57 protein-coding genes and 1 tRNA gene (2 of these 58 running past the window's edge) are annotated in these 56,100 nt (G+C 72.6%); 21 read left to right on the top strand and 37 right to left on the bottom strand.

Annotated features, from left to right (window positions below; all coding sequences use genetic code 11):
• On the bottom strand, positions 1-10 hold the 5' portion of the coding sequence (locus FDO65_RS20475) for a gamma carbonic anhydrase family protein (RefSeq protein WP_137451609.1). It extends 515 nt beyond the left edge of the window; the window shows 10 of its 525 coding nt (coding positions 1-10); it begins with the start codon at positions 8-10; the stop codon falls past the left edge of the window.
• A gap of 69 nt (positions 11-79) precedes the next feature.
• Positions 80-661 carry a SixA phosphatase family protein gene (locus FDO65_RS20480; protein WP_137451610.1) on the bottom strand — a complete coding sequence of 194 codons (582 nt, stop codon included), beginning with the start codon at positions 659-661 and terminating at the stop codon, positions 80-82.
• 91 nt (positions 662-752) lie between these two features.
• Here FDO65_RS20480 and FDO65_RS20485 point away from each other — a divergent pair, with 91 nt between their 5' ends.
• Entirely contained in the window at positions 753-1,697 is a 945-nt protein-coding gene (locus tag FDO65_RS20485; protein WP_205850215.1) for an acyl-CoA thioesterase, read from the top strand.
• Between the two features lie 4 nt (positions 1,698-1,701).
• Here FDO65_RS20485 and FDO65_RS20490 read toward each other — a convergent pair whose 3' ends face one another.
• A complete protein-coding gene (locus FDO65_RS20490; protein ID WP_240757761.1) occupies positions 1,702-3,006 on the bottom strand; it encodes an AI-2E family transporter in 1,305 nt (434 codons plus the stop codon).
• 151 nt (positions 3,007-3,157) lie between these two features.
• Between FDO65_RS20490 and FDO65_RS20495 the strand changes: the two genes are divergently transcribed.
• The 3 genes from FDO65_RS20495 (at position 3,158) to FDO65_RS20505 (ending at position 9,107) form a co-directional block, all read left to right on the top strand.
• Entirely contained in the window at positions 3,158-3,688 is a 531-nt protein-coding gene (locus FDO65_RS20495; RefSeq protein ID WP_137451612.1) for a 2'-5' RNA ligase family protein, read from the top strand.
• A 71-nt stretch (positions 3,689-3,759) separates the two neighbouring features.
• Positions 3,760-7,977, top strand: coding sequence for an ATP-dependent RNA helicase HrpA (gene hrpA / locus FDO65_RS20500; RefSeq protein ID WP_137451613.1), 4,218 nt, complete (start codon positions 3,760-3,762; stop codon positions 7,975-7,977).
• Positions 7,978-8,033: 56 nt separating this feature from the next.
• On the top strand, positions 8,034-9,107 hold the full coding sequence (locus tag FDO65_RS20505) for an alpha/beta hydrolase family protein (RefSeq protein WP_166442319.1): 1,074 nt from the start codon (positions 8,034-8,036) through the stop codon (positions 9,105-9,107).
• Between the two features lie 86 nt (positions 9,108-9,193).
• Here the strand turns inward: FDO65_RS20505 and FDO65_RS20510 are convergent, their stop codons facing one another.
• The 3 genes from FDO65_RS20510 to FDO65_RS20520 all read right to left on the bottom strand — a co-directional run bounded on the left by FDO65_RS20510 (position 9,194) and on the right by FDO65_RS20520 (position 10,609).
• Positions 9,194-9,421: an antitoxin gene (locus tag FDO65_RS20510; RefSeq protein ID WP_137451615.1), complete on the bottom strand. Its 228-nt coding sequence runs from the start codon at positions 9,419-9,421 to the stop codon at positions 9,194-9,196.
• 65 nt (positions 9,422-9,486) lie between these two features.
• Positions 9,487-10,185, bottom strand: a complete 699-nt coding sequence (locus FDO65_RS20515; protein ID WP_166442320.1) for a putative glycolipid-binding domain-containing protein — start codon at positions 10,183-10,185, stop codon at positions 9,487-9,489.
• A 64-nt stretch (positions 10,186-10,249) separates the two neighbouring features.
• The gene (locus FDO65_RS20520; protein ID WP_137451617.1) at positions 10,250-10,609 is read right to left on the bottom strand and encodes a hypothetical protein; all 360 of its coding nucleotides are present in this window, start codon (positions 10,607-10,609) and stop codon (positions 10,250-10,252) included.
• Positions 10,610-10,754: 145 nt separating this feature from the next.
• On the opposite strand from FDO65_RS20520, the gene FDO65_RS20525 reads away from it, so the two are divergent.
• Complete coding sequence (locus tag FDO65_RS20525) at positions 10,755-11,261, top strand: VOC family protein (RefSeq protein ID WP_137451618.1); 507 nt, start codon at positions 10,755-10,757, stop codon at positions 11,259-11,261.
• Here the strand turns inward: FDO65_RS20525 and FDO65_RS20530 are convergent.
• Positions 11,240-12,235, bottom strand: coding sequence for a prephenate dehydrogenase (locus FDO65_RS20530; protein ID WP_137451619.1), 996 nt, complete (start codon positions 12,233-12,235; stop codon positions 11,240-11,242). The genes FDO65_RS20525 and FDO65_RS20530 overlap by 22 nt on opposite strands.
• 151 nt (positions 12,236-12,386) lie before the next feature.
• On the opposite strand from FDO65_RS20530, the gene FDO65_RS20535 reads away from it, so the two are divergent.
• Both FDO65_RS20535 and FDO65_RS20540 read left to right on the top strand, forming a co-directional pair.
• Entirely contained in the window at positions 12,387-12,911 is a 525-nt protein-coding gene (locus FDO65_RS20535) for a tRNA adenosine deaminase-associated protein (protein WP_240757763.1), read from the top strand.
• Between the two features lie 56 nt (positions 12,912-12,967).
• Positions 12,968-13,420, top strand: coding sequence for a nucleoside deaminase (locus tag FDO65_RS20540; protein ID WP_137451724.1), 453 nt, complete (start codon positions 12,968-12,970; stop codon positions 13,418-13,420).
• 101 nt (positions 13,421-13,521) lie between these two features.
• Here FDO65_RS20540 and FDO65_RS20545 read toward each other — a convergent pair whose 3' ends face one another.
• Positions 13,522-14,421: an SDR family oxidoreductase gene (locus tag FDO65_RS20545; RefSeq protein ID WP_137451621.1), complete on the bottom strand. Its 900-nt coding sequence runs from the start codon at positions 14,419-14,421 to the stop codon at positions 13,522-13,524.
• An 85-nt stretch (positions 14,422-14,506) separates the two neighbouring features.
• Here FDO65_RS20545 and FDO65_RS20550 point away from each other — a divergent pair, with 85 nt between their 5' ends.
• Positions 14,507-15,067 (top strand): TetR/AcrR family transcriptional regulator, encoded by a 561-nt coding sequence (locus FDO65_RS20550; RefSeq protein ID WP_137451622.1) that lies wholly within the window; start codon positions 14,507-14,509, stop codon positions 15,065-15,067.
• Between the two features lie 13 nt (positions 15,068-15,080).
• On the opposite strand, the gene FDO65_RS20555 is transcribed toward FDO65_RS20550, so the two are convergent.
• The 12 genes from FDO65_RS20555 to lxmK all read right to left on the bottom strand — a co-directional run bounded on the left by FDO65_RS20555 (position 15,081) and on the right by lxmK (position 26,810).
• Positions 15,081-15,728, bottom strand: coding sequence for a hypothetical protein (locus tag FDO65_RS20555; RefSeq protein WP_137451623.1), 648 nt, complete (start codon positions 15,726-15,728; stop codon positions 15,081-15,083).
• Positions 15,729-15,959: 231 nt separating this feature from the next.
• Complete coding sequence (locus FDO65_RS20560; protein WP_137451624.1) at positions 15,960-16,709, bottom strand: class I SAM-dependent methyltransferase; 750 nt, start codon at positions 16,707-16,709, stop codon at positions 15,960-15,962.
• A 98-nt stretch (positions 16,710-16,807) separates the two neighbouring features.
• Entirely contained in the window at positions 16,808-19,312 is a 2,505-nt protein-coding gene (locus FDO65_RS20565; RefSeq protein WP_166442321.1) for a M16 family metallopeptidase, read from the bottom strand.
• Positions 19,309-20,280 carry a hypothetical protein gene (locus FDO65_RS22355; protein WP_166442322.1) on the bottom strand — a complete coding sequence of 324 codons (972 nt, stop codon included), beginning with the start codon at positions 20,278-20,280 and terminating at the stop codon, positions 19,309-19,311. The genes FDO65_RS20565 and FDO65_RS22355 overlap by 4 nt, the downstream gene beginning before the upstream one ends.
• Positions 20,280-20,918 carry a flavoprotein gene (locus tag FDO65_RS20570; protein WP_137451626.1) on the bottom strand — a complete coding sequence of 213 codons (639 nt, stop codon included), beginning with the start codon at positions 20,916-20,918 and terminating at the stop codon, positions 20,280-20,282. The genes FDO65_RS22355 and FDO65_RS20570 overlap by 1 nt, the downstream gene beginning before the upstream one ends.
• Positions 20,915-21,877, bottom strand: a complete 963-nt coding sequence (locus tag FDO65_RS20575; protein WP_137451627.1) for an LLM class flavin-dependent oxidoreductase — start codon at positions 21,875-21,877, stop codon at positions 20,915-20,917. Before FDO65_RS20575 ends, FDO65_RS20570 begins: the two co-directional genes overlap by 4 nt.
• Positions 21,878-21,939: 62 nt before the next feature.
• A complete protein-coding gene (locus tag FDO65_RS20580; RefSeq protein WP_137451628.1) occupies positions 21,940-23,736 on the bottom strand; it encodes an ABC transporter ATP-binding protein in 1,797 nt (598 codons plus the stop codon).
• A 101-nt stretch (positions 23,737-23,837) separates the two neighbouring features.
• On the bottom strand, positions 23,838-24,026 hold the full coding sequence (locus FDO65_RS20585) for a hypothetical protein (protein WP_137451629.1): 189 nt from the start codon (positions 24,024-24,026) through the stop codon (positions 23,838-23,840).
• A 35-nt stretch (positions 24,027-24,061) separates the two neighbouring features.
• Positions 24,062-24,274, bottom strand: a complete 213-nt coding sequence (locus FDO65_RS20590; RefSeq protein WP_137451630.1) for a hypothetical protein — start codon at positions 24,272-24,274, stop codon at positions 24,062-24,064.
• 11 nt (positions 24,275-24,285) lie between these two features.
• Positions 24,286-24,486 (bottom strand): LxmA leader domain family RiPP, encoded by a 201-nt coding sequence (locus FDO65_RS20595; protein WP_137451631.1) that lies wholly within the window; start codon positions 24,484-24,486, stop codon positions 24,286-24,288.
• 153 nt (positions 24,487-24,639) lie between these two features.
• Entirely contained in the window at positions 24,640-25,653 is a 1,014-nt protein-coding gene (locus tag FDO65_RS20600; protein WP_137451632.1) for a T3SS effector HopA1 family protein, read from the bottom strand.
• Positions 25,650-26,810: a class V lanthionine synthetase subunit LxmK gene (gene lxmK / locus FDO65_RS20605; protein ID WP_137451633.1), complete on the bottom strand. Its 1,161-nt coding sequence runs from the start codon at positions 26,808-26,810 to the stop codon at positions 25,650-25,652. The genes FDO65_RS20600 and lxmK overlap by 4 nt, the downstream gene beginning before the upstream one ends.
• A gap of 255 nt (positions 26,811-27,065) precedes the next feature.
• Between lxmK and FDO65_RS20610 the strand changes: the two genes are divergently transcribed.
• On the top strand, positions 27,066-27,323 hold the full coding sequence (locus tag FDO65_RS20610) for a hypothetical protein (protein WP_137451634.1): 258 nt from the start codon (positions 27,066-27,068) through the stop codon (positions 27,321-27,323).
• Between the two features lie 94 nt (positions 27,324-27,417).
• Here the strand turns inward: FDO65_RS20610 and FDO65_RS20615 are convergent, their stop codons facing one another.
• Positions 27,418-30,288, bottom strand: coding sequence for an AfsR/SARP family transcriptional regulator (locus tag FDO65_RS20615; RefSeq protein WP_205850216.1), 2,871 nt, complete (start codon positions 30,286-30,288; stop codon positions 27,418-27,420).
• Between the two features lie 323 nt (positions 30,289-30,611).
• Between FDO65_RS20615 and FDO65_RS20620 the strand changes: the two genes are divergently transcribed.
• The 6 genes from FDO65_RS20620 to FDO65_RS20645 are packed head-to-tail and all read left to right on the top strand — an operon-like array spanning position 30,612 to position 35,435.
• A complete protein-coding gene (locus tag FDO65_RS20620; RefSeq protein WP_166442323.1) occupies positions 30,612-32,030 on the top strand; it encodes a helix-turn-helix domain-containing protein in 1,419 nt (472 codons plus the stop codon).
• On the top strand, positions 32,027-32,998 hold the full coding sequence (locus FDO65_RS20625) for an ABC transporter ATP-binding protein (RefSeq protein WP_137451636.1): 972 nt from the start codon (positions 32,027-32,029) through the stop codon (positions 32,996-32,998). The genes FDO65_RS20620 and FDO65_RS20625 overlap by 4 nt, the downstream gene beginning before the upstream one ends.
• The gene (locus tag FDO65_RS20630; protein WP_137451637.1) at positions 32,995-33,900 is read left to right on the top strand and encodes an ABC transporter permease; all 906 of its coding nucleotides are present in this window, start codon (positions 32,995-32,997) and stop codon (positions 33,898-33,900) included. The genes FDO65_RS20625 and FDO65_RS20630 overlap by 4 nt, the downstream gene beginning before the upstream one ends.
• Positions 33,901-33,946: 46 nt before the next feature.
• The gene (locus tag FDO65_RS20635; RefSeq protein ID WP_137451638.1) at positions 33,947-34,126 is read left to right on the top strand and encodes a hypothetical protein; all 180 of its coding nucleotides are present in this window, start codon (positions 33,947-33,949) and stop codon (positions 34,124-34,126) included.
• Between the two features lie 33 nt (positions 34,127-34,159).
• Positions 34,160-35,038, top strand: a complete 879-nt coding sequence (locus FDO65_RS20640) for a helix-turn-helix domain-containing protein (protein WP_205850217.1) — start codon at positions 34,160-34,162, stop codon at positions 35,036-35,038.
• A 1-nt stretch (position 35,039) separates the two neighbouring features.
• Positions 35,040-35,435, top strand: coding sequence for a VOC family protein (locus FDO65_RS20645; protein ID WP_205850218.1), 396 nt, complete (start codon positions 35,040-35,042; stop codon positions 35,433-35,435).
• A gap of 83 nt (positions 35,436-35,518) precedes the next feature.
• On the opposite strand, the gene FDO65_RS20650 is transcribed toward FDO65_RS20645, so the two are convergent.
• Positions 35,519-35,770 (bottom strand): hypothetical protein, encoded by a 252-nt coding sequence (locus tag FDO65_RS20650; protein WP_137451640.1) that lies wholly within the window; start codon positions 35,768-35,770, stop codon positions 35,519-35,521.
• Positions 35,771-35,823: 53 nt separating this feature from the next.
• Positions 35,824-37,386 carry an MFS transporter gene (locus FDO65_RS20655; RefSeq protein WP_137451641.1) on the bottom strand — a complete coding sequence of 521 codons (1,563 nt, stop codon included), beginning with the start codon at positions 37,384-37,386 and terminating at the stop codon, positions 35,824-35,826.
• Positions 37,387-37,592: 206 nt separating this feature from the next.
• Here FDO65_RS20655 and FDO65_RS23180 point away from each other — a divergent pair, with 206 nt between their 5' ends.
• The 3 genes from FDO65_RS23180 to FDO65_RS20670 all read left to right on the top strand — a co-directional run bounded on the left by FDO65_RS23180 (position 37,593) and on the right by FDO65_RS20670 (position 38,810).
• Entirely contained in the window at positions 37,593-38,153 is a 561-nt protein-coding gene (locus tag FDO65_RS23180; protein WP_137451642.1) for a TetR/AcrR family transcriptional regulator, read from the top strand.
• Positions 38,150-38,647 carry a DinB family protein gene (locus tag FDO65_RS20665; protein WP_137451643.1) on the top strand — a complete coding sequence of 166 codons (498 nt, stop codon included), beginning with the start codon at positions 38,150-38,152 and terminating at the stop codon, positions 38,645-38,647. Before FDO65_RS23180 ends, FDO65_RS20665 begins: the two co-directional genes overlap by 4 nt.
• 73 nt (positions 38,648-38,720) lie before the next feature.
• Positions 38,721-38,810, top strand: a tRNA-Ser gene (locus FDO65_RS20670).
• Between the two features lie 54 nt (positions 38,811-38,864).
• Here the strand turns inward: FDO65_RS20670 and FDO65_RS20675 are convergent.
• The 3 genes from FDO65_RS20675 to FDO65_RS20685 all read right to left on the bottom strand — a co-directional run bounded on the left by FDO65_RS20675 (position 38,865) and on the right by FDO65_RS20685 (position 42,437).
• A complete protein-coding gene (locus tag FDO65_RS20675) occupies positions 38,865-40,577 on the bottom strand; it encodes an NAD-dependent malic enzyme (RefSeq protein ID WP_276606884.1) in 1,713 nt (570 codons plus the stop codon).
• An 81-nt stretch (positions 40,578-40,658) separates the two neighbouring features.
• Positions 40,659-41,171, bottom strand: coding sequence for a GNAT family N-acetyltransferase (locus tag FDO65_RS20680; RefSeq protein ID WP_205850219.1), 513 nt, complete (start codon positions 41,169-41,171; stop codon positions 40,659-40,661).
• 69 nt (positions 41,172-41,240) lie between these two features.
• Positions 41,241-42,437: a serpin family protein gene (locus FDO65_RS20685; RefSeq protein ID WP_137451646.1), complete on the bottom strand. Its 1,197-nt coding sequence runs from the start codon at positions 42,435-42,437 to the stop codon at positions 41,241-41,243.
• A 149-nt stretch (positions 42,438-42,586) separates the two neighbouring features.
• Between FDO65_RS20685 and FDO65_RS20690 the strand changes: the two genes are divergently transcribed.
• Positions 42,587-43,384 carry an HAD-IIB family hydrolase gene (locus FDO65_RS20690; RefSeq protein WP_166442324.1) on the top strand — a complete coding sequence of 266 codons (798 nt, stop codon included), beginning with the start codon at positions 42,587-42,589 and terminating at the stop codon, positions 43,382-43,384.
• A 2-nt stretch (positions 43,385-43,386) separates the two neighbouring features.
• Here the strand turns inward: FDO65_RS20690 and FDO65_RS20695 are convergent, their stop codons facing one another.
• Positions 43,387-44,688, bottom strand: coding sequence for a serpin family protein (locus FDO65_RS20695; RefSeq protein ID WP_166442325.1), 1,302 nt, complete (start codon positions 44,686-44,688; stop codon positions 43,387-43,389).
• 519 nt (positions 44,689-45,207) lie between these two features.
• Between FDO65_RS20695 and FDO65_RS20700 the strand changes: the two genes are divergently transcribed.
• Positions 45,208-45,987 carry a CPBP family intramembrane glutamic endopeptidase gene (locus FDO65_RS20700; protein WP_166442326.1) on the top strand — a complete coding sequence of 260 codons (780 nt, stop codon included), beginning with the start codon at positions 45,208-45,210 and terminating at the stop codon, positions 45,985-45,987.
• A gap of 39 nt (positions 45,988-46,026) precedes the next feature.
• Here the strand turns inward: FDO65_RS20700 and FDO65_RS20705 are convergent, their stop codons facing one another.
• The 6 genes from FDO65_RS20705 to FDO65_RS20730 all read right to left on the bottom strand — a co-directional run bounded on the left by FDO65_RS20705 (position 46,027) and on the right by FDO65_RS20730 (position 51,719).
• The gene (locus tag FDO65_RS20705; protein ID WP_137451650.1) at positions 46,027-46,314 is read right to left on the bottom strand and encodes a hypothetical protein; all 288 of its coding nucleotides are present in this window, start codon (positions 46,312-46,314) and stop codon (positions 46,027-46,029) included.
• Positions 46,315-46,373: 59 nt separating this feature from the next.
• Positions 46,374-47,699 carry a serpin family protein gene (locus FDO65_RS20710; RefSeq protein ID WP_137451651.1) on the bottom strand — a complete coding sequence of 442 codons (1,326 nt, stop codon included), beginning with the start codon at positions 47,697-47,699 and terminating at the stop codon, positions 46,374-46,376.
• 52 nt (positions 47,700-47,751) lie between these two features.
• The gene (locus tag FDO65_RS20715; RefSeq protein ID WP_137451652.1) at positions 47,752-48,921 is read right to left on the bottom strand and encodes a hypothetical protein; all 1,170 of its coding nucleotides are present in this window, start codon (positions 48,919-48,921) and stop codon (positions 47,752-47,754) included.
• 113 nt (positions 48,922-49,034) lie between these two features.
• Complete coding sequence (locus FDO65_RS20720; protein WP_137451653.1) at positions 49,035-50,006, bottom strand: hypothetical protein; 972 nt, start codon at positions 50,004-50,006, stop codon at positions 49,035-49,037.
• Between the two features lie 191 nt (positions 50,007-50,197).
• Positions 50,198-50,749, bottom strand: coding sequence for a hypothetical protein (locus tag FDO65_RS20725; protein WP_137451654.1), 552 nt, complete (start codon positions 50,747-50,749; stop codon positions 50,198-50,200).
• A gap of 55 nt (positions 50,750-50,804) precedes the next feature.
• Complete coding sequence (locus FDO65_RS20730) at positions 50,805-51,719, bottom strand: EamA family transporter (protein WP_137451727.1); 915 nt, start codon at positions 51,717-51,719, stop codon at positions 50,805-50,807.
• A 91-nt stretch (positions 51,720-51,810) separates the two neighbouring features.
• Between FDO65_RS20730 and FDO65_RS20735 the strand changes: the two genes are divergently transcribed.
• Complete coding sequence (locus FDO65_RS20735) at positions 51,811-52,719, top strand: LysR family transcriptional regulator (RefSeq protein WP_137451655.1); 909 nt, start codon at positions 51,811-51,813, stop codon at positions 52,717-52,719.
• A gap of 25 nt (positions 52,720-52,744) precedes the next feature.
• Here the strand turns inward: FDO65_RS20735 and folD are convergent, their stop codons facing one another.
• The 4 genes from folD to FDO65_RS20755 all read right to left on the bottom strand — a co-directional run.
• Complete coding sequence (gene folD, locus FDO65_RS20740) at positions 52,745-53,602, bottom strand: bifunctional methylenetetrahydrofolate dehydrogenase/methenyltetrahydrofolate cyclohydrolase FolD (protein ID WP_137451656.1); 858 nt, start codon at positions 53,600-53,602, stop codon at positions 52,745-52,747.
• A 9-nt stretch (positions 53,603-53,611) separates the two neighbouring features.
• Positions 53,612-54,487 (bottom strand): formyltetrahydrofolate deformylase, encoded by an 876-nt coding sequence (gene purU / locus FDO65_RS20745; RefSeq protein ID WP_137451728.1) that lies wholly within the window; start codon positions 54,485-54,487, stop codon positions 53,612-53,614.
• 62 nt (positions 54,488-54,549) lie between these two features.
• Positions 54,550-55,404, bottom strand: a complete 855-nt coding sequence (locus FDO65_RS20750; protein ID WP_137451657.1) for a methylenetetrahydrofolate reductase — start codon at positions 55,402-55,404, stop codon at positions 54,550-54,552.
• Between the two features lie 13 nt (positions 55,405-55,417).
• Positions 55,418-56,100, bottom strand: the 3' portion of a protein-coding gene (locus FDO65_RS20755) for an alpha/beta fold hydrolase (protein ID WP_137451658.1). The gene runs 37 nt beyond the window's last position; only the last 683 of its 720 coding nucleotides appear in the window; the start codon falls outside the window, past its right edge — the gene reads right to left on this strand; it ends in the stop codon at positions 55,418-55,420.

Consider the following 56,100-nt stretch of genomic DNA (forward strand, 5'->3'; position numbering starts at 1 on the left):
GCAACGTCATGTGCCCATCAGACACCCCACCGGCCCCCGCGCCGGCATCGGTACCCGGTCGCTCGCGCAGGTCGCCGGCTCACCGCTCGACGATCACATCGACCAGCCGCGTGGTCTGCGGCCCGAGGTTCGACCACCCGCCCGAGGTTTCCAGCAACGCGATCGCCGAGGTGGGGAACCGGTCGCCGAGCCGTCGCAGGGCCTCGTCGTCGGAGCCGGGGCCGGCGAGTTCATCGGCCAGGTCGGGCAGGCCGGGGAAGTGCCCGACGACCAGCACCGAGCGCACCGGGGACGGGAGGGCGCGCAGCAGGGGCAGCAGTTCCTCATAGCCGGCGCCGTAGATCTCCGGGCGGTACTGCACCCGGTCGGCGGTGACCATGCCGTCGAGGACCCCGCTGGCGGCCAGCGTCTCCCGGGTGCGGGTGGCCGTCGAGCAGAGCACCACGTCGAAGGCGCCGATCTCCCGGGCCAGGCGGTCGCCGGCCAGTCCGGCCTGCCGCCGGCCCCGCGGGGCCAGCGGGCGATCGTGGTCGGCCACCTCGTCCGGGTAGGCCGATTTGCCGTGCCGGAGCAGGGCGAGCCGCCGTCCGGTGGACGGTGCGTCGGAATCCGAGGCGGACTGTTGTGCGGTCGGAGCGGCGGCGAGCGGGATCGTCGTCATGCCTCATCCTGCGGTATGCGGCCACTGCCGCGATCATGACCATGCCCGAACGGGTGGCGTGGGGGTCGTGTCGAGACGAAGGAGGGTGCCGGTGAGCCCGGTCGCCAGCGAGATCACCCTGCGGTTCCTGGCCGCGCCCACCGATGTGGCCGTGGACGGGGCCGTGCACGGCGGCAAGGTCCTGGAGTGGATCGACAAGGCCGCCTACGCCTGCGCGGTCGGCTGGAGCGGCCACTACTGCGTGACGGTGTACGTCGGGAACGTGCACTTCTCCCGGCCCATCGCGTCCGGCCATCTGGTCGAGGTGCACGCCCGGCTGATCAACACCGGCCGCTCCAGCATGGACATCCAGGTGACGGTGTCCTCGGCCGATCCGCAGGTCGGCGACTTCTCGCTGGCCACCACCTGCCTGGTCATCTTCGTGGCGGTGGACGGCGAGGGGCGGCCGACCGCGGTGCCGACCTGGGCGCCGCGGACGTCGCTGGAGCAGCGGTTGCAGGCCAACGTGCTGGAACGGGTCCAGTTGCGCGCCGACATCGAGGCGGCGATGAAGGAGCAGCAGTACACCGAGGCCGGGACCGCACCGCAGGTGACGTTGCGGTTCCTGGCCGCGCCGACCGACGTCAACTGGGGCGGCAAGGTCCACGGCGGCACGGTGATGCGCTGGATCGACGAGGCCGCCTACGCGTGTGGGGCGAACTGGAGCGGCGGGGAGTGCATCGCGACCTACTCCGGCGGGGTGCGGTTCTACCGGCCGATCCTCATCGGCCACCTGGTGGAGGTGACGGCCCGGCTGCTGCGGACCGGGCGCACGTCCATGCACATCAGCGTGCACGTCAGCTCCGGTGATCCGAAGGCGCCGCAGATGCGGCTGACCACCCACAGCCTCACCGTGTTCGTGGCCCTGGGGGAGGACAAGCGGGCCCGTCAGGTGCCGCGCTGGCGGCCCGTGAGCGCCGAGGACAAGGCGCTGGAGGCCCACGCCCTGCACCTCATCGACGTGCGGTCGCGGGCCGCGCAGCCGCCGTTGCAGTGACCGCTCAGGCGGTTCCGGCCGCGGGGGTCGGCTTCGGCCGGCCCGCGTCGCCCGGCTGGTCGGGGCGGTCGTCGTCCGAGTCCGCGTCCGAGTCCGCGTCGGCGTCGGTGTCCTCCGGGTCGGGGGCCGCCCCGATCTGTTCCCGCAGGTAGCGGGCGACCACCTGGAAGACGGCGACGGCGGGCACCGACAGGAACGCCCCGATGATCCCGAACAGGGTGCCGCCCAGGGCCACCACGGTCAGCACCACCGCGGGGTGCATCTTCAGCGTCTTGCCGACCAGGATCGGCTGCATCACGTTGCCCTCGAGCTGCTGGACGACAAGCACGATGACCAGCACCCCGACCGCGGTCCACAGCCCGTTGCTGACCAGCGCGACGAGCACGGCGATCGTGCCGGCGGTGAACGCGCCGACGATCGGGATGAACCCGCCGAAGAACGTCAGGACGGCGATCGGGATCGCGAACGGCACTCCGAGCAGCCAGACGCCCAGACCGATGAAGATCCCGTCGACCGCGGCCACCGCGGCCTGCGACCACACGTACTGGCCGAGCGCCTTCCAGACCCGCTGGGACAGCTCGGTGAAGTGGCTGCCGGCGCCGTCGCCGATCCACTGCCGCAGCCAGGGCAGGAACCGTGGCCCGTCCTTGAGGAAGAAGAACGTCAGCACCAGCGCGAGGACGAGCGTGATGATCGCGGAGCCGATGGTGCCGAGGCTGCTGACGACGTACGCGGCGATGACCTGGCCGTTGTCGCGCAGCTGGGAGATGCCCTGGTCGACCAGGTCGCTGAGGGTGTCGGTGGACAGGTTCAGCGGCGGTCCCTCGATCCACGCCTGCACGGTGGACAGGCCGTTGGCCGCCTGGTTGACCAGATCGTCGGCCTGGTCCCGGACCTGCGGCAGGAGCAGCACGACGATGCCGATGACGAAGGCGAACAGGGCCAGGACCGAGAGGATCGCGGCCAGCGCGGGCGGCAACCACCGGCGGAGGAACCGGGTGGGCGGCCAGAGCACGGTCGACAGCAGCAGGCCGAGGAAGATCGGCAGCAGGATGCTCCACAGCCAGCCCATCACCCAGAACAGCGCGATGAGCCCCGCGCCGATGATGAGGACGCGGACCGTCCAGGACGAAAGGTCGACCAGTCCGTGCTTGACCCGTTGCTGCGGCGAGCGCTGCGCCCAGGCCGCCGACCGGACCGGCGCGGGCGCCATGATGTCCGGATCCGGATCGACGGGGGGCGGTGGCTGGGCGGCGGACCCGGTCTTGCGCCAGCGAAGGGGCATGGGCTCGATCTCCTGACGGGTCATGCGTGGACGGGGACGGCCCCGGGACCCACGGTGCAGTCCCCGCCGCCGGCCCCCCTGAACCGGATGTCGCATTCCATCCTCTCCGGTCGGTGACCGAAACGGGCGTCATTGCCACCCGGGTGCGCGTCGGTCGGGGGCGGATCATGACCGGGTGCACTCTCTGGAACTGCTGCTGGACGACGCCACCGACGCCGCGGTCCGGGCGCACTGGCGGCGTCTGCTCGACGCCGACCTGCCCAGCCAGGCCCGCCACACCGGGGCCAGCAACCGGCCGCACGTCACGCTCGCCCTGGCCGACGACCTGCCGGTCGACGTGGTCGCGGCCGTCCGGCGGGCGGTGGGCGCGTCCCTCCCGCTGGACCTGCGGCTGGGTGGGCTGCTGGTGTTCGCCGGCCGGCGTCCGGTGGTGAGCCGGCTGGTGGTCGCCTCGACCGCCCTGCTGGACCTGCAGGCGGCCGTGGTCGCCGCGCTGGGGGACGAGGCGGTCGACCCGCACGGCCAGTTCGCCGCCGGGGCGTGGACACCGCACGTCACCCTGGCCCGCCGGCTGGGTCCGGACGACCTCGGTGCGGTGCTGGAGGTGGCCGGCGAGGAGCCCGTCGACCTGGTCGGGCGGGCGGTCGAGTTGCGGCAGTGGGACATGACGGCCAAGGTGACCGGCACGCTCGTCGCGGCGCAATGACGGCCGCCGGGTGACGGCCGCCGTAAATCCCGGCCGGTCGTCGGCGTGGTCGGCCTATCCTGGATCCAGTCATGTCCTCCAGCGCTCCGCCGGCCGCCGGCTCCCCTCGCGACGAGCACCCGGCCGCAGCGCCGGATGCCCCTGAATCGACCGCACCCTCGCCCGGCCGGTTGGCCGCCCGCATCGACGAACTCGGTCCGGCCGACCGTCGGCGCCTCGGGCAGCGACTGGCGTCGGCCCGCAAGCAGCGCGAGGCGGTCCGCCGGGCCCGCGCACTGACCGAGGTGGAGCGGCAGCTGGCCGCCGCGGAACGGAAGTTGTTCCGGCGGGCCGCGTCGGTCCCGGACATCACCTTCCCGCCGGAACTCCCGGTGTCGGCGGCGGTGCCGGACCTGGCCCGGGTGATCGCCGAGAATCAGGTCGTCATCGTGGCCGGTGAGACCGGTTCCGGGAAGTCGACGCAGCTGCCCAAGCTGTGTCTGCAGATGGGGCGCGGAGTCCGGGGCCTGATCGGGCACACCCAGCCGCGGCGGATCGCGGCCCGTGCGCTGGCCGAACGCATCTCGGAGGAGACCGGCACCCGGCTCGGCGACGCGATCGGCTACACCGTCCGCTTCGGCGACCACACCGGGCCGGACACCCTGGTCAAGCTGATGACCGACGGCATCCTGCTGGCCGAGATCGGCCGGGACCGGCTGCTGACGGCCTATGACACGATCATCATCGACGAGGCCCACGAGCGCAGCCTGACCATCGACTTCCTGCTCGGCTACCTGGTCGGGCTGCTGCCCCGCCGCCCCGACCTCAAGGTGATCATCACCTCGGCCACCATCGACCCCGAGCGGTTCTCCCGGCACTTCGGGGACGCGCCGATCGTCGAGGTGTCCGGTCGTACGTACCCGGTCGAGATCCGTTACCGGCCCTACGGTCTGGCCGCCGAGGACGTCGAGGGCGACACCGACGACCCCGACGATCTGGACGACGAGGCGCCTGCCCGGCGTCCGGCCGGTCGGGACGTCGTCGAGCGCACGGACGACCGCGACCAGGGGCAGGCCATCGTCGACGCGGTCGACGAGCTGTGCGCGGCCGGGCCGGGGGACATCCTGGTGTTCCTGTCCGGCGAACGCGAGATCACCGACACGACCGAGGTTCTCCGTGGGCACCTGGCCGGGCGGTCGGGCCCGCCGGTGGAGGTGCTACCGCTCTACGGGCGGTTGTCGGCGGCCGACCAGCACAGGGTCTTCGACCGGCACACCGGCCGGCGGATCGTGTTGTCGACGAACGTGGCCGAGACATCCCTGACGGTGCCGGGCATCCGCTACGTCATCGACCCGGGCACGGCCCGCATCTCGCGGTACTCCCCGCGGACGAAGGTGCAGCGGCTACCGATCGAACCGATCTCGCAGGCCTCGGCCGGTCAGCGGGCCGGCCGCTGCGGCCGCCTGGAGAACGGCATCTGCATCCGCTTGTACTCGGAGGCCGACTTCCAGGCCCGTCCCGAGTTCACCGATCCGGAGATCCTGCGGACGTCACTGGCGTCGGTCATCCTGCAGATGGCCGCGCTGCAACTCGGCGACATCGAGACCTTCCCGTTCCTCGAACCGCCGGACCGTCGGCAGGTCACCGACGGCCTGACGGTGCTCACCGAACTGGGCGCGCTGGCCAAGGACTCCGACCGGTCCGGCGGGCCACGGCTGACCCCGGTGGGCCGGTCGATGGCCGCGCTGCCGGTCGACCCGCGACTGGCCCGGATGATCGTCGAGGGCCACGAGCGGCAGTGCCTGCGCGAGGTGCTGGTGATCGCGTCCGCGCTGTCCGTCGTCGACGTCCGGGAGTATCCGCTGGACGACCGGGACCGGGCCAAGGCCGCACACTCCCGATTCGTCGACCCGAACTCCGATTTCAACGCGCTGCTCAATCTGTGGCGGTATCTGGGCGACCAGGCGAAGGCCCGCTCGGGCAACGCGTTCCGGCGGATGTGCCGCGAGGAGTACCTGCACTACCTGCGGATCCGCGAGTGGCAGGACCTGCACGCCCAGCTCGCGCATCTGTGCCGGGGTCTGAAGATGGACCCCGAGGTGGAGTCGCCGCCGCTGCCGGTCGCCCGGGAGCGCGCGGGCAAGCAGCCGGCCAAGGACGCGCCGGCCACCCAGGGCGGTCGTGGCTCGCTGGCCACCGACATCGACACCGAACGCGTGCACACCGCGCTGCTGGCCGGACTGCTCTCCCACCTGGGGCAGAAGAGCGAGGCCAGCCGCGAGTACCAGGGCACCCGGGGGACCAGTTGGGTGATCTGGCCCGGGTCGGCGTTGGCCAAGAAGGGCGCCCGGCTGGTGGTCGCCGCCGAGCTGGTGGAGACCAGCCGGCTGTGGGGGCGGCTGTGCGCCGCGGTCGACCCGGTCTGGGTGGAGCGCGTCGGCGGAGACCTGTTGCGACGCAGCTACTCCGAGCCGCGCTGGGACGCCCGGCGAGCCAGTGTGGTGGCCACCGAGAAGGTCACGCTGCTCGGCGTGACGCTGATCGGCGCCCGGACGGTGCAGTTCGACCGCATCGACCCGGAGGTGTCCCGGGAGCTGTTCCTCCGGCACGCCCTGGTCGAACGGGACTGGCAGACCCGGCACGCCTTCTTCGCCGCGAACCAGCAGGCCCTGGAGGAGATCGCCCGCTGGGAGGACCGGACCCGCCGCCGGGACATCGTCGTCGACGACGAGACCCTCTACGGCCTCTACGACGCCCGCATCCCGGCCGACGTCACCTCGGGCCGGCACTTCGACTCGTGGTGGAAGAAGGCGTCCCGCTCGGAACCGGGGCTGCTGACGTTCACCCCGGAGATGCTGATCGCTGCCGGGGCCGAGCGTTTCGACCGGGCCGCCTACCCCGACCGCTACACCTCCGGCGAGCTGGACCTGCCGGTCGACTACGTCTACGACCCGACCCGCGCCGACGACGGCGTCACGATCAGCATCCCGCTGGCCGTGCTGGCCCGGGTCGAGCCGAGCGCGTTCGCCGACCAGATCCCCGGCCTGCGCAGCGAACTGGCGGTCGCCCTGCTGCGATCGCTGCCGAAGACGTTGCGCCGCAACTTCGTTCCCGCGCCGACGGTCGCCGACGCGGTCCTGGCCCGGATGTCGGCCCAGGAGTCCGCCGGCCGGTCGGTGGCCGGCGGTTTCCCGGAGCGGTTCGCCCGCGCCGTCACCGCGGCCACCGGGATCCCCGTCCGGGAAACCGATTTCGACCTGGCCAAGGTGCCCGACCACCTGAAGCTGACGTTCGCCGTCACCGATGACGCCGGCCGCACCGTCGCCTCCGGCAAGGATCTGGCCGCCCTGCAGGCGCAGCTGCGCCCGGCGGCCGACCGGGCGGTGGCCGACGCGGTCGGCCGGGACATCGAACGCAGCGGGCTGACGACGTTCCCCGAGCCCGGTCTGCCGCGGACCGTGACGACGGTGGTGGCCGGTCAACCGGTGACCGCCTACCCGGCGCTGGTCGCCGAGGAACCGGCCGACGGGAGCACCGTCGGGGTCCGCATCCTGGCCACCGAGGCCGAGCAGTCCCGGGCCATGTGGGCGGCGACCCGGCGGCTGCTGGCCCGGTCCGCCCCGATGTCGGCCAAACAGATCCGGGCCGCGCTCACCCGGGAACAGGTGCTCGTCCTCGCCGCCCCACCGGAGGGCACCTTCGCCGACCTGCTGCGCGACGCCATCGACGCGGCCGTGGACGCGCTGCTCGACTGGGCCGGTGGCCCGGTCTGGACGGCGGCCGACTTCGCCCGGCTCCAGTCCCGGATTGCCCCGCACGTGCAGCGGGCGGTCCTGGACGTGTTGCGGGCCGCGACATCGGTGCTCGACGAGGCCCGGACCGCCACCCGGGCGATCGACGAGCTGACCGGCGGCCGGCCGCTGCGGCGCGACGACCCGATGACGCCCTCCGTCAAGGACCTGCAGGCCCGGCTTCGCGCCACCGTCGGGCCCGGGTTCCTGCTGCGGGCCGGCGCCGCCGGTCTGCCGGACGTCGGCCGGGACGTCCGGGCCATCGGCATCCGCGCCCGCCGCGTGCGGGAGAACCCCGAGCGCGACCGCCGCTCGATGGCCGAGGTCACGGCCCTGGAACAGGAAACCGATGGGGTGATATCCGCGCTTGCCACCGAACGACTCGGCGATCATGACGTCCATCAGTTGCGACGACTGCTCGCCGAGTACCGCATCGCGGTGTTCGCCCAACCGATGAAGACGGTGGTCCCTGTGTCCGAGAAGCGCATCCGCAACGCCGTCGCGGCGCTGCGTCGATGAGCGGCGGGCGGCCGGTCGGGGTGGCGGCTCGCCGTCCCTGGCCGTCGGTCCTGGGCGTGACGATCGTCGCGGTGCTGCTGGGGGCGTGCAGCTCGGCCCCGGCCGCGCAGGTGGCGTCGACCACGGCGCCCACCCATCAGTCGGCCGATCTCACCGTCGCCCCGCGCACCGACATCACGCCGGACTACGACCTGCCGTCGTGGGCCGCGGCCCTGCCCGACCCGGGGCCCGTCGAGACGTCCGCGCCGGATCCGTCCGCCACCCCCTCTGCGACCGGTACCGAGACCGGCGCCGAGGACGGGACCGGCGACGCCGACGAGGGGTACCCGGCCCGTCCGACGCAGGCCGCGCCGGACGAGGACGACCAGTTCGAGCAGGACGTGTGGGCGCCCGGCGACGACCACCGCATCCCGGGGACTCTCTCGCTGCCGGTCAGCGACGGCGGGCTGGCCCCCGCGGTGCTGCTGCTGCACGGCGATTTCGGCGACCGGCACGCCAGTGATTTCGACGAGTTGCAGGAGAAGCTGGCGGCCTCCGGCGTCGCCAGCCTGGCCATCGACTTCGCCGGATCCGGTGAGTCCGAGGAATCGCAGCTGGAGCTGAACTACACCTCGATGCTCGGCGACGCGAACGCGGCGTTCGACTACCTGCTGCGGGACCCGGAGATCGACCCCCGGCGGGTGGCCGTCCTCGGGTTCTCCCGGGGCGGGTCGATCGCGGCGACCATGGCCGGGACCCGTTCGGACGTCGCCGGTCTCATCACGTGGAGTGGCGCCGTCTACAACGGCGAGGACGAACTGCCCGACCTGCACCAGGAGGCCCGGGAGGACGGGGAGGCCCAGGTGGGTGACGACCTGGAGATCCCGCTGTCCTGGTTCGACTCCATCGAGGCGTCCCGCCCGCTGGACGACGTCGCCGGGTACACCGGTCCGGTACTCGCCGTCGTCGGATCGGCCGACGACGTCGTGGACCCGTCCGTGGCGACGACCTTCATCGACACGGTGGCCAGCAGTGACAAGACCCTGCACGTCATCGACGGCGCCGACCACGGCTACTCCGACGACCCCGCCTATGGCGAGGACGCCGTCGACACCACCACGGACTGGGTGGTCGCGCGGCTGCGGTCCTGACGCGCCCGGTGCACCCCGTGGCTCTCGTGGCCTGAACGGGAAGAGCCCCGCTCCTGGAAGGAGCGGGGCTCTTGTCGTCCGTGCGGTCAGACCGCGGCCGGCGGCACCACCGGGGGCGGCGGCGGGGGGAGATCGTCCTTGCCGGCGGCCTTGTCGACCAGGTCGTGGAGCTTGTCCTCGACCGGGTTGACCTTGTCGTCACCGATCTTGCTGCCGACGAAGTCACCGGCCTTGGTGATGCCCTGCTTGACCTGATCGGCATGATCGGCCGCGAAGGCCTGGGCCTTGTTCTTCAACTCGTTGAAGTCGACCATCTGCTGTCCTCTCCGATGCGGGTGTCTCGAAGTCGGGTCGCGCCGGGTTCGGCACGGCGCTCACCCTACTCAGCGTTCGACACCCCGTCCGGGTTCCCGGTCCCGGTGTCCTGCGGGTCGACGTCGACGGCGAAACCGTCGTCGTCCACGGTGATCCGGCTGCTGCCGTCGGGGCCGTCGATGGACAGCACTCCCCGGTCGTCGGCGTGGTCGATGACGCGGATTCGGCGCCACATCGTCCCCACCTCGAGGTGGGGGGTGGCGATCCGGGCCACGGTGAGGTGGAGCGGCTCGGCCGGGGCGTCCGGTCGATGCAGTCCCAGCCGGCGGATCAGCAGGCTCGCGGTCAGCACGGACGACGACAGCTCGATGTCGATGACGTCGTCGAGGCCGGAATGCGGTGGGGGACGGCCGGTCCCGTCGAGCCACGGAGCGCCGGGCGCCCGGGTGAGCGCGACCGCGCGTTCCAGGCTGGCCGATTCGGCCCGCACGGACAGGCGCCGGGTCCGTCCGGTCGCGTCGCACAGCAGGGCGTAGGACGTCGAGCAGGGCCGGTCACCGAGGGTCAGCACGGTGCCACTGGCCCGCAGGCCCCGGGGGGTGGTGACGATGCGGGCGGTCTCGCTGCGCAGGCCGTCCGCGGACGTCCAGGCCAGGAAGCGAACGCCGCCGTCGACGACGGTCACCCGTCGGTGCATGGTCCCGGTTCCCGTCGGGGCCGGCGCCCGGCCCGGTGGTCGGGCGGCGGTCAGGTCGCGCGTCATCCGCACTCCCTCCGCGTGTGGGGTCGCCGCCGGGCCGGTCGTGGTCGGCCCGGCGGCGCGGTGGTCAGCCCCGGTGGCCGGGGCTGAGGTGCTCGACGTGCCCGGTGCGCAGATCCAGCACATACGTCCAGGTCCCGTGCAGGCCCTGGACGGTGACCCGGCCGCGTCGGCCGACCGGGTCACCGGTGCCGAACTCGCGGAGGTGGGTGGGGTGGCCGCCGGTGCGGCGGCGGAGGTGGCTGCCGGAGACGAGGAAGGTGTCGCCGGACGGCAGACCGACGACGAACGGGCCGACCTGCTCGTGGTGGACGCGGTCGATGAGGGCGTCGACCAGGGATTCCCCGGTCGACCGGCGGTGACGGCTCGGGCGCGGGCGCGGGCCGGTGCTGCGGGTGCGCACCGCGTGGCTCACGGAGGAGAACATGACGCCAGTACGTCACCCCCGGGTGGGCGACACCCGGACGGGGAGTGACCGCCGGGCGAGGATCAGGTGACGTTCGGGTGCTGAGTGCCGGGGTCGGGGCCACATCCGGACGGGAACTGGCCGCTACTGCGGCCAGCCTGGATTCATGGACACGTCATCGGATCGCTCCTTCCCGCCGGCCGGCGCCGGTGCCACGCTCAACCCCTTCGTGGTGGTCGACGGCGCCGCCGCCCTCGTCGACTTCGTCGTCGCGGTGTTCGGCGGGACGGAGGTCGCCCAGGCCCGCACCTCGATGTCGGACGGTCGGCTCATCCATGCGGAGGTCACCGTCGGCACCGCCCACCTGCTGCTGGCCGACCGGCTGGCCGGCTGGCCGGCGCATCCGGCCCTGCTGCAGATCTGGGTGACCGACGTGGCGGCGGTCCTGACGGCCGCGGTGGCCCACGGTGCCCGGGTGGTCACCCCGGCGACCCCGTTCTACGGCGAGACCACCCTGGGCCGGATGGCCGACCCGTGGGGCAACCTGTGGTGGCTGTACGCGCCGGCGCCCGGTCAGGCCGACCCGCGGCCGGTCTGGGAGGGCGGTGACGACACCGTCTTTCGCACGCTCGACGTCGAGATGCGCGGGCGTCAGTCGTTGTCGGCCGGGTAGCGGGCGGCGACCGACCAGCCGTCGTCGGTGGCGCGCAGCCCGGTGACGTAGCCGCCGGCGGCACCGACGGCGAGCAGCTGGTCGACGAGGTCGTCTCCGCTGAGGGTCACGTCCTCGAGCCCGGAACCGCGCTGTTCGAAGGCCGTGCGGGCGGCGTGCCCGGACTCGGTGATCTTGACCAGGCTGCCGGTGGAGGCCAGCGAGCCGCGGGCCACCCCGAGCAGGCCGAGGGCGTCGTCGACGGCGTCCAGCAGGGCGTCGCGGTTGTTCTCGCACATGGCCCGGATCAGTTCGGGCCGGGTGCCGGCCACCCGGGTGCCGTCGGCGAACGACGACGCCGCCAGGGACAGGGCCAGGTCGCCGCCCGCGGCGCCGGCCTGGGCGAGCGCCAGGGCCAGTAGGTGGGGCAGGTGCGAGATGCGGGCGACGGCCCGGTCGTGGGCGGGCGCCTCGGTGGGGACGACCCGGCTGCCGACCTGCAGGCCGAGGGCGGCGACGGCGGCCCAGACGTCCGGGTCGCTGTCCTCGGTCAGGCAGGTGACCCAGGCGGCGTCCCGGAACAGGTCGGCCGACCCGGCGGCCCAACCGGAATGCGCGGTGCCGGCCATCGGGTGCGCGCCGACGTACCGGGCGCGGGGTGCGAGGCTTTCCACCTGGTCCGCGATGAGGCCTTTGACGCTGGCGACGTCGGTGAGGCGGACGGTGGGGGCGGTCTCGTCGACGGCGGCCAGCACGGCGGGGAACGCCGGTACCGGGGTGGCGACGACCACCAGGGCGTCGTCGGTGGCCGCCCGTTCCAGCCCGGCCCGGAGATCGTCGACCACCGCGAAACCGTCGGCCGCGGCGGCGGTCCGCGTCGCCTCCCCCGGCGACCACCCCCGCACATCGGTGTGCGGGGCCAGGGCCCGTACCAGCGACCCGCCGATCAGACCCAACCCGACGACGAATGCCGGAGGCAGCGCGTCCTGCCGCATGGTCAAACCCCCACCCCGAGAGCGTTCCGGGTCCCCCGCGGCATCGTTCCGCGCCCGTCCGGGTCGATTCTGCCCGCCGACGCCGCTCAGCGAACACCCGACCGGGCCGAGGCGTGGCCTTGACCCCGCGGAGCCCGTAACGTTGCCCGGCGTGAGCGCTGCGAGTACGTCGGTCCCGGGCCAATCGGAGGACGAGGGCGAATCCGGTGGTTTCGGTATCGCGGTGACCCGTGAGGAGAGCACCTGGAAGTGCGCCGTCCTCGCGCCCGAGCTGCTGGACGACCTCGACGCGGTGCTGACCGCGCTGCGCCGGGTCGCGGCGTCGGGCCCGGTGTTCGGGATGCTGTCGATCGACGACGAGTTCTTCGTCCTCGTCCGGCCGATCCCCGGCGGCGCCGGCCTGTTGCTGTCGGATGCGACCGCGGGCCTGGATTACGACATCGCGGCGGACGTGCTGGACCTGCTGCACGTGCCGGTCCCCGAAGAGGACGACATCGACGACGACGAGCCCTGGCCGGAGGGCGATCTGGCCCTGCTGGCCGATCTGGGGATGTCCGAGCAGGAGATGCAGATCGTCGTCGACGACGTCGACCTTTACCCGGACGAGGCGCTGGCCATGATCGCGCAGCGCTGCGGCTTCGGCTCCGAGTTCGCGGCGGCGCTGGAGAAGGTCTGACCGCCGGCGGGTTCCCGCCGGCCCCCGCCCCGGTGACGGCGGCCGATCGGCACGCCATGCGGTTGGCGCTGGACGTCGCCGCCCGGGTCGCCCGGGAGTCGGGCGACGTCCCCATCGGCGCCGTCGTCTACCGCCCTGACCCGGCCGCCGCCGACGGGGTCCGCATGCTCGGTATCGCCGGGAACGCGCGGGAGGCCACCGGCGACCCGACCGCCCACGCCGAGGTGCTCGCGCTCCGGCAGGCCGCCGCGCAGGTCGGCGACTGGAACCTGGCCGGCTGCACCCTGGTCGTCACCGTCGAGCCCTGCACCATGTGCGCCGGGGCCCTGGTCCTGGCCCGCATCGCCCGGCTCGTCTTCGGCTGCTGGGAACCGAAGACCGGCGCCGTCGGGTCGCTCTGGGACGTCGTCCGCGACGCCCGCCTCACCCACCGCCCGGAGGTCCGGGGCGGGGTCTGTGAGGACGAGTGCGCTGCACTCGTGCGGGAGTTCTTCCGAACCCGTCGCTGAGCCCCGCCCCTCCCACCCCCCCGCGCGACTTGGTAAAGACGGCCGCCTTTTCGTCGCGGAGACGGCGTGTCGGCCCCAGTCGGGCGGCGCCCGGCTCGCCGTCAGGCCGCCACGGGCACGTCGTAGCCGCCGGCGGCGATGTCGACGAGCAGGGTCGGTCCGGTCGGGACCCAGCCGTACCGCTGACGGGTCAAGGTGCTGGTGGCCCGGAAGTCCTGACCGAAGAACATGCCCATCCAGCCGAAATGCGCGGCGGCATCGGCGGGATCGATCGATGCGGTCGGCAGATGCAGGCGCACGGCCAAGGCCTCGGCGATGCTCCGGGCCGAGATGCCCTCCTCGGCGACCGCGTGCGCGACGGACGCCGGGCCGGGCTCCTCGACGGCCATCCGGACGAGCCGGGCGGCGTCCTCTCGGTGCACCGCAGCCCACTGCGAGGTGCCGTCGCCGATGTACCCGCTGACGCCGCGGTCCCGGGCGATCTGGGCGATCGTTCGGATAAACCCGTGGTCGCCGGCGGTGCTGTGGACGCTGGGGGCGAATCGCAGCACCACCGGAGCGATGCCGTGGTCCTCGAGCGAGAGCAGGTACTCCGCGTTCGCCAGGCGCGGGTGTCGCCCTTCGTCGGTGTCGTCCTCGGTGGCCGGGCGGCCGTCGGCGAGGCCGGCGATGCCGGAAGCGATGGCGAGGACCTTGCCGGTGCCCTGCAGGGTGGCGCCGAACGTCTCGATGGCCGAGCGGTCGACCGCGATGGACGTTGCGAAATCGGCGAAGTCGTGAATGAACCCGAGATGGATCACTCCGTCGGCGTCTCCCGCGGCCGCCTGCAGAACGGCGAGGTCGGTCAGACCGCCGCGGACGACGCCCGCCCCGAGAGCGCGAACGGTGGCGGCGGACTGGTCGGAACGGGCCAGCCCGGTGACCTGATGGCCGGCGGCGAGCAACTCGCGGGTGACCGCGGAACCGATCCATCCGGACGCTCCGGTAACGAAATAGTGCATGGCGGCCTCTTCTCGTTGATGTCAGCGACTGACATCGATGACGGTAGCACTCATGTCAGTGACTGTCATGGCCTACGATGCGTGGATGGCGAGATGGGAACCCGGGGCGGCCGGTCGACTGCGGAAGGCCGCCGTCGAGCTGTTCGCCGAGCAGGGCATGGAGGAGACCACGGTCGCCGACATCGCCGCGCGGGCCGGCGTCACCGAGCGGACGTTCTTCCGCCACTTCGCCGACAAGCGCGAGGTGCTCTTCAGTCCCCAGGACGACTTCGCTGCCGTCTTCATCGAGCCCATGCGGCAGGCCCCCGCGGGAGCAACTCCCCTGCAGGTGGTCAGGGCCGGGCTGCAGGGCAGTACGTCGTTCTTCCCCACCGAACGCCGGCCGGGTTCCCGCGTCCGGGCCGGCGTCATCGCCGCTCACCCGGCGCTGCGCGAGCGCGAGTTGCTGAAGATGGACGACCTGGCCGAGCGCATGGCGGCGACGCTGCGGGACCGCGGGGTCGGGGAGCCGGCTGCGACATTGGCCGCCCGTTCCGGCACGGCGGTGTTCTCCGCCGCGTTCGGGGCTTGGCTCGCCGACGGCGAGACCCGTGAGCTCGCTGAGCTTCTCGACGAAGGCCTGGCCGAGCTCAGCGCCCTGCGCTAGCCCGGCGGGTCGGCTAGCTGCTGAACGCGGCGGTCGAACTCCACGTACCCGCGATCGGAAAGCGGCGCACGTCCGTGCCGCGTCGAGCGGTCATCTCGAGGTGGCACAGGCTGATCGAGTACTGCACCGGCTGTTCGCCGGGCCGGCAGGTGATGTTCTCCAGCGGTGCGACCCAGACCGTGCGCAGCACCCAGCCGGGCGCGTTGGCGGGAATGCTGGAGTTGCGGTAGCCGAGGTCCAGGTCCTGGCGCGTGGTCCGCACCAGGGTCACGCGCTTCTGCTTGGTCGTGGTGTCGGTGCAGCCGTACCGGCGGGTCACCGTGCCGGTCGCTCCACCGTCCCACCAGGTGTTCGGGCCTCCGGGCAGGGCGACACCGTTCAGCGTGGCGTCGATCTCGATGCCGCCGCACCCCCGGGCGTAGTCCACGCTGCCGCCCAGGAGAATCTCTCGCCCGGACGAAATGGTGCAGTCGCCCGGGCTCTCGTAGTACGGCTCGGTGCTGACGTCCTCCAGGACGGGCCGATAGGGGGCATTGCCCACCACTAGCCGCACCTGGACCTCGATTCTGGGTGCCGGAGCAGCCGCGGTGGCCGGGAGCGCCCCGGTGAGACCGGCGGCGCAGGCCACCGCGACGGCAAGCAGGGCACGGGCGATCTTCACTGGGTCCCCCCGGACGACAGGCGTCCGGACGGTGTGCGCGGACGGGCCGGGCGAATCGTGTCACCCGACCGCGGATCGTCGATAGCGACCGGCGGAGTGACACCCGCCGCTCGGCTCGCGACTTCGGTTGCACACAGGGTCATCTCGGATCGGCGAGTGGATGACGCAGGCGAGGGCGGGGCCGGCGCTCGGCCGCCGTGTCCGACCGGGCCGCCGACCCCGTCTCGGTGGTCAGTCCGTCGTGTCGTCGGGCCGGTAGACCGAGATGTGCCGGACGGAGCGGTGTTCGAAGCGGTGCCCGTCCCAGTCCTCCCATCGTTCGGTCAGCCGCAGGCCGGCGCACCGCGCCATCAGATCGACCTCGGCCGGGAACGCGTAGCGGCTGATCTCCGGGGTCTTGCGCAGCTCGCCGGACCGCAGATAGGCCTGTCCGATCGCCGCGATCTGGTTCACCCGGTCGACCTGCACGCTGCACAGCAGCAGCGACTCGCGATCCAGGTGCTGGATCATGGTGTCAGTGCCGCCGGGCAGGGAGTGGAACCGGGTCGGCTCGTACAGCTCGACGATCAGCGCACCGTCGTCGCTCAGGTGCCGTCGGGCGTTGCGGAGCACCTCGATCTGCAGGTCCTGGCTCGGCACCATGAACAGGGTGTTCAACGCGATCAGCACGGTGTCATGGGTGCCGCCGCAGTCGACGTCGGTGAAGTCGCCGAGGGTCGTCATGATCGGCAGGTCGGCGGTCTTGGCGGCCAGCTGCTCCAGCATGCGCGGCGAGGCGTCGACCCCGTGCACCTTGATACCCCGCTCGGCCAGAGCCAGGGCGATCCGCCCGGTGCCGATGCCGAATTCGAGGACGGTCCCGGCCGGCGGCGTGCGGTCGGCGACGAACGCGGCCGCGGCGTCCACGTCCGGCGTGACCGGGTAGATGAGGTCATAGATGTCGGCGAGACCGTCGCCGTACAGCGCGGGGTCGAGTTGCATCGCTGGTCTCCTCAGGCTCGGAACGGGACGGCGGCCGGGGGGATGGACCGCTCGGTGCACCCACGGGGCGGGTACTGGAACCAGCAGACCGCCACCGGCTATCGCACCGACTTCACCGCCCTATCCGCGGCGACGGCGCCCAGCACCACCCCGCCGAACCGTTCGAACCGGAACAGCTCGGCCGCGCGGTCGCGGATCTCGTCGGCCGGCACGGTGGCCAACCCGGCGTCCAGCTCCTCCAGCCAGGGCACCGGCCGCCCGGCGGCCAGCCCACCGACGACGGCAGCGGCCAGCCCGGCCGGGGAGTCGGCCACCGACCGCAGCTGCCCGCGGCAGAACTGCCGGGCTCGGGTGATCTCGTCGGCGGAGAACGGGTCGTCGGACAGCGCCCGGCATTCGCCGGCCAGGTCGGACAGCACCGTGCGGACCTGGGTGGGGTCGACCTCGGTCCGCAGGAACACCCGGGGCCGATCGAGCAGGACGTCCCGGCCGAACAGTGGGGTCCACCCGTTCGTCCGGCCACGGCGGACCAGTCGGGAGTCGAACCAGCTGCCGAAGATCGCGGTCGCCAGGTAGGCGGCCGCTTCGTCCGTGCCGGTCCGCGGACCATGGTGCGGGCCGATCCAGGCGGTCAACGCCACGTGGACCCGGTCGGCGCCGGGGACCGGGACCGGGTGGATGCCGGGCGGGCCCGGCGCCCACCGGGGGCCGCCTGCGGCGGGCGCGTGCGGCGGCCGCCGGAGAGCGAGCAGTGCTGCGAACCACCCGGCGGGCAGGTTGGAGCCGGTCGGGCCGGTCAGCACCACAGATCCGGCACCCAGCCCGGCCAGGACGTCACCCGGGTCGACGGCGGCGGCCGGCTCCACCGGTCCGGACCCGAGGGTCAGCACCCGTTGCATGTCGTCGGCCAACCAGGACGGTGATCGGGGCAACGGGACGACACCGGTCGCACCCGGCCGGGAGCCCGACTCGCAGCGCAGGGCGGAGCCGATGGCTTCCAACCAGCCGGGGACGTCGGTGACGGGTCCGGCGGCGGAGAGGGTCAGCCACTGCCCGTCGGTACCGGCCTGCACCGTGGCCGGCAGGACGGAACGCAGGTGGGCGATGGTCTCGTCGACCGCGCCGGGCCGGGCCCAGCCGGTCTCCCCCCACGGCCACCGCGCGGCCAGGTGGACGGGGGCGTCCCGGTCGGGTCGAGCCGCACCCGGTAGCAGGACGACCCGCAGCCCGTTGTCGTCGGTCAGGGTCCGGGTCGGCACCTGGAAGCCGGTGTCGGCGGGCGCCGCTGGAAACCCCGGCGGGTCGGCCGGGCGTGGCCGCGCAGGGGTGGGGCTGGTGACGACGGTCGGGATGGGTCGGGCCGCGGAGGCGGGGCGCAGCTCGATCCCGCCGGCCGGGGCCGCGGCGAGAGCAGCGGCGGCGGCGGCGAAGTCGGACCGGGACACCGCGGCCACCGCGGCGGGCAGCTCATCCACCAGGGTGGGCCGGTCGAACAGCAGCTCAGTCCGCCCCAGGGCCCGGGTGCGTTCGGTGAGATCGTCGGCCGCGCCGAGCAGGTCGTCCCGGGCGGCACGGGCGGCAGCCTGCCGGGCCTCGTCGGGAATGCCATCGGCCGACCAGTCGGAGAGGGTCGTCCGGACGGTCCGCAACCAGCGGGGTCCGGTGTCCCCCCTCGACAGTGGGCCGGTGACCACGAGGACCTCGGGGCCACTGACGTCGAGCGGGCCGAAGAAACCCAGGCCGGTCGACCGGTCGGGATGACGGTGTCCGAGGGCCCGGCAAACGGTGAGAGTGGCCGCGTAGTGGGCGATGTCCTGACCCGTGACGGTGCGATCGGGGAGGACGAGTCCGGCGGCGGCCACACCGGGTATCGGGCCGAGCGGGCCGGTGTCGTACCGCCACTGGTCGGCGGTTCGGCGCGGCCCCGCGGGTGCGGGCGCCGGCGCGGGCGGTCGGCCCGGCAGCTCACCGAAGAACCCGTCGATCACCCTCCGGGTCTCGGCCGGGTCGAAGGCGCCGGAGACGGTGAGCACCGTGTTCGCCGCGGTGTAGTGCTCCCGCAGGAACGCCCGGCAGTCGGACACGCTGGTGCGCAACAGTTGTCGGGGGTCGCCGTAGCCGTCGTGGGCGTCGGCGAAGTCGTCGAACAGCACCGGCGGGAGCCGCGGCCACGGCAACCCGCCGTACCGGTGGTCGCCGGTGGCCTGCCGGATCTCGTCGACGACGACGGTCAGTTGGTCGGTCAGCGTGGCGGCGGTGACGACCGGGGCCCGCAGGCGGTCGGCGTCGGCGAACAGCAGGCCCTCGAGCGCGGACGGCGGGGCGACCTGGTGGAACTCGGTGTAGTCCGGGTGGGTGGTGCCGTTGACCAGTCCGCCGACCCGATGGACCGGGGCGCGGAACGCCCCGGCCGGCACCGCGGCGGAGCCCTCGAAGAACAGGTGCTCCACCAGATGGGCCAGGCCCTCCTGGCCGGGGCGCTCGTGGCGGAAGCCCACCCCGACGGTGAGGCCGACGGCCACCCGGCCACGCCGGTGGTCGGGGTCCAGGACGACCCGCAGCCCGTTGGCCAACCGGTACCGCACGGGTGAGGACGTGGTCATGACTGCTCCCGTTCCGGCCGTCCCGCCGCCCCGGCCGACTGGTCGATGAGGAAGGCCAGGAAATCGGCGTACTCGCGCAGGATGTCGGCGCTGCCGTGCGTGTAGGCGCTGAAGTCGTGGACGTGCAGGGTGATCCGCAGGGCCGCGTGTCGGCTCCAGTCGGGGCCGAGGTCCTGCCCGTACCCGGTGAACAGTGCGGTCAGCAGCTCGGGCAGGCCGGTGGACCGGCCCAGCTGCCAGCTCAGTTCGACCAGCTCGCCGACGACCCAGCCGAGGTCCCACGTCCACGGGGCGACCGCGAGATCCTCGCCGGTGAGCAGCACCGGATCGCCGCCGGCCCCACCGGGGACGAGCGAGCCCAGTCCGGGGGCGCCGTGGCAGCGCACCGCCGGGGAGCGGGCGACGTCCGTCGTCCACCGGCGCAGCAGCTCCCATCGGTCGGTGCCCACCACCGCGACGAGCCGGTCCCGCGCCGGCGGGGCGTCACCGATCGCGGCCGCGCCGTCGAGCCAGTGGTGCAGCCGCCGCCAGCCGCGGGGCAGTCGATGCGCGGCTGCCGGGTCGGCGTCCGCCGGGTCGGGCCCGAGCCACGACGCGGGCCCGCTGTCGTGCAGTCGCCGCAGCAGCCGGCCCAGTCCGTGCAGTTCACCGGCCAGTTCGTGACCGCGGTCGGTGTACAGCAGCAGGGAGGCGGCGGCCGCCGGGGCGTCGGCCCGGTACCACCGGGCGGTCCCGTCGGGAGCACCCAGCGCCAGCCGCACCGCCCCCCGGGTCTCCGGGACCGTCAGCGCCAGCAGGGCCGGGTCGGCCGAGCGGGCCGGGTCGGCGAACGGCTCCGGAGCGGCCGCGCCGGGGCGGCGGGTCCAGCGGTAGCCGTGGTCGTCGTCGCCGTCGATCTCGGTCCGCAGTAGCGCGGTGCCGAAGCGGCGGGGCGGGGCGGGGGCGGTGCGGTATTCGGTCATCGGCATCACGCGCTCCGCGGGTAGCGGGTCCGATCGGTCGCATCCGGGCTGCCGGTGAGTTCACTGCGGAGCCGGGCGATCTCGATCAGGCAGTCGGGCACCAGGGCCGGCGCCCACGAGTCGGGCCGGCCGGTGGTGGTGCTGACGCCCGGGCGCGGCGGGACGACCCGGGTGGTGCGCCGGGCGGACAGCGTCCGCACGTGCGACCGGTAGGCCTCGCTGTCCGTGCCGCCGGGGGGCAGCGCGGGCGCGAGCACGACCGGGACGGTGGCGCACTGGGCGGCCAGCAGCGAGGGTGAGTCGGCCAGGCCGAGAGCCAGCCGGGCCGTGTAGTGGAACGTCGCCGGGAAGATCAGGATGGCCTGCGCCCACTCGAGGAAATCGACGTGCCGGGCGGTGGTCTCGCTCTCCGGCCAGGTGTCGTCGAGCACCCGGCCGGTGACTCGGCCGTGCAGGGCGGCCGGTCGCACGAACCGGTGGGCCCCGCGGGTGAGCACGATGTCGACCGTCAGCTCGGGGCGGTATGTTCGCAGCCACGTGGCCCAGAACGGGAGGTCCCCGGTGGCGACGGACCCGGTCGCCACCAACAGCAGGCGGTCGACACCCAGGTCCGGTCCGTCGGTCCCGACGTCACCGGCGATCACGGGGCCACCTCCCGCACCAGGGTCTCCAGTTCCCGCAGCGCCGCACCGGCGCCCTCGGTCTGGCAGACGCCGCTGACGTTGAGCACGACCTCGTCGACCCCGGCGTCGACGTAGGCGCGGACCTTCTTGACCAGCCCGTCCAGGTCGTCGAACAGAAATCCGTCGCCGTCGACCAGCCGGCGGGCCGAACCGGCCGGGTCGGTCGGGTCGATGGGAATGCCGGCCCGGCCCAGCATGTCGACGTAGTGCGGGAGCCGCAGGTGCGCGGAATTGCTGGCCAGCACGATGGTGGCCAGGTCCCGGTCGGCTCGCCGGATCGCGATCGGCACCATGGCGGCGACCCGGGGAGCGGGGCGGCCGGCGCGAGCGGCCCCGGCCCGCAGCGCCGGGAGCAGCGTGTCCCGCAGGTGCGCGGCCGGGGCCAGCCAGGTGATGGCGACGTCGGCCACCTCGCCGGCCAGTCCGGCCATCCCGGACCGCAGCACCCCGACCCCGACCTCCACCGGCGGTGCGGGGAGCGGGGCCAGTCCCGTGTCGCAGTGGACGTAGTCGCCCCTGCCCGGCCCGCCGCCCCCGTCGAGCACCGAGCGGACCGTCGTGAGGTACTCCCGGGTGGCGGTCAGCTGGCTGACGTAGGGGCGCCCGAGCACGGATTGCTGGAACGAGCGGGCGCCCGGCCCGAAACCGGCGACGTACGGGTGCCCGGTGACGGCGGCCAGGGTGCGGGCCTGCAGTGCCGCCTCCACCGGGTGCCGCATCGGCATCAGCGTCACCCCGGTCGCGCACGGCACCCGGAAACCGCCCCCGGCGACGGCCGCGAAGCTGACGGCCGGGTCGACCGCCAGGGTCTGGCCCTGCCACAGCCGTCGCGCGGCGGTCCACTGCACCAGGGCCGCGTACGGCAGGAGCTGTTCGGCCCGCAGGGGGGCCACCGGGGCCAGGATCGAGATGTCGGACATGTGCGGTCTCCTCGGGTGACGGCCGGCGCGAGGCCGGGCGGGTGCGGGGATGCGGGTCGGCGTCAGGCCAGGGCGAGCGGTGCGTCGCGGTCCAGTAGCAGCTGCCCGTTGACCAGTGCCGCGTAGGGAGCGCAGTCGCGCACCAGGTCGTCGTGGGTGCCCTGGGCGACGACACGACCCTCGTCCAGCACGATGACGTGGTCGGCTTCGCGGACGGTCGACATCCGGTGGGCCACCACCAGGACGGCCCGGTCGGCGGCCAGATCGCGGACGGTGCTGCGCAGGCGGGCCTCGGTGATGCTGTCCAGCTGCGACGTCGGCTCGTCCAGCAGCACGAGATCCGGTTGGTGCAAGAGCATCCGGGCCAGGGCGAGCCGCTGGCGCTGACCGCCCGACAGGTCGCTTCCGGCGCCGATGACGGCGTCCAGCCCGTCCGGCAGGGCCCGCACGACGTCCCCGAGGTCGACGCGGTCGAGGACGTCGAACAGGGCGGTGTCGGCGGGACCGGTGGAGTCCGCGGGCAGGCCGAGGGTCAGGTTGGAACGGATGGTGCCCCGGAGCAGGGTGAAACGCTGGTCGACGTAACCGATCCGGGACCGCAGGTCGGCCAGCGACCAGTCGGCGCGGTCCCGTCCGAGCACCTGCACCTGACCCTGGTCGGCGGTCAGGAAGCCCTCGACCAGTCCGAGTACGGTCGACTTCCCCGCGCCGGACAGGCCGACCAGCGAGGTCAGGCCCCGCTCCGGCACCTGCAGGTCGACCCCGCGCAGGACGGGGTCGGTGTCGTAGGCGAACTCCACGTCCCGCAGCCGGACGGCCGCCGGTGAAGGGGAGGGCACCGGTGCGGCGACCGTCGGGCGGGTGGGGTGGGGCCGGTCCTCGGCGGGGAGGGCGAACACCTCGTTGAACCGGTCCCGGGCGGCCAGACCCTGCTGGAGGGTGGCGATCCCGCCGACCGCGGTCATCAGCGGTGCGGCGAGCTGCAGCAGGTACATCAGGAAGGCGACGAACTCGGCCAGGGTCAGCGAGCCGTCGACCAGTCGCACCCCGCCGCCGATCAGGACGCTGACCAGGGCGATCTGCTGGCCGAGGTTGAGTACCGGGCCGAGCAGGCTCTCGTAGCGGGCGACGCTGACCTCGACGCGGCGGACCTCCTCGACGTCGTCGGACAGGTCGCGCAGAACGGCGGGCTCGGCGCGGTAGGCCTTGACGACGGGCAGGGCGTCCAGCGCCCCGACGAACTTCTCGGCCAAGCCGCCGATGACGCCCTGCAGGTGCAGGTACCGGCGCTTGAGTGCCATTACCAGCAGCCCGACGCCGGCGAACGCCAACCCGACCGAGGCGATGGTGATCAGCAGCAGGACCCAGTCGAGGAGGGCCATGATGACGATCGTGCCCAGCAGGACCAGGACGGCCAGCGGCAGCTGCAGCGGGCCCACGTCGATCGCCCGCTTGACGTTCATCGCGTCTGCGGTCAGCCGGGTCGACAGGTCACCGGCCCCCAGGCGTTGGGTGTCGCGCACCTCCGCCGCCAGGGTGTGCTCGATGGTGCGGCGTCGCAGCCGCAGCAGCATGTTCTGGGCGGTGCGGGCCAGCAGGTAGGCCGAGAGGGCACCGGCCAGGGTCGCGGCGAGGCCGATGAGAATGAGGACGAGGCCCCAGGTCCCGGCTTCGCCGGACTGCAGGGCGGTGATCAGCCGCGCGGCCACCATCGGCAAGGCCAGGGTGGCGCCGGTGGAGAACAGGGCCAGCACGGCCACGGTGATCACCGACAGGCGGGCGCCGTGGGCGAGCTCGGGCAGGATGCGGAAGCGGGCGTCGGGGTTCCGGCCCGGTGACGACGGCGTGACGGTGGCCATGGCTGTTTCCTTCGTTCGCGGGAGTGGTGGGGTCCTACGGGCGGGCCGGGCCGGGCCGGGCGGCGAGTGTGCCGCCGGACCCGGCCCGGCCGGTCACCCGGTCAGCACCCCTCCTGCACTGTTGCCCGGCTCGCCAGGTAGCTGACGGTGAAGGCGCAGAAGGTGGTGGTGGCCGCGGGGGCCTGGCTGCCGGCGTCCAGGTCGAGCGCTGCGGTGTCGGACCAGACGCGGTACCCGGCAACGAGATCGCTGATGTCGCCGGCTTTTCCGGTCCTTTCGGTGTCGTTCACGGCGTGTCCTTTCCGAGGTGTCCGGGTCCGGCCGCTCAGCAGCCGTCCTCGACGGTCGCGCGGCTGAACATGTAGCTGACCGTGAAGGCGCAGAAGGTGGTGGTGGCCGCGGGCGCCTGGCTGCCGGCGTCCAGGTCGAGCGCTGCGGTGTCGGACCAGACGCGGTACCCGGCGACCAGATCGCTGATCTGGCCAGCTTTGTCGCCATCGCCGGCGGGGGTGGGTTCGGGACGGGCGGAGACGGTCATCGGGCTCTTCCTCAGCATCCGGTGGTGATGGTGGCGATCCCGGCGCCGCTGCCGGCGGCGCACTTCCACGAGCTGATCGCCGTGGCGATGCAGACGGGGGAGGTGCTGGCGGCGGGCGCCGGGCTGGTGGCGTCGACGTTCAGCTCGCTCAGCTCGGTGTAGGCCGAGTAGCCCTCGACGAGATCGAGGATGGTGTCGGTCTTGTGCTGCATGTCGTTCTCCTTCGGTGGTGGTCGCACGGGGTGTGCGGCCGCTTCGGGTGGGTCGACTGCGGGGTACTGCGGGGCCGACCGACTGGGTCGGAAGCAGGGCAGGCGTCCGGATCACCTGCCCTGGAACCAGCCCAGGTCGCGGCGGCGGGCCGGTCAGGTCGCCGGTTCCGGCGGGCTGTCGGCGTTACGGTGCGGGGTGGTGATGTCGATGTTGGCCGCGGCGAAGCGTTCGGCCAGGATGTCGCCGAGCGGGCGGTCACCGTCGCGGGCGTCGAGCAGGGACTCGACGAGGACGTGCGCGCGGTGCTGGCCGAAGCTGAGGCCGGCGTATTCCGGGCGCGGGTCGGCCGGTTCCCAGGCGACGCCGACCCCGGGGCGGATGGCCCGCCCGAAGGCCGGGGTCGCGGCCCCGACCCCGGGGAGCCCGGTGACCCGGTCGGCGATGGCCGGGACGTGGTGCCGATCGCGGTGGTCCAGGTAGACGACCAGCGCGTCGTGCCGGGGATACAGGGCGGGGGCGGACAGCACCTTGGCCCGGTACCGCACGGCGGAGTCCTGCAGCAGGGCCAGCATGTCGGACCAGACGGGCAGCGCGGTGGTCGCGGAGGTCAGGTGCACGTAGACGCGGAGCAGCGGGCCGGCGGGATCAGGCGACCGGGTGCCGTCGACGACGAAGAATCCGGGGGACAGCTGCGCCCGGTGGCTGGGCACGGTGACGCTGACGGCGTCGCCGGCCGGTCCGCGTGGGGGTTCGTCGGGGGCCACCGGGGCGGGCCGGGCCATCCGCACCCGCACGCCGTCCCGCTCGACCACGAGCGTCGAGCCGTCGGACGTGACGACCGGTAGCCGGACGGTGCGCACCGGGTGGGGCACGGCGAGCCGGAGCTGGTCCTCGAACGCGAGATCCCGGGCGTGGTAGGGCGGGTCGGGTGCATCCGCCGGGCGTCCGGCGTGCAGCACCTCGTAGGCCGCGCCGGCCAACTGCTTGCGCAGTTCCAGGGCGCTCTCGGCCACGGTCCGGCGGGCTCCGGCGGTGACCGAACGGTCCCGGACGGCGCGGCCGTCGATGAAGGCGCGGGTGCCGTCGGGCGAGAGGGTGATGCGATCGAGGACGGCGGCCACGGCGGGCCGGACGCCCGGGTGGGGGCGGGTGAGGGTGGTGGTCACGTCAGCTCCTTGAGTCCGAGGGCACCGACGAAGCGGTCGGGGTGCAGCAGGGCGGTGCGGCCGATGCCGGCGGCGGCGCGTTCGATCCCGGTGATGCGGGCCAGCCGGGCGCTGCTGGCCAGCAGCCGGTCCATGGTGTGCCAGCCGGCGAAAGCGGTTGCCCGGACGGCGAAGTCGGCGTCCAGATCGGGACGGGTGCGGCGGTAGCCGCGGGCGAACGCCTCGACGAACGGGATCAGCCGCTGCAGGTTGTCCACGCCCCGCCGCAGGATCTCGGCGTGCGTCAGATCGGTGACGATGGGCCGCTGGCCGCCCCGGGTGGTGACGATGTCCAGGACCGATCGGTAGAGCCACTCGCCGGCGTAGGCGCCGACGTCCCGGGCGGCGTCGCCCCGGCGGAACTCCTCCCAGTCGACCAGCAGCACCCGCAGGTGGCCTTCCGGGGTGGTGTCGACCAGCACCTGGTCGAGCCGGAAGTCGGCGTGGATGGGTACGCGGGGGGCGGCGTCCTCCACGCGGACGAGCCGGTCGATCGCGGCGTGCAGTTCGGGGTCGCTCTGCAGCAGTCGCCAGGCCTGCAGCTCGCCGAAGCTCGCGGCCTCGAACATGGCGGCCGGCAGGGCCTCCAGCAGTTCGGGGGACGGGAACCGCAGCGGCGCGTCCTCCAACTCGGCCAGGTCGGCGGCCGGCACCCGGGCGCCGTGCACGGTGGCCAGGGCGGTGCCGATGTGGTCGGCCAGCTCGGCGGAGAACGTCTCGTCGACCACGTGCCGGGCGGCGGCCACCGCGTCGGGGACGGCCCGGAGGACGAGGATGCCGGCGGTCGGGTCGGCGTGCAGCAGGGCCGGCGCGGGCCAGTGGTCCGGTGTGAAGGCCCGTTCGCTGAACCGTTGGAAGGCCAGCAGACGGGCCATCCGCCGGGGGATGTCGCCGGGCGGGCCGAGCAGGCGCTTGACGAAGAGGCGCTCGTCGCGGTCGGTGCGGCCGATCCAGACGGCGTTCCGGCCGGCCGGGGAGGTCGTCTCGGCGGGCAGCAGCCGCCCCCAGCCGTGGTCCTGCAGGAGGGCGACGACGTCCGGGTGACCGTCCAGGTCGATGGGGGCCGGCCGGTCGTCGGGTGGGGGTGGGGCGGATCGGACTGCGAGGGTGCGGGTCATCGGGGCTCCAGGCGTTCGGCGGCTCGGCCGGCGACGTGCTGACCAGAACCACACTGGGGCCGGGCCACCGCCACCGGTCGGCAGCTGGGGGCGGCAAAAGACCGGCAGTGACGGCACTTTCGCCGGTCGTCGCGAACCGGTCGGCACGCGATAGCCCGGCGATAGCGACCGGCCCTACCGTGATCACCAGTTGCAGCACCGGAAGCCCACCCCGCCGGACCGCCCCGTCCGGCCGTGACGTTTCAAGGAGCCACCATGCGTCGATCCCTGAGCCTGCGCACCGTCCTCGTGCGCGCTGCCACCGCCTCGGTCGCGGCGGTCGGTCTGCTGTTCGTCGAGACGTCGGTCGCCGCCGGGTCGGTGTCCGCCACCGGTGCCGGCGTGTCCGTCGAGCTGGGCGGCGGCCCGGACGACGACCCGCGCGACCCCGACGACACCGACGATCAGGAGGGCGGCGGCCCGCTGCTCGACCCGATCATCGAGCCCCTCCCGCTCGGCGACATGTGGGATTGATCGCCCGAGACCGCGGGGGCGCCGCCACAGGACCCACCCACTGGACCCTGTCCCGCCGTGCTCGCCCGGCCGGCCCCCGACCAGGCCGGTGCGGTCAGTCCGTGGCCGGGGCCAGGGCGGCCAGTTGCGCCTCGACCCGCGCCCGGGCCGAGTCCTGACGCACCTCACCGAAGCGGTCCCGGCTGCGTCGCCACAGCGGCACGGCATCGGCGGACCGGCCCTGCCGGACCCGCACCACCCCCAGCTCCTGCAGGATGATCGCCTCCCCCAACGGATCCCGCAGCGCGACGACGTGGTCCAGCGCCGCGGTCAGGCGGTCGGCCGCGGAGTCGGCGAGACCGTCGGCCAGCTCGGCCAGGCCGACGGCGCGGAGCACCTGGGCGATGGCCCTCCGGTCACCCGTCCCGTCGGCCAGCTCCAGAGCCCGTCGCAGGTCCGCCCGCCCACCGTCGTGGTCGCCGCGCCGCACCCGCTCGCGGCCCTGCAGCATCAGGGTGCGCCACTGGCCGGCCCGATCGCCCTCGGCGGCGAAGTCGGCCAGGGCCTGGGCACAGAGCTCGAAGGCCGCCCGTTCGTCTGCCATCCGTTCGGCCGCCGACGCTCCGGTCGCATCAGCCGTGGTCAGCTCGCCGAACATCAGATGGGCCAGTTCGCGGCGGACCAGGGCCTGGCCCTCACGGTGGCCCAGTTCCTCCAGGTCGCGCAGCGCCGCGGTCAGCTGGCGGCGTCGGGTGCCGGTGTCGTAGCGGTCCCGCAGCCCGCTGTTGGCCACCTCGACCAGCGCCGCCATGCCCAGTCGGTTGCCCGCGTCCTGCACGACCGGGGCGGCGAGATCGTGCAGGTCGGCCAGGTCGGAGAGGTAACCACGACGTTCGAGCAGGATGGCTGACCGGACGACCAGTTCCCAGCAGTGGTCCACCAGGCCGTACCGGACGGCGATCTCGACGACCGGTCGCAACGCGTTGCGTTCGCTCTCCAGCCAGGCCACCGGGTCGGCGAGGAGTTGCTCGACGAACCGGGCCGGCGGGTCCCAGCGCCGGGCGGGACCGGCGATCTGCAGGTGGTCGCCACCGAGCAGGCGACGGTTGGCCTCGGCGAGCAGCGTCAACCAGCCACCGCAGAACCGCTCGACCGCCGCCCGCCGGTCGGCGTCGGTGGTCAGCTCGGCCAGTTTCTCCCGCGCGAACACCCGCACCAGTTCCTGGAACCGGTGGACGGTCTCACCGGCGGCGTCCACCCCGACGACGTCCAGCAGGTGGACGTCGACCAGCGGTTCGGTCAGGTCCGACGGGAACGGCCGGTCGTCGTCGACGAGGGCCGCCGCCGCCCAGGCCGGGATGGTGGGGCCTTCCAGCAGCCCGAGCAGGGCGAAGGTGCGCGCGGCGGTGGGGTCGAAACCGTCGTAGGCCAGGGCCATCCCGGCTCGCAGCGTCAGGTCGCCATGGCTCAGCTCGTCCAGCCGGCGGCGCTCGTCGGCCAGTCGGTTGACCAGGCCGGCGAGCGGCCAGTGGGTCCGGGCGTTGAGCCGGGCCGCGACGATGCGCAGCGCCAGGGGGAGCCGGCCGGTGGCGTGGGCCAGGGCGAGCGCGGCCTCCGGTTCGTTGTCGACCCGGTCCCGCCCCAGGGTCTGGGCGAGCAGCCGCAGCGCCGTGGGGACCGTGAGCACGTCGAGTTCGATGCACGACGAGCCGGGCAGGCCGGTGAGCCGGGCCCGTGAGGTCACCAGGACACCGCATCCGGCCGACCCCGGCAGCAGCGGCAGCACCTGCGACTCGGTCGCGGCGTCGTCGAGGACGATGAGTACCCGGCGATCGGCCAGCAGGCCCCGGAACATCGCGGCCCGTTCGTCCTCGTCCACCGGGACGACCGGGTTGGGGACGCCCAACGCCCGCAGGAACCGCCGCAGCACCTCGGCCGGGGCGACCGGTGCCTGCTGGGTCGCGCGCAGGTCGCAGTAGAGCTGACCGTCGGGGAAGTGGGTGTCGGCCAGCTGGTGGGCCACCTCGACCGCGGTCGCGCTCTTGCCGACCCCCGGCCGCCCGAGCAGCACGGCCACCCCGACGGAGTCGACCCGGTCGAGCAGGGCGCCGCGGGTGGCGGCGATCGTCTCCTCACGGCCGACGAAATCCGCGGTTGCGGTGGGGAGCTGGAACGCGGTCGGCCCGGAACCACCGCGGTCCGCCGGGCCCGGCGTCCGGTCCTCGCCCTGGTCCGCGGGGGCGGGTTCGGTCACCGCGCCGGGGACGGCCGCCCCGGTGATGTGCTGGTCGTCGGGCGTTCCGGTGAGCGCGGCCGAGCCGGTCAGGACGGCCTGTTCGGCGGCGCGCAACTCGGGTCCCGGTTCCAGTCCGAGATCGTCGGCCAGGCGCCGCCGGGCCGTGCGGTAGACCTCGAGCGCCTCGGTCTGCCGGCCCGACCGGTACAGCGCGATCATCAGCCGGGCCTGCAGGGCCTCCCGCAGCGGGTGCGCCTGCACCAGGGCGGTGATCTCGGGGACGAGCCGGTCGTGCCGACCGAGGGCCAACTCGATCCGCAGCCGGGTCTCGACCGCGGAGATCCGCTCCTCCTCCAGTCGGGTGGCCGTTCCGCGCAGGGCGTCGCTGTCGATCCCGGCCAGCGCCGGGCCCCGCCACCAGGCGTCGGCGGCCCGCAGGAGATCGGCGGCCTCGGCGTCCTGCCCCTCCATGATCAGCCGTTCGGCGGTCCGGACCTGGGTCTCGAACCGCCGCACGTCGATGCCGTCGGCGGGGGCGTCAAGGCGGTAACCGGGGGACTGGGTGACGACGCGCGCGCCGGTGGGTTCCAGCAGCCGTCGCAACCGGGACAGGCAGATCTGGATCTGGGTGCGGGCGGTGTCGGGTGGGTCGCCGCCCCAGACGGTCTCGATGAGGTGATCGGTCGACACCACCCGGTTGATCGACAACGCCAACGCGGCGAGCACGATCTGCTGGCGGCCGGGCGGCACCCGGATCTCCCCGTCGGGAGCACCGACCTGGAGCGGTCCGAGCAGCGAGAACGTGGTCGCTGCCGCTGGAGCGCCCGGAGCGGTGATCGGAGACCCCCCTCGTCCTCGGACCGGCACGGATGGTCCAACGGTTCGCTGCGTCACCGGCGGTGGCCGGCCGTCCCCATCGTAGGCGGGCCGCCGGCCGGCCCGGGGGGCGATAGGACGCCGATAGGTCGTCGATGGCGGCCGGCGACAGCCTGGTCCCATCGACCCGACGTCACCCCGACATCGGGACCGGCAGGACGGCCGCACACCACGGCCCGACCGCGTGGGAGGGTTCCATGTCCGCACCGTCGATGACGGCGAACCGGCCGGCCGCGCCGTCCCCGGAACCGGGGGCCGCCGGCCGGCTCCGGGTGGTCCGCACGCTGGGCGACGTGATCGCCCGGCACCGGCGCCGGCGAGGTCTGACCCAGCAGGAGCTGGCCGACTTCTCGACGGTCAGCATCCGCGCCATCCGCGATCTGGAGCACGGGGTGACGCTGACCCCCCGCCCGGACACCGTCCGGCTGCTGGCCGAGACCCTGCGGCTGGGCCGGTCCGACCGCGCCGAACTGCAGGAGCTGGCCGGTGTCCGGTCGCCGGCGACCGCCGCCCCATCCCGCGGCTCCGGGACCGACGTCGACGGTCGCGTCGGCGCCGCGCCGGTCGTCGGCCGGGAGGCGGAACTGGCGGCGATGCGGAACTGGTGGGACGACCCCGACCCGCGGCGTCCGGCCGTGCTCACCGTGCTGGGCCTGCCCGGGACGGGGAAGACCGCCCTGGTCCGGGCCGTCGCGACCGAGCGGGCGGCCGCCGGTCTGTGCGTGGTGTGGCCGGGGTCCGGTCCCCGTCGCGATCCGGCGACCCGGTTGGCGGAGGCCGCGGCCGCGGAGCTGTCGACCGCGCCGGGAGCGGAGTCGAGCGGCGCCGGGGTCCGGTGGGCCGAACGCATGGGCACGCTGCCGACGGTGCTCGTGCTCGACGATCCGCCGCGGGCTCCCCGGGCCGACGTGCTGGACCGGATGGTGGCCGCCGCCCCGGGGCTGCGCATCGTGGTGACCACCGACCGGCCGGGGCGGGCGGCGGGCGAGTGTCTAGCCCTGGCCGGCCTGAGGACCGAACGCCCCGGACCGGACGTCGTCGACGCGTTCGCGCTGTTGCGGAGCCCCGCCGCCGGGGCGCCCGTACGCCGCGGGTCGTCCCCGGCGGTGCAGGTGCTGACCACGGGCCAGGGGGGCTGGAGTGCTACCGACCGTGCCGATCTGGACGACATCGCCCGGGCGGTCGACGGGAGTCCGGCGGTGCTGCGGGCGGCCGGCGCCCTGGTCGAGCTGTACGGCCCCCGCACCGTCCGGGACGCCCTGGCCCGGGACCTGGTGGGCACGCTCCGAGCGGGAGCGGGCGACCGGCTGGGCGACCTGGTCCAGCGGACGGCCGAGCTGATCGACGACCTGTCGGTCGACGCCCGCGACCTGCTGGAACGGTGGGTCGGGACGCCGGCGGCCGTCGAGGCCACGGTGGCCGGGATGGGGGCGATCACCGGACTGGACCTGTGGGAGTGCGGCCGCCGCTTCGACGAGCTGCGACAGGCCGCCCTGCTGCTCCGTGTCGGCCCCGGCCGGTTCCGGCTGCCCGCCCTGATCCGCGCCCTGGTCCGGGAGCCCGTCCGGGACCGCGCACCTGCCACCGCCACCCACCGACCGGGAGGATCACGATGACCGCATCACCCGTCCCCGCCGCCTTCGTCGCACCGGCCGGAACACCGCCGGCCGAGCCCGTGGTGCAGACCCGGGGCCTGCGCCTGAACTACGGCTCGACGAGCGTGCTGGCCGGAATCGACCTGACCATCGGCGCCGGTAAGATCGTCGCGCTCCTCGGCCCGAACGGGGCCGGCAAGTCGTCGACCATCGAGGTGCTGGAGGGGTTCCGGCTGCCGTCCGCCGGGTCGGTCCGGGTGCTGGGGCAGGACCCGGCTCGCGCCGACGACGGCTGGCGTTCCCGGGTGGGGATCGTGCTGCAGTCCTGGCAGGACCACGGCCGGTGGACGGCCCGGGAACTGCTCACCCACACCGCCCGGCACTTCGCCGCGGCCCGCCCGCGGTCGCCCCGGCCGGACGTGACGGCGGTGCTGGCGCGGGTCGGGCTGACCGACAAGGCCGACAGTCAGTTGCGCACGCTGTCCGGGGGGCAGCGTCGCCGGATCGACGTCGCCATCGGAGTGCTGGGCGATCCCGAGTTGCTGTTCCTGGACGAGCCCACCGCCGGGCTGGATCCTCAGGCGCGCCGCGACTTCCACACCCTGCTACGCGAGCAGGTCCGCGGCCGGTCCACCACCGTGCTGCTGACCACCCACGATCTGGACGAGGCCGAAGCGCTGGCCGACCGGGTGCTCATCCTGGCCGGCGGGCGGATCGTGGCCGACGGTGCGCCCGCCCAGCTGGGCACCGGCTCGGTCGTCCGCTGGGTGCAGGACGGGCAGCCGCGGCGGGCCGAACTGCCGGCCGGCGCGGACACCACGGCCTTCCTCCGGGATCTGGTCGGCGATCCACGGCAGGCCATCACCGACGTGCAGGTCGGCGGGAGCCGGCTGGAGGAGATCTACCTGGCCGCCGTGGGCGCGGCCGCGCCCACGGACCCGACCACCATGACGACCACGGACACCACCGGAAGCGGAGGACGACGATGAGCACGACGACGGACGTTCCGGCCCGGAGCGCCACCCCTGGCGTGGCCGGGTTGGCGCGGTGGCGGGCGATCACGGCCATCGGGATCTCCCGCGGCTGGCTCGAGTACCTGCGGTCGTTCGCCAACCGGCAGGACGCCCTCAACTACTTCGGCATCAGCGGTCTCTTCCTCGTCGCCGCCTACGCGCTGCGGGACTCCCGGGTGCCGGGCACCGACATCGGTTTCGGCTCGGTGTTCGTCGCCGGGGTGATCGGGTTCGTGGTGGCGATGGGCGGGATCGTCACCGTCGCGCAGGTGCTGTCGGCCGAACGGGAGGACGGCACTCTGCTGCGGGCGAAGGCCCTGCCGCTGGGCATCCCGTCCTACCTGGTGGCCAAGGGTGTGCACACGCTGTTGATCACCCTGACCAACGTGGCGATCATCTTGGTGCCGTCGCTGCTGCTGTTCGACTCGGTCGGGCTGCGGGACGTGGCCGCCGGGGCGACGCTGTTGGCCGTCGTGCTGGCCGGCCTGCTCGCCACGGTGCCGATCGGGGCGGTGCTGGGGGCCTCGATCACCAGCTCACGGGCGGCCACCGGGATCATGATGATCCCGATCATGGCCATCAGCCTGGTGTCCGGCTTCTTCAGCCCCATCGCAGCGATGCCGGAGTGGGCGCAGTGGATCGCGCAGGTCTTCCCGGTCTACTGGGTGGGTCTGGGCACACGCTCGGCGCTGCTGCCGGACAGCATGCTCGGCGCGGAACTCGATCAGTCGTGGCGCCCGTTGGAGATGTACGGGGTGCTCGGCGTCTGGGCCGTGATCGGTCTGGTGCTCGCCCCGCTGTGCTTGCGGCGGATGGCCCGCCGGCAGTCCGGCTCGCGCCTGGCGCAGGACCGCGAACGCGTCCTGAACAACACCTGATCCACCCCGAACAACCGGTTCCACCCCGAACGAAGGAGTGAGAGTCATGGAGATCGTCCTGATCATCGCCGTCACGCTGGCCCTGCTGGCCGGGATCACCGCCTATGAGGCTCGCCGGCGTCAGCAGCGAACGGTCCGCGGTGACGGATCTGCCGCCGCGGTGGGTGGCGGCCACGGCGACGGGGGCGGCGGCAGCGCGGACGGCGGCGGGGGCGGCGACTCCTGAGCCGAGGGGTCGGGTCGCTCGTAGTCTGAGCCGGTGACCGGCTCTCCCACGGATCACCTGGACACCGCCGAACCCGCCGGGTCGGCGGTGCAGGTGCCCCGTCGGCCGCCGCCGGACCTGCGCCCGTGGGTGCGCGAGTACGTCGGCTACCGGATGACGGGTTTCCCGTCCGGGACGCATCTGGGCCTGCCGTCGCCGGACCTGACCGTGGTGCTGCCGTTGGACGGGCCGCTGGAGTTCCTGCAGATGGCCGACCCAGGCCAGTCGCCGGGTTTCCTCGGTGAGACGGCCAGCGGGCTGACCGACCGGCCGGTCGTCATGCGGCACCCCGGCCACCAGGAAGGCGTGCAGCTCGCGCTCACCCCGGCCGGCTGCCGGGCCCTGCTGGGTCGGCCGACGGCGGTGCTGGGGGCGTCCGTCGTCCCGCTGGGTGCCGTGTTGCCCGGGGCGGATGAGCTGATGGGCCGGCTGGCCGAGACACCCACGTGGGCGGGTCGTTTCGCAGCCGTCGACGAGGTGTTGCGTCGCGCGGTGCGGTGGTCGTACCGGCCGATGTCGACGCCGCTGGCGACCGCGTTCGCGCTGCTGACGTCGTCGTCGGGTTGGTCGGTGCAGTGCGTGGCTGCCGAGATCGGCTGGTCGCGGCGGCATCTCTCGGGCCGGTTCGCGGCCGAGTTCAGCATCTCGCCCGGTGACGCCGGGCGCATCGCCCGCTTCGACCGGTCGCGCCGGTTGATCCGCACCGGAACCCGGACGCTGGCGGAGGTCGCGGCGGACGCCGGCTACTACGACCAGGCCCACCTGGCGCGGGAGTGGCGGCGGCTGGCCGGGCGGGCCCCGTCGGTGTGGCAGCGGGAGGAACTGTTCCCCATCGTCCAAGCCGCGGCGGCGGTCGACGGCCACGATGGCTGACATGACGGAGAACGCGATCACAGGGGTCTGGCCGTGTCTGCGCTACCGGGATGCACCGGCGGCACTCGACTTCCTCACCGGGGTACTGGGTTTCATCCAGGCCGCCCGGTACGGGGAGGGGGATCGGATCGATCACGCCGAGATCCGCTGGCCGGCCGGCGGCGGGGTCATGCTGGGGAGTGAGAAGCCCGGCGACGACATGGTCCCGGTGGCCGTGGGGACGGTCTACCTGGTGGTGCCGGGGGAGCCGGAGATCACCGCCCTCTATGAGCGGGTGCAGGCGGCGGGGGCGCGGATCGTGCGGCCGCTGGAACGCCCGGACTACGGCGGCGCCGAGTTCGCGCTGGCCGACCCGGAGGGCGTCGTGTGGTCAGTCGGGATCTACGCCGGGGAGTGAGCCCGGCCGGGTACATCCAGCCGACAGCCCGGGCTCCCGACGGGGTTCGGGAGCCCGGGCTGCGGTGGTGCCGGCCGCGATGGTCAGCGGCCGGCGACCTGCTCGACGACCATCTGCGTCGGGTAGACCCGCTGCTCACGGTCGCCGTCGCGCTCGAAGGTGATGCGGGTCAGCGGGATCCCGGCGAGGGCCGCGGTGGCGGCGCGGGGGGCGGCGATGCGCTCGACCCGCTGCAGGGCGACGGTCTCGTCGTCGATGCGGATGAACGCGCCGGTGGCCAGGGCGCCGAGGTCGGTATGGGTGGTCATGGTGGTGTCTCCGGTCGTGGTGCTCATGTGGGTAGGACGTGTCGTGGGGCGGGGGCGTTGAGCCGGGGTGACCTGGCTCATCAGTGCTCGACCCGTTCAGGTGAGCCGACGCCGCGCAGGGTCGCCCACACCAGTGCGGCGGCGGCCACCATCAGGGCGGCACCGATGATCGACGTGGTGGTGACACCACTGTCGAACGCCGACTGGGCCGACGTCAGCAGCGCCTGACCGCTGGCCGCGGGTAGCTCAGCAGCGACAGCGGTTGCCCCGCCGAGGGTCTCGCTGGCCGTTGCGGCCTGCTCGGCCGACAGTCCCTGCGGCAGTTGCACGTTCGCGGCGTACTGCGCGGTGAGGATGCCGCCCAGCAGGGCGGTGCCGAGGACGGCCCCCACCTCGTAGGCGGTCTCGGAGATTGCCGAGGCGGCGCCGGCCTTGGCGGCCGGAGCGCTGGAGACGATGACGTCGTTGGACAGCGTCTCCGCGACGCCGATCCCCAGGGACAGGATGACGAACGCGGCGGCCAGGCCGGCGGCGCCGTGGCTGTGGGCGACCAGGAGGATCGCGACGTAGCCGAGCGAGCTGAGCAGCAGGGCGCCGGCGATCAGCAGCCGGGCCCCGACCCGCCTGACCAGCGGGACGACGGCCAGGCCGGCGATGATCGTCACGGCCAGGCCGGGGACCAGCACGAGGCCGGCCTGCATCGGGCTGAGTCCGGTGACCAGCTGCAGGTGCTGGGACACGAAGAACAGGAACCCGACGAGCGAAAAGATGCTGAGCAGGTTGGCCAGCACCGACCCGGTGAAGGCGCCGTTGCGGAACAGGCGGACGTCGAGCATCGGGGTGTTGCGGCGCAACTGCCGACGGACGAACAGGGTGCCGGCGGCCAGGCCGAGTAGGGCGAGCAGGCCGGTCGGCAGGGTCAGGCCCTCCTTGGCCACGCTCTTGATGGCGTAGACCAGCGGAGCCAGCGTCAGCAGGGACAGGCCGATGCTGACGACGTCGACCGGACCCGGCGACGGGTCGCGGCTCTCGGGGATGAACAGCGGGCCGAGGACGAGCAGCAGGGCGAGGGCGGGCACGGCCATGAGGAAGACCGAGCCCCACCAGAAGTGCTCGAGCAGGAACCCGCCGACGACCGGGCCGAGCGCGGCGCCACCGGCGAAGGCGGCGGCCCAGATGGCGATGGCCAGCCGACGCTGCTGACGGTCGGTGAAGATGTTGCGCAGCAACGAGAGCGTGGACGGCATCAGCATCGCGCCGAAGAAGCCGAGCCCGGCGCGGGCGGCGATCAGCGCCTCGGCGGTCGGGGCGTAGGCGGCGACGGTGGACATCGCGGCGAACCCGACCGCGCCGATGAGCAGCAGGCGGCGCCGGCCGATGCGGTCGGCGAGGCTACCCATCGAGACGAGCAGGCCGGCCAGCATCAGCGAGTAGATGTCGATCGTCCACAGCAGCTGGGTGCCGGTCGGGGTGAGATCGGCCGAGATGGCGGGCAGCGCGAAGCTCAGGACGGTGGCGTCGACGGCGACGAGCAGCACCGGGAGCATCAGGACGGCGAGGGCGATCCAGTCGCGCGGAGTCGCACGACGATCGGCGCCGGGGGCGGTCACTTCGGACCGCGGGGCGGTCGTCAGGGAGGACATCGGAATCTCTTTCGCAGGAGTGCCCGGATCGGGCTTGCCCCGTCACTATACCGACCAGTTGGTGCAGTAACGCAAGAGGTGGTGACCGAAGTCGCCCATCCGGGGTCGGTAAAGCCTGCCGCTACCTGGCGTTGGGTAGCGGCAGGCTTGACCGACCCACACGGCTGCGGCGGGGGTAACGGGTCCGGCCGGTCTACCGTTGTCCCGTGCCGCCGCCTCCCGCCGCCCGTGACAAGGTGCTCGACGCCTTCGAGCGGTTGCTAATCGAACGGGGCGAGCGGGAGACGACGCTAGATGCGGTGGCCCGGGAGGCCGGGGTCTCCAAGGGCGGGCTGATCTACCACTTCAATTCCCGGGACGCTTTGGTCGACGGGTTGCTGGAACGGTTGCAGGGCCTGGTCGAGCAGGACATCCGCGACATGACCGCTGCCCCTGGTGGCCCGGTCGCCTACTACCTGAGCACCTCCGCCAACCCGGCTGCCGCCGTGGATCGCACCCTGGTGGCGGCGACCCGGTTGCTGCAGCGTTCGCACACCCGGGTCGGGGACGTCCTGGCCGCCGCCCAGCAGCGCTGGTACGACGCGGTCCTGGCCGCGGTGGGTGATCCCGCGGTGGCGCGACTCATCGTGCTGCTCGGTGACGGCATGTATTACGAGTCGACGATGGCCGGTTCGGTGCTGCCGGCCCGGTCGGCGCGCAGCGAGGAGACGGTGCAGCAGATGCTGGGGCTGGTCGACCGGCTGCTGGACGGGGCGGGGGAGCGATGAGCATGCAGGTGCCGTTCACGGGTGACGAGAAGGAGAGCCTGCACGCGAGCCTGAACCGGCACCGGGCGGTGGTCCGCTGGAAGGTCGCGGGTCTGACCGATGATCAGGCGCGGCGGCCGATGACGGGGACCGGGTTGTCGTTGGGTGGCGTGGTCAAGCACCTGGCGTCGGTGGAGTACGGCTGGTTCTGCGGGACGTTCGGCCGGCCGTCGGACGAGCTGGACTACGACGAGAACGACCCGGACCGGGACCTGCGCGTGGAGCCCGCCGAGACGCTGGCCGACGTGGTCGCGTATTACGACCGGGCCTGCGCGGCGGCGGACGCGGCGATCGACGAGCTGGACCTGATGGCGGTGGGCAGCAGCTGGCACGGCGACGAGCTGACGATGCGGTGGGTGCTGATCCACATGATCGAGGAGACCGCCCGCCACTGCGGCCACCTCGACGTGATGCGCGAGCTGCTCGACGGAGCCGTCGGCGACCACCAGGGCTGAGCTGCCCGCCGGATCGACTGGGCTGGGGTTGACCGATTCGGAAGCTGGGCCGGTCGTTGGTAGAGTCTCCCGCGGTAGCGTGTCCGAGCGGCCTAAGGAGCACGCCTCGAAAGCGTGTGAGGGGGCAACTCCTCCGTGGGTTCAAATCCCACCGCTACCGCCACGATCAGCACAAACGCCGAGTTCCGGATGACCGGAACTCGGCGTTTGTCGTTTGCTAGGGGGCGTCGTCAGCGGGTCCGTCGCCCATCGCGCTCGGGTACACCGCCTGCCACATCGCATCTTCCACGGCCTGCACGAGGTTGTCCGGCGTCTTGGTCGCCACCCCATCAGCCGCAGACGCCTTCGCAACGGCCAGCGCAACCGTGGCGGATGAGGCGCGGAGGTTCTCCACGTCCGGCAGCAGTGAGGCGCCGAGGGGGGTGGGGTCGACCTGGCTGGCGACGGCTTCGGCGGCGGCGAGGAGCATGCCGTCGGTGACGTGGCGGGCGCCGGAGACGATGGTGCCCAGGCCCAGCCCCGGGTAGAGCAGGGCGTTGTTGGCCTGGCCGATGGTGTAGCTGACGCCGTCGTACTCGACCGGCTCTACCGGGATACCCGTCGCCACTAGGGCCTTGCCCTTCGACTGCGGGATGATGTCGGCCGGCATCGCCTCGATGCGTTCCGTCGGGTTGGACAGCGGCAGGATGATCGGGCGCTCCACCCCCGCGCACATCGCCTCGACGACCGCTTCGGTGAAGGCGTTGTGGTCGGTGGACGTGCCGATGAGGATGGTCGGCTTCACTTGCTGGATCGTCGTCAGCAGGTCGATCTTGCCGCCCTCACGCTTCCAGTCGGCCACCTCCGCGGCCGGCCGCGCGTATGCCTGCTGGTAGTTCGGCAGACCGTCCATGTCGTCGGTGACCAGACCGTTGATGTCGACCAGCCACACCCGGGCCTTCGCTTCCTCGGGCGACGCCCCGGAGCGGATCATCGCCGCGCTGATCTGGTCGGCCATGCCGGTGCCGGCCGTCCCCGCCCCGTAGACCAGCAGCCGCTGCTCGGCGAACGTTTGCTTGGTGATCTTCAGACCGGAGATCACCGACGACATGACGATCGCGCCGGTGCCCTGCATGTCGTCGTTGAAGATCCGGTACTTGTCGCGGTACTCGTCCAGGATCCGCCGTGCGTTGCTGGGGCCGAAATCCTCGAAATGCAGCAGTGCGTGCGGGAACAGGTCCGTCGCGGTCGACAGGTAGGTGGCGATGAGGTCGTCATACCGCTGGCCGGTCACGCGGGCGTGCCGATTGCCCAGGTAGGTGGGGCTGTTGAGCAGCATCTCGTTGTCGGTGCCGACGTCCAGGTTGACGGCGATCACCCGGCTCGGGTCGATCCCGGCGGCCGCCGTGTAGACGGCCAGCTTGCCGATCGAGATGTCGGTGCCGTTGACCCCCCAGTCACCGATGCCGAGGATCTCCTGCGCATCGGAGACGACGATCAGGTCCACGTCGTCCGGACCCAGCCCGAGGGTCTCGAACGAGGCCCGCACGTCCTCGGGGCGGTCGATTGACAGGTACACGGCCCGCGAGTGCCGGTAGTCCTTGCTCCACTGCTTGATGGCCTCGCCGACCGTCGGGTCGTAGACGACGGGCAGCAGCTCGGCCAGGTGATCGCCCAGCACCTTGAAGTACAGGACCTCGTTGCGGTCGTGCAGAGAGTCCAGGAAGACGTACTTCTCCAGGTCCGTCTCGTAGCCCTCCAGCTGCGCGTAACTCCGCGCGGCCTGCTCGTCGAGCGTCTCGACCGCCGCCGGCAGCCGTCCCGTCAGCCCCAGCTTCGCCCGCTCCTCCAGCGTGAAGGCGGTGCCGCGGTTCCGCAGCGGATCGGCGAAGACCTTGGGACGTGCGGTCATGACGGGTACTCCTCGCGGTTGCTGCCGAGGCGGTGACAGCCCGCTCGGTCACTCACGGACGGTAGTTGTCGTGCACGCAGAGCAACAGTATGGCGGATGGTCTCGATCGGGGGAGTGCGCCTACCGGAGAGCGCTGGCCGGCGGCCGGTGGCAGCGCATCAGCAGGGCCGGACCGTCCGGAGTCACCACCTCGCCCACCGCCGCGAACCCGGCCGCCGTGTAGCAGCGGATCGCCCGTGCGTTGTGCGGCGACGGATCGGTCTGCACCACGGTGACCACCGGGTCGGCGAACAGCTGCTCGACGAACTCCCGCACCATGGCCCGGCCCAGCCCCCGGTTGAGCTGTCCGGCGTGGGCGAGGAACTGGTCGATACCGCGGGCGCCCGGGTCGGTCTCGTCCTCCCACCAGCCGTCACCGGAACCGAGCACCACGTAGCTCTGGATGAACCCGATCGGCTCGCCCGCCAGGTGCGCGATGAAGGCGTGGGTCGACCCGCCGGTCAGGTAGTCCTCGCGCAATTCCTCAACCGACTCGGCCGGCCCCCACCACTGCCGGACGTGGGGGCGGAGCAGCCAGTCGTGCAGCATCGGCACGTCCGCCTCGGTGAGTGCCCGGAACTCGATGGTGCCCACACGGGTCAGTAGAGAACAGTCGGACGCTGCGCACCAGTGGTTTTCACCGGGCCAGCGCCGTCGCCCCCGTCAGGACGGGGCGCCGCTCGGGTCGGCCACGACCCCCAGGAACAGCGGCGCCGACGTGCTCGACTCGGCGATCCAGAAGAGGAAGGGCCGGTCGATGACCAGGGGTTCCGGCTGGGCCAGTACGCCGCGCGAGAAGAGCAGGGCGGTCGCGGCGGCCGCTTCAGTGCCCTTCTCGTCGACGTCGACGACGCAGCGGTGAACGAGGGTGTCCGCCGCGAGGGGGCGGTCGGTGATGCCGGTCAGGTCGGGCGCGTCGAACAGGTCCGTGACGCCCAGTGCCCGCACCGCCGACATCGCGTCGGGCGTCGCGTCGATCGAGAAGGCCGGCAGGGTGACCGCGAACTGGGCCGGCGTTGCCGATCCGGTGGCCACGGCGTCGAGGACGGCGGGCAGGTCGCCCAGTACGGTGTCGATCCCGGCGTCGGGGAGCAGCACGGTCATCGACAGACCGCCCCCGATGTACGGAATCGAGACCGCCGTCCAGCCAGCACCTCTCGAGCCCGAGAACGGCATCCCACCTTGCATCATCGGCACCGTGCGCCGGCTGCCGTCGGCGGTGGTGAACGACCCCTCCTGACGGTCCCGGAACGGCACCATCCAGGCGGCCTTGAGGTAGAGGGCATTGACCAGGACGAGTTCCGTTACTGCGGTGACGGACCCGGCCGGGAGGAGATCGGGGATCAAATCGTTGGTCCGTTCGGCGACCCACGCATTGATGGCGGCGCGCATGCCGTCGGGGTCGCCGGCGAAATCCGCGGAACGAGCGGCGACGCCGAACTCGCGGGCCAGCTCATCCACGAACTCCGGTCGGACCGGGAAGCCGCGGTCCACCCACATCTCGTTGGCCGACCGCACCGTGACGCCGTCGCTGGACATCCGCACCGCCCGGTCGAGCGCCCGGCTGATCCCCTGATCGACCGCGGCGACCGCCTGCCCCTGCGCTGCGGTTCCGTCCAGACCCAGGGCCGCGTCGATCTGCGCGGCGGTCGCGCCACGGGCCCCGGCCCGCGCCATGGCCAGCACCATGAACAGCGAGTACGGGCTGATCGCCGTGTTCCTCAGTTCGGCCCCGAGCGCGTGCCGCAGGACGGCCGCGCCGAAGCCGGCGACCGCCGCCCGCGCTGTTCCGGGATCCCCCGGGGCGGTGCGGTCGACCGCGCTCAGCGGGCGGAGCGGCGTCGGGGCTGGGTCGGTCACGGGTACCTCCTGGTGGCGGTGCCTTCATGGGCTGGTGCGAGAAGCGTTCCGGCACCTGCGTCTTCACGGCCATTGTCCGCTCCGCGACCGGACGGACGGCTCGGCGGTCCATGGCAGGGTGGGGACGGGGGACCAGCACAAGGAGCGACGTGAGCACATCGAACGGCATCGCCGCCGTAGCCCTGGACATCGACGGCACCCTCGCCCGGGACGACCACCAGGTCAGCCCCTACGCCATCGGCGTCCTGAAGGACCTCGAGGCCGCGGGCATCCGGCCCATCGTGGTGACCGGGCGGCTCGAAACCTCCGCGCTGGCCACCGCCGACGCCGCCGGACTGTCTGCCCCGGTCGTGTCCGGGGGCGGCGCGATCGTCACCGACCCGGCCACCCGCGAGCATCTCGTGCACGCCGCCATGGACCCGGCGCTCATCGCCCGGCTCATCGAGGTGGCCGACCGGTTCGACCTGCAACCCGTCCTGCACACCGCCGCGCACATCCTCACCGACCGGGCCAGCCGCCACACCGACCTCATCGAGCGGCTCAACCAGTGGACTCCGGAGGTGCTGCCCGACCGGGCGTGGCCGGGTGACGTCGTCAAAGTGATGCTGGTCGGGGAGCAGCCCGACGTCGACGCGATGCAGGCCGAGGCCGCCGCCGAATTCCCGCGGTTGAAGCGTTCGTCGACCGAATTCCTGGAGGCCAACGCCCCCGGCTTCACCAAGTGGGAATCGCTGCGGTTCACCCTCGAACGCATCGGCGTCGCGCCCGACGCGACCATCGGCGCCGGGGACGGGGAGACCGACGTGGAGTGGCTCAGCAACGTCGGCCAGGTCATCGCCCCGGCCAATTCCGAACCCTCCGTCCTGGCCATCGCGCACCACCGGGTCGGCCACCACCGCGACGACGCCGTCGCCCGCTTCCTCGACGAGCACCTGCTGGGCGGCTGAGCTCAGGCGGTGGCGCTCGGGTCGGTGATCACCCCGAGGAACAGCGGCGCCGAGGTGGTGGTGTCGGCGATCCAGAAGACGAACGGTCGGTCCACCACCAATGGCTCCGGTCGTGCCGGCGCGCTCGCCGCCATTCCCATACCGGTCGCGGCGGCGGCTTCGGTGCCCTCTTCGTCGACCTTGACGACGGACTCGTGGACGAATGCATCGACCGTCAATCCGCCTTCGGTGATCCCGGACAGGTCGGCGTCGCCGAAAAGATCGGTGATGCCCAGGGCTTTCACCACCGCGGCGGCGTCGGGGACCGACCGCACCGAGAACACCGGCAGGGTGACATCGAACTTCGTCGTTCCCGGCTCGCTGGTCGCGACCGTGTCGATGATCTCCGGCAGACCACTCAGCACCGCATCGAGGCCGTTGTCGGGGAGCAACACCGTCATGGCCAGACCTGACCCGACGTAGGGGAGTGACACCGCCGCCCACCCCGGCCCCTTCACCCCGGAAGCGGCCAACGGCAGTCCGGACATCATCGGCACGGTGATCGCGCGCCCGTCGGCCGTGGTGAAGGTGCCGTCCTGGCGGGGTTCGAACGGGAAGGCCCACGACGCCTGGAGATAGAGCGCGTTGACCAGCACCAGCACGGTGGTGGACCGGATGGAGTCGGACGGAAACAGCTCGGGGATGAGGTCGTTGGTGCGTTCGGCGACCCACGCGTTGATGGCCAGCCGCATGCCTTCCGCGTCGCCGCTGAAATCGGCGGACCGGGCGGCGACGCCGAACTCGCGGGCCAACTGGTCGAGGTACTCCTGGCGGACCGGAAAGCCCTGCTCCACCCAGGTCTCGTTGGCGGCCTGCACCGTCACCGTGCCTCCGGGTGCCTGGGATGCCCGGTCGAGCGCCTCGGCCACCGCGGCGTCGACGGCGGCAACGGCCGCCCCCTGGGCGTCGCCCGCCGCCCCCAGGACAGCGTCGATCTGTTGCCCCGTGGCCCCTTTCGCGCCGGCCCGGGCCATCGCCAGCACGGTGAACAGCGAGTAGGGACTGATCGCCGCGTTGGTCACCGGACCGTCGGGGAGCATCTGGCCCAGGAAGGCGGAGCCGAATCCGGCGAACGCAGCCCGGGCGGCCGCCGCGTCACCAGGCGCGATGCGAATGGCGTCGCTGACCAGCTGCACCGGAGTCGCGACCGCGCCGGACGCGGTGTTCCGCGCTGAGTTGACGGAACTACATCCGGTCAGGCCGACCAGGGCCGCACCGGCGGCCATGAACAGGAATCGGCGGCGCGCGATCTCGACGGTGTCCATACCGGGATGACGGATACGAGCGGCGCCGGGGTTGCGTCGGTCCCGCGCGGACGCAGCCGGCCGCATCGCGAAACGAACAGCCGGACCACGTCAGGAACCACCGTCACGCCGTCGGGTGGCGTGGCCCGAACGCTGCGCTCCTGTCCAGACCCGCCGTCGATGCCTGGGCGACGCGGGCCCATCACACCAGCGGCCGGGTGCCCAGACGCGGCTCGGTGACCGACCGCCACACCGACCTACCCACCGGATGCGTTCGGGGGGTCACGACGGCCGCTGGCCGCCCGGGATTGTCGTTACGTTTCGCGCCGACCGCCGTTCGGCCTGCTTCACAGCGACGCAGCCGGCTGGCGGTCATCCGTCCTGCGCGCGCGGGCGGGTGCCGGACTCGGCGGACGGGCAGCCGTCCCACGGTGATCAGGAGTGAGCCCGATGGTCGTCCCTTCGCAGGCAGCCGCCCCCACGGCTCAACGGCCGCCCCGACGTGTCGTCAGCTCCCCCTGGTGCTGGGGGATCGTCGGCATGGTCGTGTGCATCGCGCTCATCGTCGCCTACGGGTTCATCCCCGGACCGGTGTGGATCGGGGCGCTCGTCGTCATCGCGCTGGCCGTGGTGATCTACCTGGCGATCATGCGCGGGTGGGCCCGGCGGGTGCCGATCGAACTGACCGGACCCGGCGCGGCCCGCGAACTGGTCAGCGGGATGGCGCTCGGCGCGGTCGTCCTGTTCGCCGGGTGGTTGCTCGTCGCCGCGCTGGGGGGCTATTCGATCGAATGGGCCGGCGCCAGCGTCGTGCCGGTCGTCTGGGCGGCGCTGGTCTCCGCCGCCGTCCCCGCCGTGGTGGAGGAGATGGCGTTCCGGGGCTTCGCACTACAGGCCACCGAACGCATCGCCGGCACCTGGGCGGCCATCATCGTGTCGGCCGTGCTGTTCGGTGCGCTGCACATCAACAACCCCGGGGCCAGCATCTGGACGTCGACCGCGATCGCCATCGAGGCGGGTCTGCTGCTAGGTGCCGCCTACGCGTGGCGGCGCGACCTGCGGTTCGTCATCGGCGTGCACTTCGCGTGGAACACGGTCGAAGGGCTGGTCGGGGTCAACGTGTCCGGCACGACGGAGGACGGACTCTGGCAGACCACCGCCCACGGCTCCGACCTCATGACCGGCGGCTCCTTCGGCCTGGAGGCGTCCCTGCCCCTGTTGCTGCTGACCCTGATCCCGACGACGCTCATGCTCATCGCCGCGCACCGCCGGGGCAACCTCCGTGGACCGCTGCGCCCCGGCGCTGATTTTGCCGCCTGAGGGCCGCACCGATTTCCGAATCCTCAGCGGGGCTGACGCTTAGCCCGTCCCGCTGGGGGAGCTTCGCCGCTGACGGCTCTTCCGGATCACCGCCCCGACCAGCATGGCCCCGGTAAGCAGGACCACCCACAGCACAAAGGCCCACCATCCCCAGTCGCCCCGCTTCAGTCCGGCCGACCCGTAGGCCGAGATCCCGACACCGAGGAACAGCAGCAGGTGCGGCCAGCGGAGCCGAGCGGGGCCTGCGGGGCGGTCATAGATCGCGGTGAACGTCAGGACCAGCAACGCGCCCACGACCATCAACGCCAACCGCACCCAGGTGTCCACCTGAGCACTGTCGACCACCGCCGGCCGGACCGCGAGTCAGCCGTCGCTCGAACGGGGCCTCAAGCCGTGTCGCTCGGCTCGTTGACGACTCCGAGGAACAGCGGGGCGCCGGTCGTGGAATCGGCGATCCAGAACAGGAACGGCCGATCGACGACGAGGTGCTCGCTCGACGTCGAGGCGCTCTCGATCATCGCGATACCGGTGGCGGCCGCCGCCTCCGTTCCCTTCTCATCGACCTTGACCACGCACTGATGCACGAACGCGCTCGCATTGAGAGGTTCGTCGGAGATACCACTGAGCTCGGCGGCGTCGAACAGATGCGTGATGCCCAGCCGCTGGGCGATGCCCCGGGCATCCAGGTTCGACCGCAGCGAGAAGACCGGCAGGGTCACCGCGGTCGGCGTGCCCTCACGATCCGCGGCAATGGTCTCGACGATCGCCGGCAGGTCGTCGAGGGCATCGTCGATGCCGGCATCGGGCATCACCACGGTCATCCCGAGTCCGGAGCCGGTGTAGGGCAGGATCGCCGCCGCCCACCCGGCCCCGCGAAACCCGGGTACCGGCTGCTCGGTCGTCATCAGCGGAACAGTGAGCTGCCGCCCATCGGCGGTCGTGAACGGACCGTCCTGCCGGGGCGCAAAAGCGTTCAGCCACTGCGCCTTCAGATACAGCGCGTTGACCAGCACCATCCGGGTGCCGGAGTCGATCGTGCCCTGGGGGAACAGCTCGGGGATCAGGTCGTTGGTGCGGTCTGCGACCCAGGTGTTGATGGCCTGCCGCATCCCCTCCGGGTCACCGGCGAAGTCGGCGAGCTGGGCGGTGGAACCGAAATCGCGGGCCAGGGCATCGAGGTAGGACTGGTGCACCTGCAGTCGGTGGTCGGCCCAGGTCTGGTTCGCGGCCTGCAGGACCATCGGGTCCGAGTGTGCGGCCGCCGCCGCGTCCAGGGCGGCGGCCATCCCCGCATCGACGGCCGTCACGACCGCCCCCTGCGCCTGGCTACCCGTCGCCTTCAACGCCCCGTCGATCTGCTCGGCGGTCCGGCCGGCCGCCCCCGCCCGCACCATCGCCAGGACGGTGAACAGCGAGTACGGGCTGATGCCGGTGGCCGGCGTCGGCTTGACATCCATTGCGGCGCGGAGGAAATCGACGCCGAAGCCGGTCAGCGCAGCGCGGGCCGCGGAGCCCGCATCCTGCGCCGAACCGGACGGGGCGATGCTGATGGGCTGGGCCGGGGTGAAGACGTCGACGGGGGGCGACATCGAGGACGCGCGCGAGCCGCACCCGGTCAGCCCCGCTGTTGCGGCACCCGCCGCGACGAGCAGGAACCGGCGACGGGCCATGGTCATGGCGTACATGTCGAGCAGGACGGAGCGGGCACCCACGGAGGTTGCCTGCTTGGCGGGACGACGCTCGCAGGCCCAAACACTCACGAAATCAGCCGAGGGTGGAGCGAATCTCGGCCACCAGTGTCCGGTCGGCCCAGCCGACAGGCTGATGGTCGCCGTCCAGGACCCGGCCACAGGCACCGACTTCCACGAAGAGGAACGGCGTGCTCGCGCCCGGCCCGCCCGGCTCGGTGGTCGCTGCCGCCGACATCTGCAGGTATGTCCCTTCCTGCTCTGGGGGCCACGGATGGGACAACTCGCAGTCGTCGAGTCCTTCCGGTGTTGTGACCACGATGCCGGTCAGGAACCGGTCGAGGACGGTGGCGTCGACCCGACCCGTCGCGCGGCGCTTCGCCGACCCGGCCTCGGCCACGGCCGCTGCAAGCTCCGTTCCACGGCTCTCGATAGGACCGCTCGGTCCGTAGAGGCAGACCGAAGCGCCGTCGGGCGACGCCGCCGCCATCGCCAACTGGGTCCGACGCCGGGTCAGCGCTTCGGTGGTCAGATCCGGCTGGGTGGGGTGCAGTTGTCGGAGGGTCGCCGCGAAGGCCGGGCATCCCCTGGTCAACCAGAGTTCGTTCTTCACGAAGACGGTGCGCCACCGGTCGACGACGGGTTGCTCGGAGACGACCGATCGCAGAATGTCGACAGCGGGCATCTGCGGGTGGCAACCGTCCGACGGCACCGCGCCCTGCGACAGGCGACCGTCCGCGGTGGTCACCGTGAACATGGGGACGAGGACCGCGTAGGCGGCGCAGCCGGAACCGGGGGGCTGTGGGGCCTCGAAGTTTCTCTGTCGCAGTGCCTCGACGAGGGAAGGAAGCTGATCGTCCGGGACCCGGTGCTCAGTGACTACGGCCCAGATTCCGTCGCCCGGTAGTGCCGCCTCGGCGACGCCGCAGACAGTGATCCCGGTGACCACGTCTGACGGCGAGAGCAAAGCGAACCCCGTCTCGGTGTGCGCCAGGCCCCCGCAGTACCGCTCGGGTCCGAACGGGACGGGTTCACGAATGAGGACGGGAGCCCCCCAGGGATCCGCAGCGACATCATCCGGCGGCGTGCCGGTAGTCGGCGCGGAGGATGTCGCCGTTGCGGGTGCGGTGTCCTGTGACGTGCATGCTTCGGTCAGCAGGACCGCGGTCAGAACAAGCGCCGCGGCGCGGACGAATGACCACCACGAGACCGACACAGCGCCCATGCCTTCACGACGGGACTGCACCGTCCGTCGGTTGCACCAGGCTCGTGATGCCGGCCAACTTGACTGTTGTCGTCGTGGGGCGATGAACTTTCGGCCGACGTCGACCCGCGCGGAGCAGTTGCGCGTCGGCGGATTCAGCCGCCGATGGCCTGACGTATCTGAGTGATGACGCCGGAGTCCGCCCATCCGACCGGGCGGTACTCGCCATCGATGACCCGTCCGCAGGGTCCGACTTCGACGTAGAGGAAAGGGATTCCGACCTCTCGTTTCCCGTCCGTGACGGAGACCCCGGACAGCCGAAGATATGTCGCGCCGTCGGATCCCGGCGGCCACGGCTGGCTGAGGGCGCAGTCCGACTGGCCGGCGGGTGCGGTGGGGGAGATGCCGTTCATCAGCTGGTCGCGGAGACCGGCGTCGATGAAACCGGCCCCCTGCTGGCTGTTCGGCAGCCGGTCGGAGACGTTCCCGGGATCGTCCATCGCTGAGATGGCCACGGGGCCGCTGGGCCCGTACAGGCACACCGATGCGCCCTCGGGTGCGGTGTTCGCTCCCTTCAGCTCGGCCAGCCGATAGGTCAGCTCTTCCAGGACCGGCTCCCCTGGACTGGGAGAGGACTCCGTCAGCGTGTCGGCTCGCTGGGTGCAGTCCGTCGTCACCGAGGCCTCATCGGACACCTGCCGAGTGCGCCAGCTGTCGACCGCAGGCTCGTGGAGCATCGCCCCCGTCAGGATTCCGACGGCCGCCTCGCTGGGGTGGCAACCGTCCGACGGGACCGCGCCCTGCAGCAGTTCGCCGCGGGCGGTGGTGATGGTGAACATGGGAATGATGACCCCGTAGTCCTCGCAGAGGTCGACCGAGGCCTGGGCTTGCGTGTAGTTCGGTTGGCGGAGGGCATCGACCAGAGCCGGCAGCTGGTCGTCCGGCACGCGATGTTCGCTGACCACCGCCCAGACGCCATCGCCGGGCAACTCACCGGGGCCTACCCCACAGACCATCACGCCGGCCACTTCATCGGCATCGGTCAGCAGGGTGAAGCCGTCGTCCGTGTGCGCCAGACCTCCGCAGTACCGGTCGGGCCCGGTGCGGAGGCCTCCGTCGATCGTCACCGAGGGACTCCACGGGTCGGCCTGGACGTAGCCCGCCAGATGAGCTCGTGTTCCTGCCGTCGGGTCGGCCCCGGTGCCGGTCCCGCCGGGTGACGAGACGCCCTGGGGCGTCCCGCACGCCGCGACCAGAACGGCCACGGTCACGGCGGACCCCAGCAGGCGATGAGGCCGAGTCCGAATTGGCACAGTGCTCATGGGTTCACGACGGGACGCCCCCGGCGAACGGTTGCACGGGTCCCGCCACCCAGCCGGGCGTTCCCTGTTGAACTCGCCCATCGCTGCGTCCGATGCACGATTCGGCGCGACCAGGCGATCAGCGCGGCACCGGACGCGACCCCGACGACCAACACGGCCAGGGCCATCACCGGCCGCTCCGCGATGAGCAAGCCGGGGACGACAGCGCCGGCGGTCCCGACCAGCGCACCGGTGATCATCACCGCCTTGCCGGTGCGGTTCATCGGCACCTCGGGGCGACGGATGACCTCCCGTCGGGTGAACCAGGCAACGATGTTGACGATCACCACGACCCACAGCAGGGCCTGCACCCCGATAAACCAGTAGTCCCGAGGGCGGTGCCACGTCACCAGGTTGTCGACCGTGATGAAGGTCCAGATGCAGGTCATGACCCCGAACCAGACGATCTGACCGGGAGTTCCCACCACCCACCAGGGCCGCCAGCGGTCGCCCGGGGGGCGGGTCGGGCGTCGCCCGTCCAGGCGAGCCGGCTGATCGTCCAGGGACACATCGACCAGTACAGCATCGGCCGCTGGGTACCGCTCGGCCCGCGCGGCCGTCGGGTCAAGACCGGCTCATCGGAACCCGGCCACGTGCCGGGGGTCTCAGCTGTCCGGCCACCATCGCGGCCAGCGCGATCGCGAACCCCGCCAGATGCACGACGGTCAGCCGCTCACCGGCGATGAGGGCTCCGAGCGCCGCCGCCATCAGGGGCGACAGCAGGCCGAGCAGCGCGGTCGACGTCACCGGCAACCGGCGGATCCCGGCGAACCAGATCGAGTACGTCAGCAGCGCACCGAACAGCCCCAGCCACAGGTACCCGGCCACCGCGGGCAGGCCCAGACCGGCCGGGACGCCGTCGACGACCAGCGCCGGGACCAGCAGCACCACCCCGGCCGCGGTCAGCTGCCACCCGGCCAGGCCGACGGCCGAGACGCCTGGCGGTCGTCCCCATCGCTTGGTCAGGACGACGCCCACCGACATCGACGCGGCCCCGCCCAGGCCGGCCAGCACCCCGACTGGGCTGAGCGCCGCACCCGGTCCGAGGACGACCATGGCGACCCCGACCACGCCGACGACCCCCCACGCCACCCGCCACGTCGACAGCCGTTCGTGCAGTACGCCGACGGCCAGGAAGGCGATGAGGATGGGTTGGGTCGCGGCGAGCGTCGCGGCCACTCCGCCCGGCAGGTGCTGGGCGGAGACGAACAGTAGCGGGAAGAACGCCGCCATGTTCAAGGTCCCGAGCACCAGGCTCTTCCACCACCACGAACCGCGTGGCAGCCGGCGGGCGATGAGCAGCGCGATGATCCCGGCCGGGAGCGACCGCAGCAGAGCGGCGAACAACGGGTGCCCGGCGGGCAGCAGGTGGGTGGTCACCAGGTAGGTCGAGCCCCAGATCGCCGGGGCGAGCGCGGTCAACGCCGTCCACCCCAGGCGGGAGGACGACGGGGCGGCCACCGCCGGGGCCGGGCTCATGGTGCTGGTCACCCGTCGATGGTGGGTGCGAGAGCAGTCATGAGTCCAACACATCGTTGGCATGACAACGATGAACCGCGATCATTAGTGCGTGGAACTGCAACAGATGCGCTACGTGATCGCCGTCGCCGAGGAACGCAGTTTCACGCGGGCCGCCGAAAGGTGTTTCGTCGTGCAGTCCGCGCTGAGCCACCAGATCAAAGCGCTGGAGCGGGAAATCGGGGTTGCCCTGTTCGCCCGGTCCAGTCGGCGGGTCGAACCCACCGCCGCCGGCGAGGCCTTCGTCGCCGCCGCCCGTCTCAGCCTGGACGCCGCGCAGCGCGCGATCACCGATGCCGCCGCCGCCACCGGCCAGATCCGCGGCCCCCTCACTGTCGGCGTCATCCCCACCGTGACCGCGATCGACGTCCCCGCCGCGCTCGCCGACTTCCACCGAGCCCACCCGGCCGCCACCATCGCCCTGCGCGGGGGCAGCAGTGACGACTTCGTGCGGGCGATCAGCGCCGGCGCGATGGACGCCGCCGTCCTCGGCCTGGCCGACTCGGTCACCCCGCGCGGTGTGCAGACCCGCACCCTCATCCGCGAGCGGCTCGTCGCCGTCGTCTCCAGTAGTCACGCCCTGGCCGGGCGCCGACGACTGCGGCTGGCCGAGCTGGCCGACGAGACGTTCGTCGACTTCCCGGCCGGCACCTCGGGTCGGGCGCCGACAGACCTCGCCTTCGCGGCGGCCGGGCTCCGCCGCGACGTCGCCTTCGAGGCCATGAACACCGACCTGATCCTCGACCTGGTCCGGCAGGGCCTGGTGGTGGCGCTGCTGTCTCCGGCCGTCGTCGGGGACGACCCGGCCCTGCGCACCATCCCCGTGACCGGTGGTCCCGCCCGCATCGAGTATCTGGCGTGGAGCGCGTTCAACCCCTCACCGGCGGCCCGGGCGTTCGTCGACCTGGCCCGGCAGCGGACGATCAGGCAGCCGGGATCACGGGCCGTTGCGATGCCCTGACGGCGTCGGTGCGGGCCGCCGCCCGTCACGCACCCAGCTTCCCCTGCTCCTCGGCGGCAGCGAGGGTGTTGGCCAGGAGCATGGCGATGGTCATCGGGCCGACACCCCCAGGGACCGGGGAGAGGTGTCCGGCGACCCCGGTCACTGCGCGGGCATCGACGTCGCCCACCAGCGCGCCGTCGACCCGGTGGATGCCGACATCGATGACGGTCGCGCCGGGCTTGACCGCGTCCGCGCCGATGAGCTGCGGGATGCCCGCCGCCACCACCAGCACATCGGCTCGCAGGCACACCCGCGCCAGGTCGCGGGTGCGGGAGTGGGCGAGGGTCACGGTGGCGTCCCGCTGCAGCAGGAGCTGGGCCATCGGCCGACCGACCAGCAGGGAACGGCCGACGACGACCGCCTCGGCTCCGCGCAGTTCCACGCCGCAGCGGTCGAGCAGCCGCACCACGCCGGCCGGTGTGCAGGGACGAAGACCCGGACGCCCCTGCGCCAGCAGGCCGGCGTTGGCGGTCGTGAGGCCGTCGACATCCTTGGCTGCCGGGATCCGCGCGAGAAGCGCCTCGGCGTCCAGGTGCGGCGGCAAGGGCAGTTGGAGCAGGATCCCGGACACGGCGGGGTCCCCGGCGAGCTCGTCCAGGACCGCGCAGGCTTCCTGCTGGCTGACGTTCACCGGTAGGTGACGGTGCAGATCCACCATTCCGGCATGGGTGCACGCCGCGCGTTTGCTGCGGATGTAGACCTGGGACGCGGGGTCGTCACCCACGAGCACTGTGGCGAGTCCGGGCGGCGCACCTCGCGCGGCCACGAGCTGCGCGACTCCGGCCGCCACCTCCGCGCGGACCTCCGCGGCGATGCTCCGGCCGTCGATGAGCGTGGTCATGGGCCCGCCTCAGAAGACGACGGTCGTGTTGCCGTCGCGCGCGATGCGGTCCTCCAGGTGCCACCTGACGGCGCGCGAGAGCACGGCGCGCTCGACATCGGCGCCCAGACGCGCCAGGTCGCCGGCCGCGTCGCGGTGGGACACCCGCACGACGTCCTGCTCGATGATCGGACCCTCGTCCAGATCGGCGGTGACGTAGTGCGCGGTGGCGCCGACCAGCTTCACTCCTCGTTCCTTCGCCTTGGCGTAGGGACCGGCGCCGATGAAGGCCGGCAGGAAGGAGTGGTGGATGTTGATGAGCGGGCAGCCCACCCGATCCAGGAACGACGGGGTGATGATCTGCATGTAGCGGGCGAGCACCACGAGGTCGACGTTGCCGGCCACCAGCTCCAGGACCCGTTCCTCCGCCTCGGCGCGGTTGTCCCTCGTGGCGGGCACGTGGAAGAAGGGCACCCCGAAGCCGCGCACGTCGTCGGCCAGATCGGGGTGGTTGGAGATGACCATGGCCACGGTCATGGGCAGCTCGCCGCGGCGGTGACGCCACAGCAGGTCCAGGGCGCAGTGGTCGGTCTTGGACACCATGATGGCGACCCGCAGGGGCTTGCTCGCCTCGCGCAGGGTGAAGTCCATGCCGAAGGGCGCCGCCACCTGTTCGGCGAAGTCCCTCTGCAGTTGATCTCGCGCTGCCGACAGGGCGGGCAGCCGGAACTCGGTGCGCTGGAAGAAAGTTCCGCCCTCGGGGGCGGTGGAGTGCTGGGCCAGGGACACCACGTTGGCGCCGGCCCCGGCCAGGAACGTGCCGACGGCCGCGACGATGCCGGGGCCGTCCTGGCAGCGGATGAGCAGGCGCCCCAGGTCGCCGTGCTGCGCGGCGCCGCCCGGCATGACCGACCGGCTCGGGACGGGTGTCGCTGCTGCTGTCGTCGCCTTCGTGGCGGTGGCGCTGGTCATCGCCGTGTCTCCTGGATCCATTGGGCGGTCGCTCGCAGACCGCCGAACGTGTAGAAGTGCAGCGCCACGTCGCCGTGGCGGGCGGGGTCGTACCGGTCCGCGAGCTGGTTCACGAAGCGATCCGGTCCAGCGGTGCTCATGAGGTTGGCCATCGACAACCCGTACTTGCGCAGGATGCTCGTGCTGGTGCCCACGCCGAAACGCTTGGCGTACCCGAGTAGTCGCTTCACCCCGGCGGGACCGGGGATGCCCACCCGCACCGGCACGTCGATCCCGCGTTCCCGCACCTGCTCCAACCAGGCCAGCACGGTGGTGGCGTCGAAGCCGAACTGCGTGTTGATGCTGCCTTCGAGGCCCTGCGCGGCCACCTCGGCCACCTTGGCATCGAGTGCCGCCCAGAGGATCTCCGGGCGGATGGCCGGGTGCCCGTCCGGATAACCGGTGACCCCCACACCGCGTACGCCCGACTCGGTGAGCACTCCGGAGCGGATCACCGAGAGTGCGTCGGGGAAGGGACCTTCGGGCGAGGCCGGGTCACCACCCACCACGAGTACCTCGATGATGGCGTCGGCTTCCGCCAGGGCCCGGCAATAGCCGGCCAGGCCCTCGACGGAGCGCAGGCGGCGGGCGGCGATGTGCGGAACCGGCACCAGTCCCTGCTGCCGAACGGCCCGCACCCCGTCGAGGCGCAGGGCGTCGTCCTCGGTGCCCAGATAGGTGACGTTGATACGGGTGCCCGGCTGCAGGAGGTCGGCGGCCTCCTGCAGCCCGGGGGCGTCCTTACCGGTCATCTCCAGGGATGCGCCGGTCAGCAGGTCGGCTGCCGTGCGGGTCGGATTGTCCTGGGTCATCGCCCGGCTCTCCTCACGTTCGCAGGAGCGCGGCGGCCAAATCGGCCGGCTCCGTGAAGAGCGCCTCGTGGCTGCCCGGCGCGGACAGCGCCGGCACACCGAGCCGGGCGATGAACTTGCCCCACCCGTCGTCGCCGGGGGGCAGGCCGACGTCGCCCTCACTCAGCACGTAGGACAGCGGGACACCCCAGCTGTGCGGGTCGACGTGGTCGACCGCCTCGGTGAAGTACTGGTACGGCTGCGGGACGAGCAGCTGGTGGATCATGTCCTGCACTTGCTCGGAGGCGTCGTTCATGAACCCCTGCCGCCAGACCTCCAGCGGAAGCGCGACGGTGTTGTCGGACGACGACGCGGCCAGGGCGGAGAACAGATCCCGGTACCCCTGGGGCACCTCGTCGAACAGGGACACACCGCTCCGGGGGACGAAGGCGCTCCAGAAGACGACATCGGCGAGGCGACCCGAGAGCGCGGGTGCGGCGGCGGCCACCGGGTAGCCACCCCAGCTGTGCGCGACCAGGGTGACGTCGTGCAGGTCGTTGCGCTCCACGAGGTCAACCAGTGCGCGACCGGTGTCGGCCAGGGAGAGTCCGCGCGGGTCGTCACCGTCCGCAAGACCCGGCAGGGTCGGCGTCAGGACGGTCTTGCCGGCAGCACGCAGATGCTGGGCCACACCACGCCACGCCCATCCGCCGTGCC

The sequence above is a fragment of the Nakamurella flava genome, from assembly GCF_005298075.1.
GTDB classification, from domain to species: domain Bacteria; phylum Actinomycetota; class Actinomycetes; order Mycobacteriales; family Nakamurellaceae; genus Nakamurella; species Nakamurella flava.

Bases quoted from the DNA above. Each gene is read 5' to 3' on its own strand.
- FDO65_RS20480 (WP_137451610.1), bottom strand. From the start codon at position 661: ATGACGACGATCCCGCTCGCCGCCGCTCCGACCGCACAACAGTCCGCC.
- FDO65_RS20490 (WP_240757761.1), bottom strand. From the start codon at position 3,006: ATGACCCGTCAGGAGATCGAGCCCATGCCCCTTCGCTGGCGCAAGACC.
- hrpA (WP_137451613.1), top strand. From the start codon at position 3,760: ATGTCCTCCAGCGCTCCGCCGGCCGCCGGCTCCCCTCGCGACGAGCAC.
- FDO65_RS20510 (WP_137451615.1), bottom strand. From the start codon at position 9,421: ATGGTCGACTTCAACGAGTTGAAGAACAAGGCCCAGGCCTTCGCGGCC.
- FDO65_RS20515 (WP_166442320.1), bottom strand. From the start codon at position 10,185: ATGACGCGCGACCTGACCGCCGCCCGACCACCGGGCCGGGCGCCGGCC.
- FDO65_RS20520 (WP_137451617.1), bottom strand. From the start codon at position 10,609: ATGTTCTCCTCCGTGAGCCACGCGGTGCGCACCCGCAGCACCGGCCCG.
- FDO65_RS20525 (WP_137451618.1), top strand. From the start codon at position 10,755: ATGGACACGTCATCGGATCGCTCCTTCCCGCCGGCCGGCGCCGGTGCC.
- FDO65_RS20530 (WP_137451619.1), bottom strand. From the start codon at position 12,235: ATGCGGCAGGACGCGCTGCCTCCGGCATTCGTCGTCGGGTTGGGTCTG.
- FDO65_RS20540 (WP_137451724.1), top strand. From the start codon at position 12,968: ATGCGGTTGGCGCTGGACGTCGCCGCCCGGGTCGCCCGGGAGTCGGGC.
- FDO65_RS20545 (WP_137451621.1), bottom strand. From the start codon at position 14,421: ATGCACTATTTCGTTACCGGAGCGTCCGGATGGATCGGTTCCGCGGTC.
- FDO65_RS20550 (WP_137451622.1), top strand. From the start codon at position 14,507: ATGGCGAGATGGGAACCCGGGGCGGCCGGTCGACTGCGGAAGGCCGCC.
- FDO65_RS20560 (WP_137451624.1), bottom strand. From the start codon at position 16,709: ATGCAACTCGACCCCGCGCTGTACGGCGACGGTCTCGCCGACATCTAT.
- FDO65_RS20565 (WP_166442321.1), bottom strand. From the start codon at position 19,312: ATGACCACGTCCTCACCCGTGCGGTACCGGTTGGCCAACGGGCTGCGG.
- FDO65_RS22355 (WP_166442322.1), bottom strand. From the start codon at position 20,280: ATGCCGATGACCGAATACCGCACCGCCCCCGCCCCGCCCCGCCGCTTC.
- FDO65_RS20575 (WP_137451627.1), bottom strand. From the start codon at position 21,877: ATGTCCGACATCTCGATCCTGGCCCCGGTGGCCCCCCTGCGGGCCGAA.
- FDO65_RS20580 (WP_137451628.1), bottom strand. From the start codon at position 23,736: ATGGCCACCGTCACGCCGTCGTCACCGGGCCGGAACCCCGACGCCCGC.
- FDO65_RS20590 (WP_137451630.1), bottom strand. From the start codon at position 24,274: ATGACCGTCTCCGCCCGTCCCGAACCCACCCCCGCCGGCGATGGCGAC.
- FDO65_RS20595 (WP_137451631.1), bottom strand. From the start codon at position 24,486: ATGCAGCACAAGACCGACACCATCCTCGATCTCGTCGAGGGCTACTCG.
- lxmK (WP_137451633.1), bottom strand. From the start codon at position 26,810: ATGACCCGCACCCTCGCAGTCCGATCCGCCCCACCCCCACCCGACGAC.
- FDO65_RS20610 (WP_137451634.1), top strand. From the start codon at position 27,066: ATGCGTCGATCCCTGAGCCTGCGCACCGTCCTCGTGCGCGCTGCCACC.
- FDO65_RS20620 (WP_166442323.1), top strand. From the start codon at position 30,612: ATGTCCGCACCGTCGATGACGGCGAACCGGCCGGCCGCGCCGTCCCCG.
- FDO65_RS20625 (WP_137451636.1), top strand. From the start codon at position 32,027: ATGACCGCATCACCCGTCCCCGCCGCCTTCGTCGCACCGGCCGGAACA.
- FDO65_RS20630 (WP_137451637.1), top strand. From the start codon at position 32,995: ATGAGCACGACGACGGACGTTCCGGCCCGGAGCGCCACCCCTGGCGTG.
- FDO65_RS20635 (WP_137451638.1), top strand. From the start codon at position 33,947: ATGGAGATCGTCCTGATCATCGCCGTCACGCTGGCCCTGCTGGCCGGG.
- FDO65_RS20645 (WP_205850218.1), top strand. From the start codon at position 35,040: ATGACGGAGAACGCGATCACAGGGGTCTGGCCGTGTCTGCGCTACCGG.
- FDO65_RS20650 (WP_137451640.1), bottom strand. From the start codon at position 35,770: ATGAGCACCACGACCGGAGACACCACCATGACCACCCATACCGACCTC.
- FDO65_RS20655 (WP_137451641.1), bottom strand. From the start codon at position 37,386: ATGTCCTCCCTGACGACCGCCCCGCGGTCCGAAGTGACCGCCCCCGGC.
- FDO65_RS20665 (WP_137451643.1), top strand. From the start codon at position 38,150: ATGAGCATGCAGGTGCCGTTCACGGGTGACGAGAAGGAGAGCCTGCAC.
- FDO65_RS20695 (WP_166442325.1), bottom strand. From the start codon at position 44,688: ATGGACACCGTCGAGATCGCGCGCCGCCGATTCCTGTTCATGGCCGCC.
- FDO65_RS20700 (WP_166442326.1), top strand. From the start codon at position 45,208: ATGGTCGTGTGCATCGCGCTCATCGTCGCCTACGGGTTCATCCCCGGA.
- FDO65_RS20730 (WP_137451727.1), bottom strand. From the start codon at position 51,719: ATGAGCCCGGCCCCGGCGGTGGCCGCCCCGTCGTCCTCCCGCCTGGGG.
- folD (WP_137451656.1), bottom strand. From the start codon at position 53,602: ATGACCACGCTCATCGACGGCCGGAGCATCGCCGCGGAGGTCCGCGCG.
- purU (WP_137451728.1), bottom strand. From the start codon at position 54,487: ATGCCGGGCGGCGCCGCGCAGCACGGCGACCTGGGGCGCCTGCTCATC.
- FDO65_RS20750 (WP_137451657.1), bottom strand. From the start codon at position 55,404: ATGACCCAGGACAATCCGACCCGCACGGCAGCCGACCTGCTGACCGGC.